We start from the raw sequence: 57,671 nt of genomic DNA on the forward strand, positions 1-57,671 counted from the left end.
CGGAAGCCCGACGTACTCGTCCATGTTGAACGTGACGACGTTCTGGAACGACACATATCCTTTCTGGTTCAATCTGATCAACTCAGCGTAGGTGCCAAGCGGGGATGAGCCGGTGGGAAGCCCCAATACGAACGGTTTCTGTTCCGTTGGTTCGAAATCCCTGATGGTCTTCGCGATGTACCGCGCAGCCCACAGACTCAATGTATCATATGTATCCTGAATGATGACCCGCATAACGACTCCTTCCTCGATCATTAAACCACATTGGGATGGCGTTGGCAACTCAACGCGAACCGGTGATGATGCCTCCGCACAGGATGTGGTCATCCTGGTACAGCACCAGCGATTGGCCTTTGGTCACCGCCTTCACCGGAGCGATGAACGTTGCCGTCAATGATCCGTCAGGGTTCTCCCAGGCGGTCGCCTGGATGGGGAACCCGGTGGAGCGGATCTTCGCTTGCACCTCGATCTTCCCGTCGATGTGGTCGACGCCGCTCCACGCCACGTTGGACGCGTCGACGACCGTACTGGTCGTATCCTCTTCGTACCCCACCACCACCTGGTTGGCCTCCGGCTTGAGGTCCAGGACGTACAGCGGGCGGGGTGCGGCGACCCCCAATCCTTTGCGTTGACCGATGGTGTAGTGCCAGATGCCTTCATGGTGTCCGACCACCGTTCCGTCACGGAGCACGATGTCGCCTTTTTCATCCTTCACGTCCAAAAGATCGGTGTAATCGCCGGCGTAGAAATCCTGGCTTTCGTCCTGGTCGACGGAGTGGAATCCTTCCCTCACATCAATGGCGCGGACGTCTTTCTTCAGCATGCCTCCAAGCGGGTACACAATAGAGGAAAGCTGGTCCTGGTTCAGACGGTACAGGAAGTATGACTGGTCCTTCTTCTGATCCACCGCCCGGGCGATGGCAAGCCGGCTTCCCACCGGAACGATCCGGGCATAGTGGCCGGTGGCAAACTTGTCAAACGCCAGGCCCTTGGCCCGGGCATACTCCACCATCGCGCCGAATTTGATCTTCGCGTTGCACCAGACACACGGATTGGGCGTATGGCCGGAAAGGTATTCGTCATGGAAATTCTTCAGCACGACGTTCTCGTACAGCTGGGACAGGTCGACCGTCACGTGGGGGATGCCGATCTTCCCGGCGATCTCCTTGATGGCGGCAATGTCCTCTTCCTTCTCCGGACCGTAACAACTGTTGGAATGTTTGGGTACGGGCAGGTCCTTCCGGCCTCCCCAGATCAACATGGTAACCCCGGTCACGTCGTAACCGGCCTGCTTCAGCAAGTATGCGGCCACGCTGCTGTCAATGCCACCGCTCATTCCCACCAACACCTTCACGTCATTCCTCCGGCGCACAGTGTACCCGAAACGGGACAGGTGGGCAACAGCACCTACAAAATGAATAATTAGGAAGGAAAGATTATTATATTCTTACTTATCACGTGATGAAGAGTTACATACCACTTTCCAAAGAAAGACAGGAATACGATTTCCAGTAAGGTAGGATTCCTTCCAAATCAACGTCACCCCCCATACCCAATGGGTAGCCACCCATCCTTACCCCTGTACCCTCTCATGCAACACCAACGTCACGGTTTCCGTTTCTGGTCGTATCATTCCAGGTATGATCCTCCTTTGGGAAGGAAGCCTTCCCATCCAAGCGATGGTTTTTCCCGTATGCTTCCGTACGGGACCCATCATCCCAAGGAGCACCAGGATCCTTCCGACCGTTTTTTCGTACCGGTTTCCTTCCCTCTCTGAAGAATAGGATCGACGCGCTTCTTCGTACAAATTGGTACGGCGCAATTGAAGTCTCAGATTCCCAAACCTTGCACCCAGAAACAGAAAAAAGGACTCAGAGAAAACCTGTTGTTCCTCTCCCCGACCAGGCGGAGCGCATGATGCGACCCCCACATGAACACAAGGGGAAAACAACAACGAAAGACACAAAGGCACCACATCTTCCGGCCGAAACACCTCTTGCTTCCAAGGGATCTCATCCTGTGAAAAACTGAGGTGATCGGAACCACTACCGCTCTCTTTTGTCGTATGATTCCACCCTCGTTGCAAAGGAAAAAAATGATGGTCGACGAAACAGGCAAAAAGCGTCATTTCTCCTTACCGGGCCCTTGCTCCGCCTCCCTTTTCTTTCCAACCAATGCACCTGACATTTCTCTGTCAGAACCGCTTCATTTCTTCCATCACTTTTTAGTTATGAAATGGATAGCCATTGTTCTTTGCAAATCATGCCATTCTGCCTGTCTGCAGAATGACATGATTCCCTATCGTTTTCAGAAAACCGGAGGGTCTTCAGGGACATTGCAATCCAATGACAATTGATCGAATCGTTTTTCTTCCGGGCAAAATGTACCGTGGGAAGGATTTCATGCACACCTGGGAAACCATATTCCCCTACCCTGGAACATATGGGGGAACGCGTCCATCAAACCGCCGTCAAGGGAGGAACACTGGCTCCTCTGCATCAGGAATTTTTCTCTCTCACAGGGTTCCTGCATTCTCTGTCGCCTACGCTTTACGTGCAGGGTCTGGCCATCCGGCATAAGAGAACGCAACCGTCATCAGCACGAGGAATGCACGTCCCTGAAGAAACATATCAGTCAGTTCTGGATATGTGATTCGTTGATGCTTTCATCTCCATTCCTCTGGCATCTTTGAGCATTCTCATTTTTTACGCACCAGCCGTCGTTTGGCGTAATCCATCGCTTCCGGTCAACCCACCCCATTCCCAGCGGCCACCGTAACCACTGAGGGCATTGGCGACATCCTCAAAAAAAACGCTGCATCAGTCTCTTTGCGGAGCATGGTTGTCCCGCACAACAAAAAAGCGTGCAGTCACAACGCAACCACACGCTTATATGAATTATTAATATTTTTTTCATTCCTATTTAGGAATTTTTGTATGTTGTTTCTATGGTGTTACGATTCCCAATAGTGCGCCATCCGCCGTTTCAGGCTTTCCCGGTAGGCATCCCAATCGGTGATCGGCCTTTTTGCCAACCCTTCCTCACAGGCTGCCTTGGCCACAGCGACCGCCTCATACTCGATGACACGGGGATCGAACGGTTTGGGAACGATGTACTCCCTGCCGAACGTGAAGTGTTTGCCGCCGTACGCCTTGCTGACGATCTCCGGCACCGGTTCTTTGGCAAGCGCAGCCAGTGCCTTGGCCGCCGCCATCTTCATCCCTTCGCTGATCCGTGTGGCACGTACGTCCAGCGCGCCGCGGAAGATGAACGGGAACCCCAGCACGTTGTTGATCTGGTTGGGATAGTCGCTCCGGCCGGTCGCCATGATCAAATCACTGCGCACCGCCATCGCCGTGTCGTACGGGATCTCCGGGTTGGGGTTGGCCATGGCGAAGATCACTGGATCCTTTGCCATGGAAGCGACCATCTCAGGGGAGACACAGTCTGCGACGGAAAGCCCCATCAGAAAATCCGAGCCTTTCAGCGCTTCAGAAAGGGTGCGGAGGCTGCTGGGATGGGCGAAGAGTTGCTTCTCCGGCGTCATATGATCCCTGCCCTGGTAAATGACTCCGTGGGAGTCGACCAGCGTGACGTGTTCATTCCGTACGCCGGCAGCGATGAACATCTTGGCGCAACTGATGCCGGCAGCCCCGGCTCCGTTGATGACGATCTTGATGTCCTGCAGGTTTTTGCCGATGACCTCGCAGGCGTTGATCAGGCCGGCGGTGGCGATGATCGCCGTGCCATGCTGGTCGTCGTGGAACACCGGAATGTCACATTCTTCGATCAAACGGCGCTCGATGGCGAAGCATTCCGGACTCTTGATGTCCTCCAGATTGATGCCACCAAAGGTCACGCTGATCGCCTTGACCGCCTCGCAGAACTTGTCCACGTCCTTCTGGTCCACCTCGATGTCAAACACATCGATGTCGGCGAATCGTTTGAACAGGACGCCTTTGCCTTCCATCACCGGTTTGCTGGCAAGCGCGCCGCGGTCTCCCAAGCCCAGGATCGCCGTTCCGTTGGAAATGACCGCCACCAGGTTTCCCTTGTCGGTGTACCGATAGGCATCATCCTTGTTCTTCTCAATCTCCAGCACCGGCTGGGCGACACCAGGGGTGTAGGCAAGACTCAGGTCATCCGCCGTCTGGCAGGGTTTCGAGGGGACGACGGTCACCTTTCCTGGCACCCCGCCCCGCTCGTGATATTCCAACGCACGCTCACGCAAATTGTTCATAACGGCCTCCACGTACTTATAGCATATTCGGCCAAATGATGCGACCGGTTTCAGCGGGCGTTGAACAGTTCGGAGGCCAATACCGCCTTGAGGATTCCTTTGACTTCCTCACGGGTTGTTTCCAAGGGAACCCCCTGCTCATGGCTGGTATGGATGAAGCCCCACAGGCCATAACTCAAGAACGAGTTGACCCGCTCCAGCGGATACTTGGGATGCATGCTGTGGCAGGTTTCCTCGGCGAACGTTTCGATCTGCTTCAGCATGAACCAGTAGAACGAGAAGAACAGGTAGGGATTGTCCCGTGAGTTCAGGTGTTTGAAGAATCCGTATTCCGTACGGAAATAGGTTTCCAACAACACGTCCATCAAATTGCAGAACGCCTGTACCGGATCATTGGTGGGGTTGGTCTTGCGCTGCAGGACGGCCATCTCCTCCTTCACCGTGGCGAGGAACTGGTTGAAGATGGCGTCGACGAACTCGTATTTGTCACGGTAGTAGGTGTAGAAGGTGATGCGGCTGACATCCGCTTCCTTGCAGAGCGCCGTCACATTGATCCGTTCGAATGGCGTGGTGTCCAACAGGCGGATCATCGCGTCCTTCAGGCTTTGTTTTGTTTTCTTGATCCTTCGATCTTCCATGAGAGATGACAATCCTCCTTTTTCGTACGGTACCGTACATATCTCTATCGTAGTACAGAGACAGCAAAAAGGAAAGATACTATTATATGTATATAAGTAAATATGCAGTTTCGGAGGTTCGTAGCGGGAACATGCGCATTGTTTGGATCATCCCCGCGCCGTTCATGCGGCGTATGAAGCCGTATCGGTGGGGCGGAAAGACATATGGAAAATCAAACAGCATCACCGGTCCGTTGATCCTTGGCGGCATGCTGAAGAAGGCAGGGACACCAGGTGAGCGTGTACGAAGAGCTCAATGGGGATGTGCCGTACGACCGTTTGATCCCTATTACCGATGTGTTTTGCTTTTCCATCATGACAAGCAACGCGCCGCGCGCCTATGAGCTGTGCGACCGCATCAGGAAGGGGAATCCCAAGGCGCGACTGATCATCGGCGGCATCCATGCCACCGCCATGCCCGAGGAAGCGGCCCTCCATGCCGACCAGGTGATGGTCGGCGAGGGGGAGACGGCCATCCTGGACGTCATCGAAGGGAGACGGACGGAGAAGATCGTCCATTGCCAGCCGCTTGAGGATCTTGACCAGGCGCCGTTTCCCGACTACTCCATCCTGAAGACCCCTTGCAAGGCGGCCAACATCATCACCAGCCGTGGCTGTCCGTTCCGCTGTACGTTCTGTTCCACCAGCAGGATGTTCGCCCCGTACCGCAAACGGAGCGTCGCCAACGTCCTGCAAGAGATACGGCAAGACAAGGAACAGGGGTTCCGGTACATGAACTTCGAGGACGACAACTTCACGGCGGACAAGGAACGGGCAAAAGAGATTCTCCGGGGCATCATCGCAGGCCACCTGCAGTTCGACGAGACCTTCTTCTTCGGCCGCACCGATCTGGCAAAGGATGAGGAACTGCTCGACCTTCTGAAGGAAGCACATCTGACCCGGGTGTTGATGGGCATCGAGTCGCTCAACCAGAAGGCGCTGGACCGGATCCACAAAGGACAGAGCGTCCAGGACATCAAGGACGCCGCCGAGGCGTGCAGGAAGCACGGCATCCGGGTCATCGCCTCGATCGTCCTGGGCATCGACGACGACAGCCTGTCGGACATCGACAAGGCGGTTTCGTTCGCCTCCCGCATCGACGCCTATCAGCTCCAACCTGCCATTCTCACCCCGTATCCCGGCACCCCGGTGTACCAGGAAATGAAGGATTCAGGACGGATTCACGTCAGCGACTGGACACGGTACGACATGATGAGCGTGACGTTCCAGCCCAAACAGATGACGGCGTGGCAGCTGCAGGAAGCGTTCTACCACGCTTCCGACCGTTTCTACACATTCCGTTCGGCGCTTCGCATCGGAAGATTGTTCGGCCACCGCTATGGCCGGCAGAGACTGAGGATGTGGAGCACCATGCGCCTGGGGACATTCGCGGCCCGGGTGCTCTCCCGCACCGTTACCAAGAGTCCGTTCTACCAGCTCCGGCACGCCGACTGGGCAAATCTCACCTACCAGAAGTCAGGCTCTTGACGGTCTAAACTGTATTCAATATAAATACAGTTAATCAAGGAGCGTGAAACCATGTTTTTTCATTCCACACATATTCGGCCGGAAGAGGCCAAGAAACTGATCGACAGCGGGGAAGCCGTGTTGTTGGACGTCCGGACCCGCCCGGAATTCCAGGAAGCCCATATCCCGGGAGCGAAACTGCTCACCCTGGGAGACATGCCGAACAACTTCTCCGCCATTCCTGACAAGGCGAAGACGTACATCGTCTACTGTCATTCAGGAAGCCGCAGCATGATGGCCAAGAGGATCATGCAAAAGGCGGGATACACCAATGTCCAGGACCTGGGAAGCATCATGTCCTGGCCGTACGGCTATGCAAAGTGACTTCTGCGTGGCCGTCCACGCACTGGTCTGTCTGGCCCATACCAATGAGGCGTGGTCCAGCAGCAAGCTTGCCGAAAACATCCGTACCAGTTCCAGCCGGGTGCGCAAGGTGATGGCATCCCTGACGGGTGCCGGCCTGGTCACCTCCCGGGAAGGGGTTGACGGTGGCTATCTGTTGGCGAAAGATTCCAGGTCCATCACGTTGCGGGAGGTTGCCGAGCTTCTCGGCGTCCAGTGTGTCTCCCTTTCCTGGGAGAGTGGAGGGACGGATCCCAACTGCGTCATTTCCCGTGGCATGGGACCGAAGATGCGTTCCATCGCCCAGGAGTTGGACGCGAAGTGCAAACAGTTCCTCCAGACGGTGACCATCCAAAGCATCGACGAGGAGCTGGAATCATCAGGAGAGCGGGACGCCAAACAGCCCGTGGACCACCAGTGATGCTGCGCCGCATCCGACCATGGCGATGATTGGATTGAGCTTGCGGAAATGGATCAGGCAGAATGCGGCGACCATCAGCACGATGCCGGTCAGGTCGGCGGCTTTGCCGTTGACCACCACCATCTGGACGATGGAAATCGTCGCCGAGGCGATCAAGGCTACGACCACCGGTCTGAGGCCGGAGAGCATGTCCTGGATCAACGGGAGCGAATGATACTTCCGGTAGGCGTAGGCCAAAAGAGAAACAATGAAGCAGGACGGAAGGATGCAGCCGAACGTGGCGACGAACGCCCCGGGAATGTCTGCAACCTTGATGCCGACGAACGTCGCCGCATTGACGGCGATCGGTCCGGGAGTCATCTCTGCGATGGTGATCAGATCGGTGAACTCTGAGAGGGTGATCCACCCGTGCGTGTCGATGATGGAACTTTTGATCAACGGAATGGCGGCGTATCCGCCCCCGACGCTGAACAGCCCCACCTGCACGAAGCTGAGAAACAGTTGGAACAGCATCAGCTTTTCCTCCCCTTCTGGATCCGTTTTGCCAGGTTCCCTGCCAACACCAGGGCAAGCACCGTCAAAATAAGGATCGATGCGTTGACGTCATAGAGGTACGCTGCGAGGAACGAGGCGATCATCAGGACGATCAAAATCCAGGATTTCTGCTTGAGGACGTTTCCTCCCAGAGTGAAGACCACATCCAGCATCACCGCCCCTACTCCGGCCTGCATGCCCCGAAGCGCCATGGCGACGATCCTGTTGGAGGCGAACGCCTGATAGGCGAACGAAATGGCCGTGATGATGGCCATCGGGGGAATGATGGCGGCCAGGACGGCGATCAGCATGCCTGCCAGCCCGCCTATCTTCCAGCCGACCAAAATGGACGCGTTCACCGCAATGGCTCCCGGTGATGACTGGGCCAGGGCGATGTAGTCCAGCATCTCCTCTTCATCAATCCAGTGGAGCTGGTCGACGAACTTCTTCTTCATGAAAGTGACGATGACGAATCCCCCACCAAAGGTGAAGGCGCTGATGTACAAGATGGAGAAGAACAGCGTGACAAGGCTGGGCTTTCGTTCCTTCGTTTCCATACGTTCCCCTTTTGTCCATCATACCGAGTTCTTGCACCATATGTAAAATGCTCTTATTGTATGGATATCATACCAAAACAAGCATGGAGGAAAGAAACCATGACGATCCGGCACCTGAGAATCTTCGTCACCGTCTACCAGAAGGGGAACATCACCCAGGCGGCACAGGAGCTGTCCATGACGCAGCCTGCCGTCAGCAGGAGCATCAAGGAACTGGAAAGTGGCTATGGGGTGCGCCTGTTTGACCGGATCGGCCACCGGATCCAGCCGACGGAACTGGCCAACCGGTTGTATGACCAGGCGCTGCACATCGTCGACGCGTTTGACCGGATGGAACATGGCGTGAAGGATTGGGATGAGGAAGGATTGCTCCGGATCGGATCAAGCGTCACACTGGGTGGTTTCCTGCTCCCTGAACTGGTCTCACGTTTCCGGCTTCAGTACCCGTCACTGGTGGTGAAGGTGCGCATCGCCAATGCGGAGACCATCAAGGAAGGGATCTTCCGCAACGAACTGGACATCGGCATGGTGGAAGGCTTGGCCGACGAACCGTGGTTGCATGCCGAACCGTTTTCCCATGACCGTCTGGTTCCCGTCCTGCCCCCGCATGATCCTCTTTTGGAGAACGACATGCTGCACCTTGAGGATTTCAAGGACAAGCCGATGTTGCTTCGGGAACCGGGCAGCGCGGGACGGACGTTTCTCGACCAGGTGTTCGCCATCCATGGCATGAAGATCGATCCACTTTGGGAGAGCACCAGCACCCAGGCGTTGCTCCAGGCGGTCGCCCATGGCATCGGTGTTTCATTTTTGCCATTCCAGCTGGCAGAGAACGCAATTGAGGAAGGGAGTGTGGCGACACGCCCCTTGGAGGGTGTATCGCTTGAGCGTACCCATTCGTTGATCTGGCACAAGGACAAGTACCTGAGCGCCTCGGCGCGTCAGTTCATCGCCCTCTGCCACACCGTCACGACTCGTTGAACCGGGAAAGGAAGTCCTTGGTGCGGGGGCTCTTGGGATTTTTGAAAATCTGCTCCGGACTTCCCTGCTCCTCGATCTTCCCGTCGGCCATGTACACCACCTGGGTGGACACCTCACGGGCGAAGATCATCTCATGGGTGACGACCAGCATGGTCATCCCCTCTTTGGCCAGAACCTTCATGACATCCAGCACTTCGCCGACCATCTCCGGATCCAGCGCGCTGGTCGGTTCGTCAAACAACAACACTTCCGGCTGCATGGCCAAGGCGCGGGCGATGGCCACACGCTGTTTCTGGCCTCCGGAGAGCTGGCGGGGCTTTGGCGTTGATGTACGCGGCCATCCCCACCTTGTCCAGATAGGTGATGGCGTCTTTCTTGGCGACGTTCTTTTCTTTCTTCAGCACCTTGACCTGCCCGATGACGCAGTTTTCCAGTACGGAGAGATTGTTGAACAGGTTGAAGCTCTGGAACACCATCCCGACCTTGGTCCGGTAGGAGTCCTCATCCACACCGCCGTCCAGGATGCTCTTGCCATGGAACAGGATGGAACCGCTTGTGGGATCTTCCAGCAGGTTGATGCAGCGAAGCAATGTGCTCTTGCCGGATCCTGAGGATCCGATGATCGAGGTTACATCGCCCTGCATCACGCGGAAATCAATATCCTTCAGCACCAGGTTGGTGCCGAAACTCTTGGACAGGTGTTGGATGGACAGGATTTCCTCAGCCATCAGAGCACCCTCCTCGTTTGGGCATCGTAGTGCTGCAGGCCGCTGGTGAACGCCAGCGTGTCATTGGTTGCAAGGTCGAAGTTCTCCGGCCCGTCCATCTTCTTCTCCACCTTGCGGAGGATCCGCGAACAGGAGAAGGTCAGCACGAAGTAGATGATCATCGTGACGGTCGCCGCCTCGAAGTAGGTGTACAGCGCTCCGGAGATGCTCTTGAACGTGAAGAACAGCTCCACCGTACCGATGATGGAAAGCACACAGGTATCCTTGATGTTGATGATCAAGTTGTTGCCGATCTGCGGCATGATGTTCCTCAACGCCTGGGGAAGGATTACGTACATCATCGTCTGGAAGTGGTTCATCCCGATGGAACGGGCCCCTTCCGTCTGGCCAGGATCGACGGAGAGGATGCCTCCCCGTACCGTCTCGGCCATGTACGCCCCGGTGTTCACCGAGACGATCAGGATTGCGGCAGACCACATTCCCATGTTGATGCCGAACAGCTGGCTTGCACCGTAGTAGATGAAAGCTGCCTGGAGCATCATCGGGGTTCCACGGAACACCTCGACGTAGATGGTCAGGATCACCTTGAAGAACTTCAACAACGCCCGAGCCACCGGTCCAGTCTTTTTCTTCGGTTCCAGTGTCTGGACGATTCCGACGGCGAAGCCGATGACACACCCAAGGGCGGTGCACACCAAAGCTATCACCATGGTGGTCGCCGCCCCTTTGGCCAGGGACAGGGAATATTTTTGGAAAATATACCCCATCCGCTGGAAGAAATTCATTTGGGAAATGGTCATGCCGCTGGCTCTCTTTTAGTTGGAAAGCGGCTGGACGGCGATCGCTTCGTTCATCATGCGATTGAAGTCATCCACCGTCAGCGTGGCGAGCACGCCGTTGATCGCTTTGGTCAACTCAGGATTCTTCTTGGAAACGGAGACTCCGATGTTGATCTCTTCCTGGCTGACCTGGTAGTCGTCATCAGTTCCGGCGAAATCCAGGATCTTCATGTTGGGATAGGCGACCAACGCGGCCTGGGCGGTCGGCATATCAGTGCAGACGATGTCCACCCGTTTGCTGTTCAAGGCGACCAACATGGCGGGAGCGGACTCCTGGGCAGGCAGGATCTTGGCGTTGGGAATCTGCGGCAGGCAGTTGTCATACCAGATGGTTCCCAGCTGGCTGGTCGCTGTCGCTCCGGCGAGGTCCTTCAGGCCTTTGGCGTTGGCGTACTTGCTGTCCTTGTTGGTCAGCGTGACGATGGAGGCGTAGTAGTACGGCGTGGTGAAATCAACCATCTGCAACCGGTCGCTGGTGATGGACTGGCCGGCGATGACGCAGTCGACGGTACCGGACTGGACGGCGGGGACCAGGGAATCCCAGTCAAGCTTGACGATGGAGAGGTTGTAGCCGAGCTTCTCGGCGATCAACTTGGCCATCATGACATCATACCCATAGGCGTAATCAGTGGAATCCGCGATGGGAACGGCTCCGTTGGAGTCATCCGTCTGCGTCCAGTTGTACGGTGCATAGGCGCATTCCATGGCGACACGGAGCGTTTTCTTCTCCGGTGCGGCAGTGGCTGCGCTTTCCTTGGTGCCTTGGGCGAACACGCCAAAGCAGGCGATACAAACCATCAAAACGACAAGAATTGTTTTTTTCATAAGGAACTCTCCCCTACGGATCATCCGTATCTTTTGGGTGATAGCATACTTTGTCGTTATTTAATAGTCAACATGTTATGAAATCAAAATATTTGTTATTTAGATAACATTCTCGGAAGTTTTCTTTCCGTTGGGCGAAGTACATCAGCTCTGCGAAAACTGCATTTCCTTACGCTTTGGCACAAACAAACCGCACGTATGCACCGTTTCCCGCTTGCGGCATTTCCTTGTCATAGGTTGCCTGCAACGTGATCCAAAACGAAGCATCAATATCAAATACCGAGGAAAGTGCCCAGGCCAACATACCAGAAATGGTTTCCTTCCCGGTGCCTACCCTATTTTTCCATCTCTTTCTGGAGCGTTCCACGGGATGGATGATCATATCATTGGATACGTTCTTGCGTTGTTATGCCATGAAACCTGCCCCTTTCCTTTGTTTGGAGGGATTCTGCACGAATCTGTTTTTCCTCCCATGGTGCTCAGTAATACAGAGGCACGGGGATGTCTCCACCCTCGTGCCTTCCTGAAAAACCCTTTACTTCAAAATGGCGTTTCCTTGATCCATGATGGCTTTCACGCCCTCATCCAGGCTGACCCGCTTCATCAGGATAGCCATGGACTGGTCACGTACCATCTTCAGGAACTCACCAGCCTTCGGTGGATCCGGAGGATCAATGGCGCTGGAGTTGTCCGCCACGTGTCCGACGTAGGCGAAGATCTCCTGGTTGACCTCATTGAGTTTGCCTGACATGTTCTCCCGGACTTTGGTGGCGACAGGAACGCCACGCTCGCCAAGCAAAATGTCGTTCATGGCGATGTCATTGGTGAATGCGCTGATGAATTTCGCCGCTTCATCCGGGTTCTTTGCCGAAGCAGGAATGGCGAAGAACATGGATGCTTTGAGGAACGTGCCTTTCTTTACCGGGTTTTTGATCAACGGCAACAGCGCCAGCTTCAATGGACGGTTGGCACCCGCCTGATAGGCGACGAACTGGTTGGACCACAGCCACTCGACCCAACTGCGTCCTTTGGCGAACTCGGATTCGGCGGGCGTCGTGTTGACGAACGCGATCTCCGGGTCGATCAGGGCACCGGCATCCAACAGTCTGAGCTGAATGGCGTAGTACTCCTTCAGGACGGAAGGATCGGTAAAGCCGAGTCCGCTGCCATTGGGATTGTACGTGGCCGCTCCGCTCTGACGGATCAGGTTGTCGAAACCGACCTTCGGATCGGTGGCAAAGAACGGCATCGTCTTCACACCAGTCTTCTGGTAGATGGTCAGCGCGATCTTCTCAAAATCCTCCCACGTCCAGGTGGTGTCATCCGGCTCAGGAATGCCGGCGGCTTCAGCACGGCGGGATCATAGGTCAGACAGACCGCATTGGATCCCAAGGTTGACGCCGATACAGCTTCCCGTTCACCTTTCCTGATTCCAAGAACGATGGATTGACGTCAGACAGGTCGATCACTCCGCTCTTCACATAGTCATCCAGCGGTTTCAGCTGGTTGCGTTTGACCCACTGCAACATGTAAGCATAGTCGTGCTGCATCAGATCGGGCAACGAACCGGCAGCAGCCTGGGTGTTCATCTTGTCCCAGTAGCCGGACCATCCGGTGGTTTCCGTCTCAATCTTCACTTCCGGATGCTGTTGCATGTACAATTCCGCAGCTTTGATGGTACGCTCATCACGCGTGGGATTCCCCCACCATGCAAGCCGCATCGTCGTAGGCTCATCCGCCTTTTTCGCCGTGCTTTCACCCGAACCTTGGGCGAACACCGCAGTGGCAGCCAGCAACAAGACCGACACCACAACACACCATTTTCTCTTCATAGTTCCTCCTATTTTAATGCGTATCCACGCATTGATTTCCTTGATACGGTATCTTTGCCCCATCAATCCACACCTCCTCCATCGTACAGGAACCAACCCCTTTGATGGACAGATGGTGGGGATCGGCATGCTCCGTCTCCTCAAACCGGTCGTGGCGTGACAGGGACGCATCCCCTCCCTTGGCTGTGGTGATACGCACACGGCGTATCTCCAACCCTTCCACCACCGTCTGGGGAGGATCAGCCAAAATCACCCCGGGACTTTTCACGTCCGTCGCGGTGACATCCTGTACGACAAGCCCCCGGATGACAGAAGGCAACCCCTTTCCCAACACCTCATCCTGCCGGCTGATCCAAGGACGGATGGAAAACACCCACCCGTCCTGCATGGTGATCTGTTCAAACCGAATTCGTTCAAACAACTGGTCGGTGTCCTCACGGAACTTGAACCGGACCAGCTGGTTTTCCCCGGTCACGTTCATGTCCCGGATGGTCACGTCGGAAACCCGGCACGCTTCGCTGCCGAAGGTCACCACACCATGCCCGAATCCCACGGTACATCGCTCGACGAGAATGTCGCTGGTAGGGGGATTGACCAGATGGGCGTCCGGTCCTTTTCCGCCTTTCAGGCAGATGCAGTCGTCATCCACACTGAAGGTGCAATCACGGACCACCACATGACGCGACGCGTCAAGATCGATTCCATCGGTGGATGCTGCCCTGACCGGTCCATGCGGCGAGGTGACGGTAACTCCTTCCACCACGACCTGCTCACAGTCGTACAGATGGATGTTCCAAAAGCCGGAATTCACCAGATGAACGTTCCGGATGGTGATGTTCCGTCCATGGGCGACATACAGCAAACGGGGACGCGGGACATCATGGTTTACGAACGGTCTCCCCGCCTCGATGGCTTCTTCCCGCTTCTTCCAGAATTCCGCATAGAACGGAATCCCATTCCCGTCCAACGAACCCGTTCCGTCCAACACAAAGTGTTCCGCATCGATGACATTCAGGAGCGCGTCCGGCCATAGGGCGGTACGCCCTTCATACCGGGTTTCCCGTATCGGATAGTCCTTGATGTCCGCGCTTCCTTTCAACGTCCCATCAATAGTAAGGTTCACCCCATGGGGGACCATCAAGGCACCGGAGCAAAACGTGCCCTTGGGAACATACAACGTCCCGCCTCCCCCTGCCGCAAGGGAGTCAAACGCCTTCTGGATGGCATCCGTCTGTACCAGCGTGTCATCTGGTTGTATTCCGAAGCTGCACAGATCAAGCATCCGGTTCATGCACGGCTCCTTTCCGCTTCGTCCAAGGCGATCAAAACGATGCCGATGCCATGGGTGTCATCAAGACGGGGAAGCAACCGATGCGCATAGTAGTCCGGCGAGAAGGAGAATTCCGACCCTCTGCACACGCCGTACAGGTGACCGTCGGTGTCAATGCAGCGGCTTTGCAACGCCGACACGGCATGTTCCGCCGCGCGAAGGTAGTGCGCATTATCCTCCAACCATCCGAAGCGGACGCCTCGGAAGTAGGATGCGGCAAACATCGCCGTACAACTTGCCTCTTCATACGAATCCGGCATATCCAGCACCTGGTGCCACATGCCGTTCGCCCCTTGCACCTTCAGGAATCCCTGGGAAAGCGAACGGAACAGCCCAAGCAATGGGGTGTACTGAGGATGGCTTGGGGTGAGGTTCATCAACAGTTCGGACAGGCTGAACAGCACCCACCCGTTTCCCCGTCCCCAGGGAATTCCCGTGGCAAAACCACGTTTCAGGTCATAGACATGGGAAAACAACTGTTTCTCCGGCAGATACAACCGTTTGGCGAACCCCAGAAACTGACGGGCGGCGTCATCCAACACGGAAAGATCATGGGTATAGGCCGCATACCGCACCAAAAACGGCACGGACATGTACAGGTCATCCGCCCACATCGTTCCATTGTGGAACGAATGCATCTGGTCTTTCCGGTAGAAGGTTCCATCCTCCAGGCGCGCTTGATGATGCAGGATGTGCTCTGCAACGGCGTCCACCAAGGGAGCGTAGTCGGGAAGCTCATGATCCTTGGCGATCTCCAGCAAGGTGGAACAGAACGACCCGCAGTCGTCCAGGCTGTCCAGACTGGTCATCAGATGGTGCACCGCCGTCGCACCGCCCAGATGCGCCTTGTCCCACAGTGCGTAGCGATAGGTGGAGATGGAAGCTCCCAGGTGTGCGTTCAGATAGGCATGGATCCGGTCGGCGAATGAGGGATCCTCCGAGCGGTACGCACGCTCCGTCATGCACAGCCCATACAACGTCACGCCCAGCGGATAATTCCAATGCCCGAACAGCGGGTTGTCGTTGTACATCCGCACCCAGCTCTCCGGCTGGTCAAGACGCCAGAACGACACCCCTTGGGTGGTTTCAAACACGTCATCCGTCCGGATGGACGCCAGTGCGGTGTCCAGGTCAGAAAAAGGTCCTGCGTAGCAGAACGCGAGGCTGCAGGGCCGGGTGAGCAATGCATTGGAACATTTGCCTTTCCCTTTGATGACAAAACCCCATCGCTCCCCTTTTCGGATTGAGGCGATCATCATCTGATGAGTTCCCTGGTCTACCATCGTGTGGTTGGGGACCGTGGCGCCATCCACCAACAGGGCATCCGCGCCATTCACTTCCAGAGGTTCTGCTTCATGCGACGTATACGTGACCAGCGCGACAGCGCACTGGCCCTCTTTCGCCGTGGGAAACAACCGGCCAAAGACGTCCCCCGTTGGCCCTTCGTTCGTTTCACGTATCCATGGCAGGGAACGCAGCGCCATCGGCGAGAGATCATCCAGACGATGTTCCAGCGGTCGGGAGACCAAGAAGCCTTCTTCATCCTTCTTGGGAAGGAGGAAATAGTAGTCAAGTTTCCCTAGCCAAGTCCCGAATTCCCCTCCGAATCCCGCCACCGTTTTCTCAAAGCACAGCACAATGGAGTTGTTGCCTTTCTTCAGGGGAAGCGTGACGGAAATCGGTGTGGCGAACCGCTCCGCCTGGACAGAAACGGTAAGCAGTTTTCTGCCGTTCACATACAATTGGGCAGGACCATGGGGGATGAGCAACGCATCCTTTGGAGATCCGTCCACACTGGGAAGCCTCCCCCACAGGTAACAGACGCTGTGGAGAGGCGCATCCGGAAACCTTCGGGTGAGGTCCATGTCGTAGCGGTAATCCGGGCCACGCACGACCCCGGCCGTGGTGAACGGACGAAACGTGTACGGTTCCGGTGGGTTGGCATCCATGTACCGTGAGGCGATGATCTTGCGGGCATCCCCCCGCACCTGCCGAGCTTCTGGAAAGTATCGCATTTTTCCTTCCTAATTCTTCATGCCGGTGGTCACCAAGCCTTCGACGATGTATTTCTGGAATACCAGGAAGATCAAGATCACCGGGACAAGGGAAAGCGTTCCCATGGCGAACACGGCGGACCAGTCGGTGGAGGTCTGCGGATCGCTGAACATACGCAAAGCCAAGGAAACGGTGTACTGCTTCGGGTTGTTCAAGAAGAGCAACGGACCAAGGAAATCATCCCATCTCCAGTAGAAACTGAAGATTGTACTGGTGATCACCGCCGGTTTGATCAACGGGAACAGGATTCTCCAGAAGACGCCAAACCGGTTGCATCCATCAATCTTCGCCGAATCGTCCAGTTCGTACGGAATTTGCCGGATGAACTGGATCATCAGGAAGATGAAGAACGGCAGGCCGGCGAACTGCGGGATGATCAACGGTTTGAACGTATTCACCCATCCCATCTTTTGGAACAGAATGAACTGCGGCACCATGACGACCTGGTAGGGAAGCATCATCGTGACGAACATCAACGCATACCAGAAGTTCCTGCCTTTGAACGGAATCCTGCTGAATCCGTAGGCTACCAGGGAAGAAGCGAACACCGCTCCGAGGGTGCTGACGATCGTATAGAAGAACGAGTTCTTGAAAAACGTGGTGAACGTGATGGAATTGTTGAACTTCCATCCACGCACATAGTTATCCAAATGCCAGACCGTCGGCCAGAGGCGCGTGGTGTTGAAAATCTCCGTATTCGCCTTGAACGAGCTGAAGACCATCCAAAAGACGGGATACAGCATGAACCATCCCAGCAAAATGACAAAGCCGTGGAAGCAGATACGTCCTACAATGGTTTTTCCCATTCGTTTTGCGTGCGCGTTCATTTATTTGCTCCCCTTGGATTCGTAGAACACCCAGCTGTCGCTGGTCTTGAAGATGATCCCGGTGAACACACCGATGATGATGACAAGCACCCATGCCATCGCGCTCGAGTAGCCCCATGTCAAAGTACTTGAACGCCTGTTGGTACAGGTACAACGCATAGACCAACGTGGAGTTCAGCGGGTCTCCCGTTCCCCCCGAGACGACGAACGCCTGGGTGAAGACGGTGAAACCGTTGATCAACTGCATCACCAGGTTGAAGAAGATCACCGAGGTGATCTGCGGGAGGGTGATGTGGACGAACTGCATCCACCACCCTGCTCCATCAATCTCCGCCGCCTCATAGTACACTTTGGGGATCTGCCGCAGGCCTGCAAGGAAGATCAACATGGAAGAACCAAACTGCCAGACAGCCAGGAGAATCAGCGTCCAGATGGCGGTGGAAGGCCGTCCGATCCAGGAAATATTGCTCTGGATGCCCAGTTTGCCCAGAAACGCGTTGAATGCGCCGTCCGCCATGAACAGCCGACGCCACGTCACGGCGATGGCGATTGATCCGCCCACCACGGACGGGATGTAGTACGCCGCCTGATAGACCCGGATGATCCTGCTTCCCTTGTTGAACAGCAGCGCGACGAAAAACGCGAACACCAGTCGGAGTGGTACGGAAACAAACGCATAGTAGAACGTCACTTTCAGGGACTGCCAGAAGTTGGCGTCTCCGGCCATCTTGCGGAAGTTGGACAGGCCGGAGAACACTGGAGAGCCCAGGATGTCATAGTCACAGAACGCGTAGTACAGCGACAACAGCATCGGGATCAGCGAAAACAGCAGGAACCCGAGGAGCCATGGGCTGATGAACGCATACCCTGCGATGTTGTCCATCGAGTGGCTGCGCCGTTCGGAAAACGACGCAATCTTCGCTGAATGGTTGGAAAACAATTTCGGCATCAGGTTCTCTCCTTATAGGAATTCCGGGTTGAGCGTCACGCCGAAGGCATCGGCAAGCACCCTGAGGTCATCGTCGGTGATCGTATTGACGATCCCCACGCTCTTCGCCTTCAGGTAGATCTCCGCCGCCTTTTCGATGGTGTGCATCAGGCCGAACGCCTCGTCAAACGTCGCGCCGCTGGCGAACGCACCATGAAACGCCCAGACCACGGCGGGATACAGACGGATCAGCTTGGCCGTCGCTTCAGCAATCTCCGTACCACCGGGAACCATCCACGGCACCACGCCGATGCCCTGGGGGAACACCACGGCGCATTCCGTCTCGCTCTTCCACAGGATCCGGGTCAACGTCCGGGCATCAGGGGGAATGCAATAGGTCAGCGCGGTGATGTTCGCAGGATGGGCATGGTAGATCACATGGCACTTCCCTCCGGTGGCCCGATACCGGACGGCATGGTTCAAAAGGTGGGTGGGAAGCTCAGAAGTGGGCCGCCCGCCGGACAAGCCCCAAAGAATCTGGTATCCATCGCCGTCATCGTTGATGCGGATGATGCCGTAGCTGTGCTGCGGGTCGATGGAGACGTTGCGCATGAACCGTCCCGTCCCGGTGACCATGAAATAGACGCCGGCCACCTCTTTGATCGGCTTGGGAAGCTTGAACACCGGACCATCGGTGAACAGGCTCCACGCGTCCCGCACATCATCATCACTCATCCGGTAGGACAGGTTCCCGCCGTTCCGCTCATGCCATCCCAGTGTCCACCCATCGGTGCACAACCGGCTGAAGCCTTCCATCGCCAACGTCATGATCCTCTCCTCCTCTGGACGTTTTTCTCATAGGCAGAGACTTTGTCCATCCATCCCATTCCCTTGTCCACCCCGTTCTGGTCAAGGAACTCATCCCAGACGGCGCCCATATCCAACGTCTTCATCTCCTCACCAAGGGCAAGCAGTTCGGTGAACCGGCAATCATCCTGCAGTTCCTTCATCTCATCCGAGGGTTGCAACAAGGCGTACAAAAGCGCCTTCTGCATGTTCCGCGTCCCGATGATCCAGGCGGCGATCCGGTTGATCGACGCGTCAAAGTAATCCAGGCCAATCAACACCCGGTCGGTGGCATGATTGCGGACGATTTCCTTGGCGATCTCCTTCAGCTCATCGTCCAGGATCACCACATGGTCGCTGTCCCAGCGCACCGGTCGGGTCACATGGAGCGGCACATACTTGTTGAAGCAGAGCAACGCGGAAAGTTTCTCGCTGACCATCTCCGTCGGATGGAAGTGTCCGTTGTCCAATAGTTGGTAGACACCGGGATGGTGCGCCGCGTAGGCACCGTAGAACTCGTTGGAACCGACGGTGAACGACTCAAGCCCGATGCCGAACACCTTGGACTCCACACTGTCGATCACGCCGGGAAGCGGTTTGTCAAAAATCTTGTCCAGACTGTCCTTCAGCCGGAGGCGCGGCCCCAGCCGGTCGGCGGGAATATCCTTGTATCCATCGGGAATCCACAGGTTGCACAGGCTATAGTCCCCCAATTCCTTGGCGAACGACGAGGCGATGATCCTGCACCGCCGGGAATGCTCCACCCAGAATGCCCGAACCCGGTCATCCGGACTGGAGAGGGTCAGGTTGTGCTGCACCATCGGATGGCTGAAGCAGGTCGGGTTGAAATCCAACCCCAGGTGCTGTTCCTTGGCGAACTGCACCCACGCGGTGAAATGCTTTGGCTCGATGGCGTCGCGGTCCACTTCCTCATTGGTGACGAGGTAACTGGCATGGAGGTTCAGCCGCTTCTTTCCCCCGATCTCCGAGAGGGCCAATCTCAGGTCGTCCATCAGTTCCGATGGGGTGCGCGCCCTGCCTGGGTAGTTTCCCGTCGTCTGGATGCCGCCGGAGAGCGCCGTTCCGCCATGCTCGAACCCCATCACGTCATCGCCTTGCCAGCAATGCATCGAAATAGGAATGGAAGAAAGCGCCTTGAGCGCTTTGTCCGTATCCACGCCGTATGCGGCGTACGCTTCTTTTGCCTGTTGATATCGATCCGTCATGTCTCACTCCTATAGGTCACAATCTTCACGGACCGGGACAGCACGTTTCCGTGCTTCCTGGATATCCGATAGTTCTCCTGATGCAAGCATCTGGGAAAGGAGGTTGCCATACCCCGTCCCTTCATCCGGACCGGCGGCCACTTCGCGTCCCGACGCGTTGGCCGTCAGCTGGCAAAGGAACCGGTCCTTGCTGCCTCCCCCGACGATGCAAATCTTCCGGAATTTTCGACCGGAAAGCCGTTCCAACTCGTCCAAGTTGCGGGCGTAGCCCTCGGCAAGGCTGTGGTAGACACATCCGGCAAGCTCCCCCAGACTCCGGGGGACCGGTTGTCCGCTCTCCCTGCAGGCAGCCTTCACTTCTTCGCTCATCGATTTTGGTGCCAGGAAACGGATGTTCTCCACATCCACACGGGATTTGATGTCCGCCGCTCTGGCCGCCTGTTCGATCGCGTCGAACGACGGTGCGTCTTCCTGTTCCTTCCGGATGGATTGGATCATCCACAAGCCCATCAGATTGCGCAGGAGCCGGATGGTTCCGTCGACTCCTCCTTCGTTGGTGAAATTGGCTTTCCTCGCCTGGTCGGTCAGGACGGGATGGTCCATCACGCACCCCAACAAGGACCAGGTACCACTGGAAAGGAAGGCACTCTGTTCGTCCAACGGACTGCCAAGCACGGCGCTTGCCGTATCATGGCTCGGGGCGGCGAGCACGGTGGCCTGGAATCCCAGCTTCCTGGATATCGGTTCGGAAAGCGGTCCGTAACTGTCCGTCGGATGGGAAAGGCGTCCAAACAGCCGCTGGGGCAGACCCAGGCGGGCGATCAAATCACGGTCCCAGCTTCCCGAAATGGCGTCGACCAAACCGGTGGTTGTGGCGTTGGTGTACTCCTGCCGCATCGTGCCGGTGAGAAGATAGGAAAGATAATCGGGAATCATCAGCAGGAACGCAGCCTGCTCCAACTGCTCCGGATGCTCCTGTTTCAGGGCAAGCAGTTGGTAAATCGTGTTGAACGGCAGGTGCTGGATTCCCGTGATCCGATACCGTTCTTCCTGGCTTACCGGGCAGAACACGCCATCGGTACGTTTGTCCCGGTAGGCGACGGCGTCCCCGATCCGTTTTCCATAGGCGTCCACCAGCACGAAATCCACGCCCCACGTGTCAATGGCGATGGTGTCGATCCGGCATCCCGCCTGCCTGGCCAATGCCAAGCCGGTGAGGATTTCCTGAAACAGGCGGTCGAGATCCCAGACGAGGTGTCCGTCATGTTCGGACAAGCCATTGGGGAACCGATGGACAACGTGAGAGACGATTTTCCCTGAGTCCAAGTGGGCGCACAACATTTTGCCACTGGACGCCCCAATGTCGATGGTGCAGTGTTCCATCCTTCCCTCCACTTGATACTATCGCCCGGAAATGGCAAGAACGCAATGAAGTTTTGTTTAGGTCATGATTGATAAATTTTACGATTCTGCTATGCTTATGGTATGGAATATTCCCAATTCATTGCACAATTTTCCGTTCTGAATGAGGAAGAGCTTGCCTATGAAGCACTGTGGAAACAAGGAAAGCTCCCCCCGTTCCCGTCGTTCATCGCCCTGAGCGGTTCGGGTCTGGCGGACATCACGCTGGGGGACAGGCTGTTCTTCCCTACAGACGACGGCAGGGACTGCCATGTGGAAAAACACACCCGATTCCTTCCCTCCTACATCCATGACCACCAGTTCCTTGAGATGGAATTCGTCATGAAAGGTTCCTGTGTCCAGGAGGTATACGGGAGGAAATTCCTGTTGGAAAAGGGCGATGCGATCATCATCGCGCCGCATCAGTACCATGCCATCTCCGTGGATGACGAGAAGAGCATCGTGATGAATGTCCTGGCGAAGAGCACCATTCTGGACACGTTGCTCCCTCCGTTCTCCGAGGGGACGTCACCGCTGTGCGAATTCTTCGCGTCGTTGTTGGGACGCAAGCCCCTCTGCCCCTGTGTGGTGATCCATCATGCAGAGGAGACGTTTCCCCTCATCGCGCGACTATATCAGGAAGGGGGTCGGAGCAATCTGTTCTCCCTGTCCCTGCTTGCCCAGATCCTCTCCTTGCTGTTGTTGGTTCCCCAAGGGGATGTACAGTTCATCGACCAAGGCGAGGTGAAGGACAACCGGATCACCGCCATCCTCCACTACATCCGCGAGAATCCCGACCGCACCACGCTCTCCACCCTGGCCGAGGCGTTCGGCCTGACCCCGGCGTATCTGTCCGCGTTGATCAGGCAGTCCACCGGCTCGACGTTCTCCGCGCTGCTTCTCAGGCGCAAGATGGAGATCGCCCTGTCCCTGCTGGCCTCCGGTACGGCCACCTGTGGAGAAATCGCCCAGAAGATCGGATACGGAAGCGCCCAGCATTTCTGCCGGACGTTCCACAAGTGGTATGGGATGACCCCGATGGCGTACCGCCACAGTCAGGGCAGGTAGAACATCTCCACCAACGGAATGGAGACGGGGGATTCGTCGGGATTGGTCTCCATGATGTCCTTCATGTAGTGCCACCACCGCTTGATGGCTTCCTCCGACCCGACGTCCTGGCTTCCCACCTCACCTTTGGTGTGCTGGAAGGCGAACAACGTCCCGGTCTCCTCGTCCAGATAAATGGCGTAATCGTAGACGCCGCTCTTCTGCAGGATCGCCTTCACCTCCGGCCAGATGGCCGCATGACGACGCTTGTATTCCTCTTTCATCCCCGGTTTCAGGTACATCTTGAACGCTTCACGTTTGTCCATGCCCCTATCATCGGAACACCAGTCCATCCCTGTCAAGCAGGGCTTGTTTTTCCATGAACGCAAAACCGTGACGCACTTCTTTTCAGCAGAACCCCATTGCCGGTTACGGTGAAGTACCTCTTCCAAGAGACAAAAACACTCCCGGACACAACAGCAGGACTGCAGTGTCCAGACTTATCCAAAGAAGGAGAAACCCTGCCGGTACGGCAAAATCCATAAGAATTCTTTTGACAAATGCGAAAAGTCGGTGTACAAGATAACTATAGTCGTGTACGTTAACGAAAAAGGAAGTTGTGGTGGGATAACGTACACGACAGCCAAAACGGTGACAGCACGGTGCGTTTCCGTTTTGGTCCAAGGAGCGCAGTTTAGCCGTCAGGCTAATGATATTTCAGGAGGTTCATCATGAAAAAGGTAGGATTGTTGGTACTTTGCGTACTGCTCGCCTGTTCCTTCGTGTTCGCGAATGGACAAGGAGAGAAAAGCAGCGCGGCAGCGAAGAAACCGTTGATCGGCGTCTCCATCTGGAGTTCGACCGATACGTTGGGCAGCCAGTGCAAGTTGATCCTTGACGCTGCGGCAAAGGCATTGGACGTTGACATCATGTATGTCGACCAGGGACATATTTCCGAACAGGTCACCGCGTCGGCGGAAACGCTCAGCGCGGCGGGATGCGACGGCATCATCATCTGCAACTCGGCATCCGCAGAGATGACGTCGGTCATCAACACCTGCACGGAGAACAAGGTGTACGTCGCCCAGTTCTTCCGGGCCATCAACCAGAAAGACAACCCCAACGAATACGCGCTTGCCTTGAAGTCTCCGTACTACGTCGGCACGGTGCATGAGAACGAGATCGACAACGGCAAGAACCTTGTCAAGATCCTCTGCGACAAGGGAGCGAGGAAGATCGCTCTGGAAGCGTGGGAAGCGGGTGACGCGACGTTCCTGCTCCGCTGGCAGGGTTACAAGGCCGGTATCGAAGCCTGGAACAAAGAGCATCCCAATGACAAAGCGGTTCTGCTTGATCCGCAGTACGGCGGCACCACCTCTGATACGGGCAGAGCCACGGCGGAAGCCATCATCAACGCCAATCCGGACATCGACGCCCTGATCGTCGCTGGTGGCGGCGGGGACACGCTGGTCGGAGCATTGGCAGCCATCGATTCGATGGGGCTGAAGGGAAAGATCAAAGTCGTTTCCACCGACTTCCTGGCCGACCTGGACAAACAGCTGGCCACCGGTGGCATGGCCGCGGAGTCCGGCGGGCACTACTGCGATCCGCTGTTCGCGTTCATGCTGGTGTACAACACCATCAAGGGAAACTACAAGACATCGACCAATTCGTTCTACGAGATCAACTTCCCGTACCTGTACGTCTCCTCTCCTGAGGATTACGCCGCGTACGCCAAGTACTTCGTCGATGATCTTCCGTACAATGCGGACGAGCTTCGCGAGATGGCCACGCTCAGCGTGGAGGATCTGACCAAGAAGGCTGCTTCGCTGTCCATCCAGGACGTGCAGAGCCGCCGCAGTGGCAAATAACCGGTAACAAACCGAAACGTGGGGCCGCGTCGCGGCCTCACGTCGTCTTTCCGTCGTGAAACAGGGAAACGCCAGGATACCTTGCCTTGACGCCTCCCCGCTTCGCATTGGTGGCATACATGAACGATGCAATGAACAGATTCCAGAAAAACAGATTCTTCGGCCTGATCGTGCTGGTCGCCATGGCCGTTCTGTTCTGGGCGTTTTTCAAAATCCTCTCCCCTTCCAACTTCGGAACGGGAAAGCTGTTGGTAAGTTACCTGCAGACCAGCATCCAGTACGCCGTAGGAGGCTGCGGTCTGTACTTCATCGTCGTGATGGGGTTGTTTGACTTCAGCATCGGCGCGAACATCGTCCTCTCCTCCCTGGTCGGCGTCCTGCTTTCCCGGCAGTTCGGCTACTGGGGCTTGGTGCTGGGATGCCTGATCTGCGGCACGTTGATCGGAGCGTTCAACGGCGTGCTGTACTCCAAGTTGCGCATCCCTTCGATGATCGTCACCGTCGGCCTGATGCTGGTGCTGGAAAGCGTCGCCAACTACGTGGTGGCGCTGGACACCTCCGGATTCCCTGGAAAACTGACCAGTCCGAACATCCTGGCGCTGAACCATGCGCCCTGGAACTACATCGTCGCAGGCCTGGCGTTTCTTTCCGTGGTGTTCATTTTGCGGTACACCAAAATCGGGACGTACTGCAACGCCATCGGGAGTAATGAGTATGTGGCGAAGAACATGGGCATCGACGTGGAGAAGTACAAGTTCATCGGATTCGTCCTGCTCCACTTCTTCGTCGGCGTGATGGCGCTTCTGACCGTCAGCTACGGCAAAGGCATGCAGGCGGTTACCGGCATGTCTTCCATGGACCGGAACTTCAAACCCCTGATGGGTACGTTCTTCGGTATCGCCTTCAAGAAATACGGGTACCCGGTGACGGCGATCGTCATCGGAGAGTTCATCATCACGATGATCTTCAACGGACTGGTGGCGTTGAACGTTCCGACGACGATCAACGACTTCGTCACCGGTGCGGTGCTCCTGATCATCGTCACCCTGACCAACCGCGGCCGGATCGGCAGCGTGGTGAAATAGGAGCCAACATATGGAAGAACAGTTTCTGCGATCAGAACAGCTGAACAAATATTTTGGCATCACCCATGCTGTCAAGGATGTCTCCTTAGGATTCCACCGTGGCCAGATCCATGGCTTGATCGGTGAGAACGGCTCGGGCAAGTCGACCTTCTGCTCGATGCTCTGCGGCATCTACTCCATCTCCAGCGGCAAGTTCGTGATGAATGAAAATGAATTGACCGTCAAATCCCAGGTTGAGGCGAACCGAAGCGGCGTGTCGATCATCGTCCAGGAGATGGGCACGCTCTCCGGCCTGACCGTGGCGGAGAACATCTTCCTCGGCGAGGAAGACCGATTCATGCACGGCATCATCAAGAACACCGCCGAGATGAACAAGGAAGCGCAACGCCTGCTGGATTCCTACGGATTTTCCCGGATCAAAGCTCCGGTGATGATCGACCACTACAGTTTCGAGGACCGCAAGCTGGTTGAAATCGTCAAGGCGACGTACTTCAACCCCCAGGTGGTCGTGGTGGATGAGACCACGACGGCGTTGAGCCAGGAAGGCCGGAAGGAGTTGTTCAAGGTGATGGAGCGGATCAAAGCGCAAGGCAACACCGTCATCTTCATCTCCCACGACCTCAGCGAAGTATTGGAACACACCGACTGCATCTCCATCCTCCGGGACGGAGAGCTGGTAGGCACGGTGGATAGCAAGGATGTGACGGTGGACGACCTGAAACGGATGATGGTCGGCCGGGAACTGGGTGGACGGTACTACCGGACCGATTACGGTGAGCCGGTCTCTTCCGATCCGGTGCTCATCGCTTCCCATGTCTCTGTCCCGGGACAGCTCCAGGACATCTCGTTCACCCTGCACAAAGGGGAGATCCTGGGAGTCGGAGGCTTGTCCGAGTGCGGCATCCATGAACTGGGCAAGGCGGTATTCGGCGCCTCCTACGGAAGGACAGGATCGGTCACGCTGGGAAACGGTGTGGCCATCACCTCAATCCCCCAGGCGATCAAGAGCAGCATCGCTTATGCGTCCAAGGACCGTGACAACGAGTCTGTGGTGCTGGCCGACACGATTGGCGAGAACATCTGTCTTCCTTCGCTGGACAAGCTGGCGTCCCACCACCTGCTCAGCCGGAAGAAGATGCGTTCGTTCGCCCAAAAACACGCCACGCTGATGAGCGTCAAGATGACCGGCATCGACCAGTATGTCTCCGATCTTTCCGGCGGAAACAAACAGAAAGTCGTTTTGGCCCGTTGGCTTGGCAGGGGCTCGGACATTCTGGTGCTGGACAGCCCGACACGGGGCATCGACGTCAAGGTCAAGGCGGACATCTACGCATTGATCTCCGACCTGAAGAAACAAGGGAAGTCGATCATCATGATTTCCGAAGAGATTCCGGAACTGCTGGGGATGAGCGACCGCATCCTGATCATGAAGGATGGAAGGATCAACGGGGAATTCCTCAGATCCCAGAAGCTTGGCGAAGAAGATCTGATCGCCAAGATGGTGTAAGGAGACGAACGCATGACGGAACATACACGCAATACCGCAACCAATGAGATGAAAGTGAAGTGGTGGGAGCTTCCCTGGCTGAGAAGCTTCATGCCGCTGTTCGGATTCATCGCCATCATCGTGGTCTTCTCCATCCTGACGGACGGGAAAATCATTCGGCCGAGGAACATCAATCTGATGCTCAGCCAGGTGTACGTCCTGATGATCGCCTCGATGGGAGTCTTCATGATCATGACGGTGGGAGGCATCGACTTCTCCCAAGGTTCGATCCTCGGACTCTCCTCCATCATCTTCTGCTGGGTTTCCCAGCGGAGCATCGGACTGGGAATCCTCGCCGCTGTGGCGGCGGGAGCCGCCATGGGCTCCTTCAACGGGCTGTTCCACGTGAAGTTCAAGATCGCCTCGTTCATCGTGACGATCTGTACGATGTACCTGTTCCGCGGACTGTGCAAGTACATCACCACCAGCGGACCGGTACCGGCCAGCGTGGACGTGGTGGCACTCAACCAGACATGGCTGAAAGTACTGCTCACCATCGTTGTGCTGTCCATCGGCTTCTTTATCTTGCATTTCACCCGGGTCGGGCATGACCTCCATGCCATTGGAGCGGGAGAAACGGCGGCGCGGTTCTCCGGATGTCGCCCGGATCTCACCAAGTTTCTGGTCTTCACCGCATCTGGAGCCATCACGGGCTTTGCATCGTTCATCAACGTGATCAAGGTAGGCTCCATCACCGGTACGGCCGGAAGCCAGTTGGAAACGCAGATCCTCATCGCCCTGGTGCTTGGAGGCATGCCCATTTCCGGTGGCGCCAAGTCGCGGTTCTCCAACATCATCATCGGAACGCTCACCTACTCTGTCCTGGAGAAGAGCCTGCCGATGATCTTCCCCGTCTCCGCCACCCAGCAGTTGGTCAAAGGCATCGTCTTCCTGATCGTCGTCGCCTTGACCATCGACCGGAAGTCGCTTCGGGTGATCAAATAGACCAACCAATCCGCTTCCTCCGTGCGTTTTCCTTCGGGAAGGCGCACTTTTTTTGTCTTGCCATCTTTCTCCCCTCCATGGTACGGTAGGTTGCAAAGAAGGAGACCTATGCATACAACCCCGACAATCCATTTCAGGGAGGCGGTCCGGGAGGACATCCCGTTGATCCTCGATTTCGTCAAACGTCTTGCCATCTACGAGCATCTGGAAGACCAGGTGACGGCCACCCCTGCGCTCTATGAACAATGGATATTCAACCAGAAGGTCGCCCAGGTGCGGTTCGCCGTGGCCGATGGCAAGGAAGTGGGATTCATCCTGTACTTCCACAACTACTCCACCTGGTTGGGGAAAGGGGGAATCTACCTGGAAGACCTGTTCGTCCTGCCGGAATACCGGGGACGGGGGATCGGGAAAGCGCTTCTCACCCACCTGGCGTCCATCGCCGTGGAGGAAGGATGCGGCAGGATGGAATGGAGCTGTCTGGACTGGAACGAACCAAGCATCCGCTTCTATCGCTCGCTGGGGGCCGTCCCGATGGAAGAATGGACGGTGTACCGGCTGACCGGAGACGCCCTTCAGAAGTTGGGAAGCCAGCAATAACCACATCCCTTGCCAAAGCGGAAAAACCATGGTGAACTATTTCCATGGAGGGATGCATGCGGCAAACGAGACAGAAACGGCTGGTACTGGAGATCGTCACCACACGCAGGGATCATCCGACAGCTGACCAGGTGTTCCTGGATGCACGTGCGAAGGATGGGAAGATCAGCCGTGGGACGGTGTACCGGAATCTCAGCCAGCTGACCGACCTTGGGTTGATCAGGCACCTGTACAGCCCGGTGGCCGACCGGTATGACTGGCGGCTGGAACCCCACTACCACCTGGTGTGCACCTCTTGCGGCTCGGTCACCGACGCCGACATTCCGTACGACAAGGGGCTGGATGCAAACGCCGAGCAGCTCAGCGGTTACCAGATCACCCAGCACTGCACCACATTCGAAGGCATCTGCCCGGAGTGTCAGAAGAAGCAGAAACCGGAACACTGAACCGGACAACCACGGAATGAAACACGGGTGCGTTTGGCACCCGTGTTCTTCGTTCAATGCTTGTCGTATCCTTTTTCCTTCCAGACATCCCTCAGACGGAGAATCTTCTCGCCGGCGGCGCGAAGCGTCTCGTCCTTCTTGGCAAAGTGGAAGCGGATCAAATGGTGAACCGGCTCACGGAAGAAACTGGATCCCGGAACAGCGGCGACCCCTGCTTCCTTGGCCATCCACTCGCAGAAACGGGTATCGTCGGTGGCGTCGAACTCGCTGATGTCCACCATCACGTAGTACGCCCCCTGCGGCTTGGTGTACACCAGGTGTGCCTGGTCCAGATAGGACAGAAACAGGTTACGCTTTTCGGTGTACAGGTCACGCAACTCGTCGTAGTACGACCAAGGAAGCTTCAGACCAGAGACGGCAGCTTCCTGCAGTGGCGCGGCCGCACCGACGGTGAGGAAGTCATGGACTTTCCGCACGGCGGAGATGGCTTCGGCTGGACCGAGGACGTACCCAAGACGCCATCCGGTGATGGAATAGGTCTTGGACAGGGAACTGCAGCTCAATGTCCGTTCGGCCATCCCGGGAAGGGAAGCGAAGTACACATGCTCACCGGGCTGGTAGACGATGTGTTCGTACACCTCGTCGGTGATCACCCAGGTATCGTACTTCTTGGCCAGCGTTGCGATGATCTCAAGCTCCGAACGGGTGAACACCTTGCCGGTGGGGTTGCCGGGATTACAGAGGATCAAGGCCTTGGGGTGCTGGCGGAACGCGTCTTCCAGCACCTCGGGATCAAAGCTGAAATCCGGTGGGGTGAGCGGCACGTAGATCGGATCGGCTCCGCTGAGGATGGCGTCCGCCCCGTAGTTCTCGTAGAAAGGGGAGAAGACGATCACCTTGTCTCCGGGATCAACGACGGACAGGACGGAAGCCATCATCGCTTCGGTGGAACCGCAGGTGACGGCGATCTGGGTGGCCGGGTCGATGTCGATGCCCATGAAGTGCTTCTGCTTCGCCGCCAAGGCAATGCGGAAGTTCTCCGCGCCCCAGGTGATGGCGTACTGGTGGGGGCCGGCATAGGCGGCCTTGGCCAACGCTTCCTTCAATTGGTCGGGAGGATCAAAATCGGGATATCCTTGGGAGAGGTTGATGCTCCCCCATTGATTGGCGACACGGGTCATCCGGCGGATGACCGATTCGGTGAATCCTTTGGTTTTCTTACTGGTACCTGGCATCTCACGCCTCCTTGGTGGAGAGGGACTCCACCTTCGCGATGGCATCCTTTACCATCTTCGCGTCCACCGGGAACGGAAGCAGATGCATCGATTCGTGGGGAGCCAGAGAAGCCGCCACCACCTTGTCAATTTTCGCTTCGTCCGTCGGATCCACCCCAAGGTCCCGGAACGAAGTGGGAAGCCCCATCGTCAGGAACTTCTTGCGGAGCTTGATCAGTTCGTCTTCATCGTTCATCAGCACCGCCTGGACCAGAACGCCGTAAGCGACCTTCAGGCCATGCAGCTTGTCATGGGTTTCCGGCAGGACCGACATACCGTTGTGCAGCGCGTGGGCGGCGGCGACCCGGGTGTACTTCTCCCCCAGTCCTCCGACCAGTCCGCCGCCGGCGATGACGGCGTCAACGATCTTGATGAACACCGGATCCAGCTTGCCATCCTTCTGCGCTTTGAAGGCGGCGGGGCCTTCCTCAAGGAGCACCTCGACGATCCGCTTGGCCGTCAGCACGCCCAGCTCTGCGGTAAGGGGAAGAATGGGTCTTCCTTCGGAGAGGATCCGCGCTTCGTACCACTTGGCGATGGTGTCGGCCACCCCAGCCTGCAGATAGACGGACGGTGCGTCCAGGATGATCTGGGGATCGACCAGGACGAGGAAAGCACCATGGGGAAACAATTCGTACCCAAGCGCCTTGCCTTGGGGGGTGTACCAGACGGACAGCGGAGTCCATCCCGCGCAGGTCGCCGCGATGGTCGGAATGGAGACGAACGGCTTGCCGGATGCGATGGACAACGCTTTGGCCGTGTCCAGCACCGTACCGCCGCCGGTACCGATGACCAGGTCAGCGGCTTTGGCCCGGGCTGTCAGGGCATCCACCGTCTCGTGGGTGCAGTGCCCTTCCAGAAGGTATCCGTCGGACACCTCCTTGGGGAGATACGGGCCCACCGCCTCTCCTGAACGCTTCCCATGGATCCACAGGGCGCGGGAGAGTTGTTCCTTGCTGAAGAAGTCATACAGATGATTGATGGCGCCGGCGTGGCAGTAGTAGTTGTCCGGGCCGGGTTGAATGCGAAGTACAGGATATTCCATTGCAGTCTTTCCTTTCGGATCTGGAGAACGAGGGACGGCGATCCGGACCGTCCCATGGGTCAACGGGTGAAGATCCGCGCCACGCGGTCCCCGATGAGCTGGGCCAGTTGCACGACGATGACAAGCAGCACCACGGTGACCACCATCACGCCGGTCTCATAGCGGTAGTATCCGAACTGGATGGCCAGGTCCCCGATGCCGCCGCCACCGACGATGCCCGCCATGGCGGAGTAGCCGATCAGGCTGATGAACGTCACCGTGATGGCACGTACCAAACCGGGTCGGGCTTCCACGAACAGGACGTCACGGACGATCAACGGGAGCGGGGCTCCGGTGACGACGGAGGATTCGATGACCCCTTTGTCAATCTCGGAGAACGCGCCTTCCACCAGACGAGCCAAAAACGCCGTGGAAGAGAACGTCAACGGAACCGTCGCGGCGATTGGTCCGATCGTCGTCCCGGTGATCCACCGGGTCAGAGGGATCAATACAACGAGGAGGATGACGAACGGAACGGAGCGGATCACATTGACCACCGCTCCGGCGATGGCGTTTGCCGTCTTGTTCGGCGTGAGGAGCGGATGCTCCGTCAGGTACAACAACAGTCCAAGGGCTGTACCGAAGATGAGGGAGAAAAGCATGGAGAGAAGCACCATCTCAAAGGTTTCCCACGTCGCTTTCCCCAGGTACTGTTCCAGAATTTCCCATGTCTGTTCCATATCAATCCGCCTCCTTGGCGGACACACGCTGTACGGAAGAAGCATGCTCCTCCAAATACCGCAGCGCGTCGGCCCTGGCCTGCTCCGATCCTTTCAGGGAGACGAGGAGCACACCGTACGGCTTGCCGGTGATGTACTCGATCTTCCCATGGAGGATGGACAGGGTGATGTCGAATGATTTGACCACGTCGCTGATGATCGCCTGATAGGCGTTCTCGCCGCGGTAGGTCAGTTTGACCAGCTGTTCGTCCCCTGCAAGGGGTGGCAGCACCGGTACGTCGATGTCCGCAACTTTGGAGACCAACCGCCGCACCGTTTCATGCTGCGGAGCGGTGAAGATCGTGTAGGTGTCCCCTGTTTCGATCACCGAGCCGTGGTCCATCACGGCGACGCGGTCGAACAGCCGTTCGGCCACTTCCAGCTGGTGGGTGATGAACACGATGGTCAGGTGCATCTTCCGGTTGATCTCCCGGAGGATGGAGACGATCTCTTCGGTCGTTTCGGCGTCCAGCGCGCTGGTCGCCTCGTCACAGAGGAGAATCTCCGGATTGTTTGCCAGGGCACGGGCGATGGCCACCCGCTGTTTCTGTCCACCGGACAGCTGGGACGGATACGCTTTTTCCTTGTCCCCCAACCCGACCAGCTGGAGCAGTTCCTTCACCCGGCCGGGGATTTCGGCTTTCTTCCAGCCACCGGCCTTCAGGTTGAACGCGACGTTCTCCCCGACGGTCGAGCCACCGATCAGATTGAAGTGCTGGAAGATCATTCCCATCCGTTTGCGTTCTTCGGCCAACGCCGTTCCGCTGTAGGAGGTGATGTCCTGGCCATCAATGATCACATTGCCGGAGGTGGGGCGCTGCAGCAGGTTGATCACCCGCACCAGCGTGCTCTTGCCCGCCCCGCTCTGGCCTACGATTCCAAAAATCTCCCCCTTCTCCACCGTCAGGCTGACGTGAGAGACAGCGTGAAGCTCCTTTCCCCCGTCAAGAGGAAAGGAGACGCTGATGTCACGCAACTCGATGATGGGGATGTGCCGCATTCCTGCTTCCATCGCTTATTTGCCCTCGCCGTACTTGTCAACCCACCACTGCGGCCGGTCGAACGAGTTGAAGATACTGCCCGGTTTGGTGATGGCGTTGTAGAAGTCCTCCGACTCAACGGCGGCCTTCAGGTCACGTCCCAGCTGGGAATCCACATCCGGGGTCCGGACGGCGACGACGTTCTTGTACCCTTCGGCAAGCTTTTCGATGGCCAGTGCCTTGGTGAAATCAAGACCGGCGGCGATGGCGTAGTTGCCCGGCACGATGCCGATGGCCACGCTGTCCAAGCTCCGGGAGATCTGGGCGCCGTCAAGCGTCTGGAACTTCAGGTTCTTCGGGTTGGAGGCGATGTCGGAGAGGGACACCTTGGTGGGATCAATGCCGTCCTTCAGCGTGATGACGCCGAAGCGGGCAAGGATGCCAAGGCTGCGGGCCAGGTTGGTCACGTCACTGGCGATGGCCACCTGGTCACCGGTCTTCAGCTGGTCCAACGAGGTGTAGACGTGGCTGAATACGCCGGCACCGGCCGTCGGAACGATGATCACCGCGGCGAGGTCCAGGTTGTTCGCCTTGGAGAACGCGTTCAGGTAGACGGTGTGCTGCATCAAGTTCGCCTCGATCTCCCCGTTGTTCAACGCCTGGTCCGGCTGTACCCAGTCGGAGAACTGGACGACGGAGACGGTGTAGCCCTGTTTCTCCAGGTACGGCGCGATGGCCTGTTTGACCATGTCTCCATAGGGCCCGGGGCTGACCCCGATGCGGATCTGTTTCGTGGTGGTCGGCGAGGATGTTTCCTTCGCCCCGTTAGCGAACAGCGCGGCGGATGCCAGCACTGCCGTGATGAGAAGTGTTACAAGAACTTTTTTTGTGGAACGCATATATTGCTCCCTTGCTTGATATCGTTGTCGTTTCCTGCCGTAGCCGGATACTCCGGAAAACATACGGTTGCCTCGAACCTGATGAATCTATGGATGTCGTGTGGATATAAGTATGTGTGCGCTTTTCAGCGCATCATCATGTGGGAGCGCATCAGGAACGAGGACTCAGCATGTGACAGGGTAATTGGTCTCAACATGTGCTCCTCCTTCCAGACGGTGTCTGATTTGTTGTCCCTAACGTTGCCTTTCCGAAGAAAAAATGTCAAGAGGGTGCGACAAACTTTTTTACGAAGATTTGATGAAACACAAAAGAGGGGGGTGTTTCCACCCCCCTCAGGGTATGATAGGAGGAGGTTGCCTTGTCTGTTATTTGTCACACTTGGGAAGATACTGCAGCGCGTCGGCGATGTCCTTGTCCGTCGGGATGGAGTCGGTCATCGTGCCGTCGTTGTAGCTCTTGTAGGCGGAGAGGTCGAAGTACCCGGTACCGGTCAGGCCGAACAGGATGTCCTTGCTCTCACCGGTTTCCTTGCACTTCATCGCTTCGTCGATGGCCACCTTGATGGCATGGCTGCTCTCCGGCGCCGGCAGAATCCCTTCGGTACGGCAGAACAGCTCGGCCGCCTCGAAGACGGAGGTCTGCTCCACCGCCCTGGCTTCCAGATACCCGTCGTGGTACAGCTGGGAGAGGATCGGGGACATGCCATGGAAGCGAAGGCCACCGGCGTGGTTGGGGGACGGGATGAACTGCGAGCCGATGGTGTACATCTTTGCCAGCGGGCACACCTCACCGGTATCGCAGAAATCGTAGGCGAACTTGCCGCGGGTGAAACTCGGGCAGGAAGCGGGCTCGACGGCGATGAACCGGTAGTCCTTCTCCCCACGGAGCTTCTCTCCCATGAACGGGGCGATCAAGCCACCCAGGTTGGAACCGCCGCCGGCGCATCCGATGATGATGTCCGGGGTGACGTTGTACTTGTCCAGCGCCGCCTTGGCTTCCAATCCGATGACCGACTGGTGGAGCAGCACTTGGTTGAGCACGCTGCCCAGCACGTAACGGTACCCCTCGTGGGTGGTGGCGTATTCCACCGCCTCGCTGATGGCGCATCCCAAACTGCCGTTGGTGCCGGGGTGGGCCTTCAGAATGGCACGCCCGACGTTGGTGGTGTCCGACGGCGACGGAGTGACCGTGGCGCCGTAGGTGCGCATCACTTCCTTGCGTGCTGGTTTCTGCTCGTAGGAGATCTTCACCATGTACACCTTCAGGTCAAGGCCGAAGTAGGCGCAGCTCATGGAAAGCGCCGTGCCCCACTGCCCCGCTCCGGTTTCCGTCGTCACCCCTTTCAGACCCTGGGCCTTGGCGTAGTACGCCTGGGCGATGGCCGAATTGAGTTTGTGGCTGCCACTGGTGTTGTTTCCCTCGAACTTGTAGTAGATGTGCGCAGGAGTGTCCAGTTTTTTCTCCAGACAGTAGGCACGCACCACCGGGGACGGCCGGTACATGTGGTAGAACTCACGGATCTCATCAGGAATGGGGATGCGCCGGGTATCGTTGTCAAGCTCCTGCTCCACCAGTTCCTTGCAGAACACGTGATCAAGTTCAGTTGCGGTCATCGGCTGGAGGGTTCCCGGATTGAGCAGCGGCGCCGGTTTGTTCTTCATGTCGGCGCGAATGTTGTACCAGAAATCGGGTATCTCATTCTCCGAAAGGTAGATTTTGTAGGGAATGGTGTGCGTTGTCATGTCGTTTCTCCTTCTTTTGTTTCTCTGTATAAAAACACCATATCATAATTCTCTGCATAGAAACAAGAGGCTGTCCCATCTTTTTTCACTTTTTTTTATTTTTCCTCAGTCGGTGAACCCGATGGCCGCTTTTCCACCGCATGAGGAAAGTACGGCAGGGAAAAATCCTCCTTGGGCGAGAAGGACCAACACACTCCATGACAGTGTACCTTCCTCATTATTGGACTCTGATCCAAGAGAAGATCAGCCTCATTTTCAAGGAGGGATGCATCCTCACATTCAAGAAATATAAAAGGCAACGCTGATTGCATACAACGTGAAAGGAATCAAGCCTCAGACTCAATGATGATGGTCTTGAGGATGTTAGCCTCCGACTACAGGGTTTTCTGACATCATGGAATAGTAGTATTAAAGCTATCACATTTCATACAGGCGGATACGAATCAACGTCAATTCTCGGAAGGAAATATGCCTTGATACAATTAGGATTCCTAATGCAAATTTGGATATGGTTTTTTTCTCTAAACCCCGCAGTAGGATATAATGAGTCTCCTTCAAAGAACACACCCCTAACGCTATCATAATAGTGCTTCTTTGTTTGTTCTTCCTTGAGTTTAATCAACGTTTCAATTACGGCACAATCCAAATACCTGACCAACCCATTACACTTGTTCTCAGGAATTGGTAAGTTTTGTTTGCTTGCATTCTCCATAAAAATTGCATGGGCGGTTTTGAGAAGCATCAAATTACTTGATTCCAAGAAATCAAGACATTCACCAAGACAAATCACCGCACCAAGTACTGCAGGTTCATGAATCTTTTGTTCTTTGTTATTGGGATGAGCTTTTGCATTCCGAGCCCATTCAAGAGCTCGTTGTTCATTATACTCCCAAAAATACATACCATGTCCAAGCCAGTCATACTCATTTACACTTGGACGAAGTTGCACTTGATTGCTCTGTATGATTTTATCACATACTTCTTTATCACAACCATGAAAACCAAAAACTAGTTCGTTTCTTCTTTGATACATAGACTGTTATGATAAGGCTTTGATAATCGTCCTTTTTTCGTGTACACCCCGGTTTTCCTGATAATTTCTGCAGCTAACTCAGGATTGGCTGCTACGTTATCGCAAAACTGTATGAACTCTTGATAATCATCTTGTTTCCGCATGCAATCCATATAATTCATCCTTATTCAAAGGGATATATCAATCCTATCCGATGCTTCAAAGATACACAAGGGAAAGCAAAACTTTTCAGCAATGAATGTCATGAGATAATAGTGAAAGCTTCTTCTGCGTCATGTGTCAGCTCAACCTTACATGGCGATTCCCTTTGCTGTTTGTATCTTTTCTCGCTTAGTAATCCTTTGGAACAGGCAGAACCTGAATGGGAATTACCACAACAACCATCCCAGAACTGTCTGTTTCAAAACTCTCTGTAGGGTATTGGAAGCTTATCCAAATTCATTGCCAAACATGGGGCAGATTGGTCTTTTTCATTTTTCCCTCAGGCGGTGAACCCGATGGTTCGCTTTTTCACCGCATGGGGAAGATATGGCAGGAAAAGCCTCCTTGAGAAGGGTGATCTCCGCTTCCTTGTCCGGCTCTCCCCCCCAGATGCATCAGGCGTCCCGCCTGGTGCATCCTTGCCTGCTCATACAGCGTCCGCACAAACCGGTCGTTGCCGAAATCCGGCTTGGTCCGTACGGATGCAAACATATCGGTGATGGTCCTCTCGGCATCCGGAGCGATAGCCATGATATCCCGGGTAGCCATCAAGCGGAGGATGTCCATCAGTTCATCGACGGATAAATCGGGAAACGGGGCATGGAAGAGGCGATCCTACTGGATAGGCCGGGGTTAGCCGCCAGAAAATCTTCCATGGACTCAGGATAGCCGGCGAAGATGACGATAACATCCTCCCGGTAGTTCTCCATCTCCTCGACGATCGTGTTGATGGTCTCATCCCCGTACAACCCTTTGGATCCATCCAGCAACGCGTTCGCCTCATCGATGAACAGCACACCTCCTTGGGTTTTGGTGAACAGATTGCGCACATGGAGAGCAAGCCCTTCCACAAAGCGACCGACCACCCCGCTCCGCCCTACTTCCACTAAGTTTCCGCTTACCCACCCTTTCTCCTTCCTGATCTGGGCGAACAACCGGACCACGGTGAGCCTTGCCGTTCCGTGGTTTCCGGTAAACACCATGTGCCGTGACGGTGTGGGCTTTTTACACCGAAGGAAGCATAGGCATGCTGCGCCTTGTTGGTATCGATGATCGTATCCCCCAGTTGCTTCACCGAAGAGAGGCCGATCAACGAGGAAAGCAACTCTCGTGCGGTGGGTTTCACCGTTTTGTTTTCCTCCTCGGGAGTGGGAAGATCTAGGTATTGTGGAAACTCCTCTTTGCAGAACAACTGGTCATACCAATACTCATACAGCGTATCCAGTTCATCGTGCGAAGTGAACGTACGGCTACCCACCGGTTCCTGCAATCCCTCAACGGTCGGGATACGGGCTTCCTTCGCCTGCTGCAACACATACGCCAGGACATCCCTTGCCGTGATGTCCTTCTGGCGGATGACCACGAAGCGGATATCCGGAAACGCGTCCTAAATGGCGAGAAGCGCCTTCTCTCATCCCCTCTTTTCAGTTCCATGATGGACAACGTGTACCCGTGTAGCATAAGGACATGTTTCAACGTCTCCAGCACATCGGTATCCTCGATCGCCGAGGTTTTCATCCGCCGGCTTCATCTCAAGGACGATCGTCGAACCCTTGGAACGCCGGTACAGTTGGTACAAACCGTCTTCGTCAAGATTGGAAAACATCGAGGTCACTCCCATGCCGGACACTTCATCCACCAGCAGGGTGCGGTGGTTTCCATCCGGTTGACGGAAGCCAGGCTTCCCACCAGTACATTCTCAATCTTCCGGCACAGTGGCATTTCATCGGCCATCACCAGGTACTGGACCGGGTGCATGCAAGGTTGCCGCGCCCTGCCACGGGAGAAGAAGCACTTCTCTTCCCGGATGAGAACCGGTACATCCACCAACGCTTTGGCGTCCCGCATCTTCGGGCTGATCCGCTCCTTCAGCGACGTGATGGCGAAAGGAGCTAGTCCGAAAGGTTTGAGAAGGTCTTCGGCACTGTCCAGAAATCCCGCTTTCTCTGATTTCTGCACCCAGAAGCTGTACGTGCTTACGGTGATCTCACTCATCAGAATGCATTCCGCTTCAACCTCCACTTCATGGTGATGCTCGATAACTCCTGTTTCAGCCAGGCTGGCGTTCCTCTGCCCCGCTGGACTGCGACCCGCGTCACCTGCACTTTCCCCAGTTCGGTGACAGCGCTCACCGGACGAACCGATTTCGGAGTTTCCGCCCATATGATGGACAACACGGAAAGAAAGTCTTTCTGCTCCTCCCGTTTTTTCGCCAGTCCCCGCTCTGACACCATCTTCTGTTTGCGCGTTATCCGAAAATAACGCATACGCACCTTCTGAACACATAGCGACATGATGGCCAGCAAAAATTTTGGGTCACTAAAAAACAAAAAAACCTCAAAAAACTTTTGTAGGGGGAAAAGAGAGGAGAAATGTTGGATTCCCGCACCTTACTCCGGGATATACAAGCGATGTTCAATCTCTGTGAATCGAGAGCTCGAGACATTCCGCTGGCCGATTGAGTCAAAAAAGAGATTATAATTAATCTATTTATAATTATATAGCTCTTTATGTAATATTCTGGAAATTTGTCAATAGGCAAAAGTACAAAACTTCACCTCTCTTTTTCTAATGCCAATAATTCAGTCTTCCTTTCGGTAGGGAACCCCCAGTTTCGCCGGAACGTTGAATGTATGGCGGAAAATGGTCAGCGCAATGGTAAGGATGTAAGGAAGCGCAATGATCAACTCACGAGGAAACAGGGTGTTCTCCCCCACTGCCTGGATGTAGATGGAGATGGAATCGGCCACACCGAACGTCAACGTACCCAGCAACGCCCCGATGGGGCTCCAGTTTCCCAAGAAGCAGATGGCAAAGGCGATCCACCCGCGTCCCCCGATGATGCTGGTGGTGAACATCCCCAAGTATCCTACCGTATAGAACGAACCGGCAAGCCCACCGACAGCCCCGGCGGCGAGAACGGTCAGAAACCGCACCCGGTTGACATTGATACCTGCGACATCCACCGCCTCGGGGTTTTCTCCGCAGGAACGGATGGTAAGCCCCAGGGACGTACGGTACAACACAAACCAGGCAACCGGCACCAACAGGTACGCCACATAGGTCAATGCCGTCTGGTTGAACAGGATCGGACCCACAACGGGAATATCGGACAACAAGGGGATGCGTAGTTTGGAAAGCGCCTTGATCTGCAGCGGTGTCGTCGGTACTCCGAACAGCACCCGTTGGAAAAACGAACAGAAGCCAACCGCCAAGATGTTCATCGCCGTCCCGGTGACCACCTGCTGTTGCTTAAGCGTCACTGTGACAAACGCATAGAGCGCCGCCATTGCAGCGCCGCAACAAAGAGCAAGGGCGATCCCTGCAAACGTCGTTCCCCAGATATAGGTTCCGACAAATCCACCCCAAGCGCCGAGCAGGAAAATCCCTTCAATGGCACAGACCATCACCCCGGTCCGTTCGGCGAACACCTCGGCAAGGGAACCCAACAGCAACGGCGTACTTACCATAATGGCACGGGCAAGCAGGTTCACCATCTCACACCACCTCCCTGCGTATCCGTCGTTTTTGGGACCAAAGCTGGAATTGGTACCGCAATGCGGCAAAGATGATCACACAGGTCATCACGACACCTTCGATCAACTCGATGATGGACGCCGGAATGGTGACGCCTGGCAGGCGTCCCATCGTGGTGCCCATTACGTTGAGGAATCCGAACAACAGAGAGGCGAAAATGCAACCGATCGGGTTTCCATTGGCTAGGACGGCGATGCCGATGCCGTACGATCCGATGGAAGCGTTGAAATTTCGGAGCAACATGTGCTGCACCCCGTTGATCTCCGTTAAACCCGACATACCAGCCAATCCGCCGGCAATCAGGAACGAGATGACGTACATCCGTCCAGATGGGATGCCTCCCAATTCCGCTGCGTCGCAGTTGAACCCAACGGCACGAATACGGAATCCAAGGGAAGTCTTGTACAGCAACACGGAGATAGCGATTGCCGTCAGCACGGCGATGACGATCCCCCACGTAACTCGGGTCCCGGGGATCAAAGTGGGAAGATACGCCTGAGGAAGAATGGCGTCACTCTGCATGTATTCCGCCTTGGTTTCCTGCAGGCTGGTGCGAAGGAGGTAATCCATCAACGCTGCGACGACGTAGGTGGACATCATGCTGACAAGGAACTCGTTGGCATTGAATTTCGCTTTGACCAAACCGATCAACGCACCGACGGCGCCACCGGCGGCAAACGATGCGACGGCCACCAGTACCAGGAGCAATGGCTGGGGAATCTTTCCACCAAGGGAGAGAGACAACGCCACCGCGACGATCGCTCCCATGGAAAACTGTCCCTGCGCACCAATGTTGAACAAATTCGCCTGGAACGTGAACGCAAACGCCAACGACGTGAACACCAGAGGCGTCGCCTTGACCAGAATCTCCCCCAGGTTGTAGCCATCCCCTACGATTTTGGCGAACGCCTTTCCAATGACGCCAAGAGGGTTGAGGCCCAGGAACAACAGAAGGCTGGCGCTGATGACAAGTCCAATGACCACTGCGGCCAGATTGAACAGGATGCCTTCCAGTTTCTCACCCATGGTTCTTCTCCTTGGCGCCGGCCATCATCAGTCCAATCTCTTCAATGCTCCGCGCTCCATTTGGGAAGATATCAACCATCTCCCCTTGATACATGACGGCGATTTGATCAGCCATCTCAAACAGTTCGGAGAGTTCGGTGGAGATCAACAAGACCGCTTTCCCCTCCTGCTTCGCCTGGAAAATCACCTGATGGATATGTTCCACAGCTCCCATATCCAACCCGCGGGAAGGCTGGTTGCAGATCAAAAGGTGTGTCCCCACCGCCACCTCGCGGGCAAGCACCACTTTTTGCTGGTTGCCGCCGGAAAGGCTCTTCGCGGTATCATCCGGCCCTGTGGCCTTGACGTGATACTGGGTAATCATCCGTTGGGTATCTGCGTTTACCACATTATTCCGGACGAATCCATGGGAAATCCATTTGTCCGAACGCCATCCCTTGAGCAGCAGGTTTTCCGCCAACGACATTTCCATCACCATCCCGTCACGGTAACGGTCAAGAGGGACGTACCCGATGCCCCGCTCATTGCGGCTGCGGACAGAATCCCTGCTGATGTCTTTCCCCTCAAACCGAATCAAGCCGGAAGAAGGATAGAGACGACCGGAGATCACATCGCACAATGCGTCCTGGCCGTTTCCACTTACCCCTGCGATGCCAAACACCTCTCCTTGGTGAATCTGGAATGAAACATCGGTAAGCAACCGTTCTTTTTTAGGACCGATGAGGGAGAGATGTTCCACCGAAAGCACCACTGGTGCTGCAACCCCCGTTTTCTGTTGTGGTGCCGCTTGGGTCTGGATGTCCCGACCGATCATCATACGGGCCAGGGAATGCTCATCCGTATTACTCCGGCGAACCGTATCCACCACCATACCAGAACGCATCACCGTAATCCGATCTGCAACTTCCATCACTTCCCGCATCTTATGGGTGATGAAGATGGCGGAATTCCCCTTTGCCACATAGGAACGGATGAACCGCATTAACGTCTCCGACTCCTGCGGAGTCAGTACGGCGGTCGGTTCATCCATGATCAGAATGCGGGCATTGATGTACAGAGCCTTGAGAATCTCAATCTTTTGCTGTTGCCCAACGGACAGTTTGCCAACCGGCACATCCAACGGAACATCAACCTCATATTCCTGGGCAATTACCTGAACCTGTTGGCTACACTTCTTCAATGGCAGATATCCGTGTACGTGACCAAGAATGATGTTTTCTGTCGCAGTATGGGTGGGAACCAGCGAAAAATGCTGTTGGATCATGGCGATTCCCAATGCCATGGCGTCTCTGGGGGATTTGATGCGCACTTCCCTGCCATGCACCAGCATCCGGCCTTCATCCTTGTCGTACAGGCCGTACAAAATCTTCATGATGGTGCTTTTCCCCGCACCGTTTTCGCCAAGCAAAGCCAGCACTTCCCCATCATTGACGGTGAGGGAGACATCCTTGTTGGCGATCACCTTGGAAAAGCACTTGGTCACATGCTGGATTTCAACCGCAACAGCCATCATCCTTCCCTATACACTAAGGAGCCGGAAGCTCCGGCTCCTTGGAAATATTCTCAGAACAACGCCTTCAGGTCAACCGTTCCGGCTTTCAGGTCGGCGACCGCCTGATCGCATGCAGCTTTGGCTTCCGCAGGGGTGTTTTCCGTATAGACCGGGAAGTAGATGCCTTCAGGAACTCCGACTTCCACCCGCTGGTGGCCCTTCAGGTCACCCTTCAGCCATTCGCTGATGGCCCAGACATACACTTTGGAGTAATCGAAGTTGATGGACGCGACCACCGTCTTTGGGTCGATGACCGTCTGGTCTGCAGAATATCCGACAACTTTGACGCCCTTCTCGATGGCTCCGTTGATCACTCCGAGGCTCAGCTCGTTGGCGTAGGAGAACATCACGTCGGCGCCATCCTCAATCATCGCTTCGGACATCTGCTTGCCCAATGCGACATCACTCCAGCTGTTGGCATACTTCAGGTTGTATGACGCATCAGCAATGCCCCGTTCCTTGGCGATCTTCACTGCGGTCTTCCCATAGACGGCCATCAGGTCCTGCATCGCCTGGTTGGGGTCTCCGCCGATCAACCCGAACTTGCCAGTCTTGGTCAGATAACCACCGATGACAGCAGCCAGATATGACGCCTCGTATTCCTTGGGAAACAACGGGCAGAGGTTGTCCGCGTCACTGTTGGATCCATTGACCATCATGAACAACGTGTTGGGGTAACTGGCCGCGACCGTCTTTGCCGCTTCATCAAACTGCGAACCGGCCGCCATGATGATGTCATACCCGCGCTGGGCAAACTCCCGCATGGTGGATTCGAAATCCGCCTCAGGAACCGCCTCAATGTACTCCATGTTGGTTCCCAACTGCTCGTTGCACGCCACAACGCCCGCATAGTTGGAAGCGTTCCATCCCTGATCGTTGATCTGTCCAGGTAACAGAAGCACGATCTTCGCCGTCGCCGCCGTCTTCGCACCGGAAGATGACGCAACTTCCTTATTTCCCGCGGCAAACGCGGAAGACAGGATCCCCACAACTAAAAAAGTCACTACGAACTATGCTAAGACCTGAAAGCAGGACAGAGGGGGTGAAAAATAAGGAATATCTGCTATCCTTGGAAAGGAGAGGCAGACATGGGGAAAAACCGGAAGACGTATCAGGAGTCATTCAAGAAGCAGGTGGCGATCGAGGCGCTGGAAAGCAAGAAGACAGTAGCGGAAATCGCTTCTGAGAACGGGATCACGCCCGGCATGGTGTCAATGTGGCGAAAATCGTTCATCGAAGGAGACTTCAGCAAGGATCTGGGGAAGACGCGCAAGGAGCTGGAAGAAAAGCAGAAAGCGCTGGATGCGGCGACGATGGCGCTGGGGAAAGCCCAGCTGGAGATCGAACTGCTCAAAAAAAAAGTGAATCCGCAGGGATGAGCGTCTACGAGCTGGTGGACCATGAAAGCGCAGTGGAATACCTTCGCGGGGGCCTTGGCCTTCCGGTATCCGACCAATGCCGTCTCCTGGGAATCTCCCGGAGCAGGTATTACCAGTGGAGGAAGCTGCGGGAAGCCAGGAAAGCAATGCCTGAACGGCAATATGATGGGCGGAAAGAAGAAGAACTCGCATTGGTTGACAAGATCCTAGGCGTCTGGACGGAGAATCCGGCCTGGGGATACCGGAAACTGGGCAGGTACCTGCAGCGGAACGGTTTCCCCTCAGCCACGGAGAAACGGGTGCGTCTCATCTACCAGCGGCTGGGCATCCATGGGGTCTCCCCGGTGTTCCGCACCACCCGCCAGCCGAAAGGGAAATGCCTGAAGCACCCGTATCTGTTGAGGGGGAAGAAGATACGGTTCTCCAACCAGGTATGGGAGACGGACATCACCTACATCCGTCTTCCCGGAGGGATGGTGTATCTGACGGCGTTCATCGACGTGTACAGCCGGAGGATCCTGTCCTGGAGCCTCGGGCGCACGATGGAAAGCGGGTTATGCGTCGACGCGCTGCATGAGGCGGTCATGAACCATGGGATACCGGCGATCCTGAACACGGACTGCGGAAGCCAGTATCTGGGTGGTGATTTCCTTGATGCCGCCTCCAGTTACGGGATCGAGATCAGCAACGACTCGGTGGGGAGATGCCTCGATGACGTGTTTATTGAACGAACGTGGCGGACCCTGAAATATGAATGCATCTTCCTTCATGAGTGGGGCACGATGGAGGAACTGGAGAAGGGATTGGGGATATTCATCAGGAAGTTCAACTTCGAGCGGCCCCATCAGTCGCTTGATTACCGGACGCCGGACGAAGTGTATACGGACGGACGTTTCCCGTCAGCGGGGGACGAACCGAAGAAGACTGAGGTGGCATAGGAGATTTCCTTGTTTTCCCGCCACCCTGTCTTGACAAGGGGCTTAGCTCAAACCACTTTTTCATACTGCCTCTCTCCTTCCTTTCTCGATAGTAATTCCACTGTACCCAACCCACAAGGTTTGTGGGGAGAGAAAATGACCGAAATCTCAAGAATCATCAAAGTTTGTACAAATGGTATCACCACTTCCATACAAGAAAGGCACCATCTGTATGGAAACGATGATAGTGCCTTCGGATAACATATCTCTTTTATGTAATTACACTTCTAATACTATTGCGTGTTTTATATTTTATTACAGAGTTCCCGCAAGAATAGCATCAATGACCACCGCCCCGACCTTGTAGTTGTTTTCCATGGCCGTCTTGAAGATATCGGCGGATTCCACATTGCCTTCATCCGACAACGTTGAAGTGTAGGAAGGATCCCACAGGCTCGCAGCCGAAGCCCCATTCATGAACACGTCCATGTTGACGGAGTCCCGGATGATGAAATAGCGGTCCAGCATACCGTACCGGTCAAGAACCACACCAAGTGCGACATCCTCCATCTCCGTCAAGGCGAAGGGATCGGGGCAGCCGTACGTCTGGGTCATCAGCACGGCATTGGCATGGTCGTACTCCCCTTTCCAGTAGTTGTCACCACTGGCCGTCGTTCCCCGAAGCACTTTGGGATCGCGCACCGCCCACTCAGCCCCATCGAAAGCCGCGGACATAAAATTCCTCGTCCTTGGCGTCGTCTCAATCTTCACGTCCTTGACCAGATCGTACACCTTGGCCATCAAATCCTGGTTAAGGATTTTGTAGGAAGAACTGTCGTAGCCGGAATCATGGAACCACGTCGTCTCATACCCTTCAGGAAGATCACGGATGTCTGCATGGTGGCCAAGGTCATAGTCCACCGCCGCAGTGATGACAAACACATCGCCCATCACGCCATACCCAACAGCGGAACCGGCGCAACCGGTACTCATCACATAGCAATCGGAGAAATCAAACCGGGGGTCGGAGAGCACGGCCTGCAGGGAGACGGCCGTGTTGGCCTTTCCCATTCCGGTGACGTACAGACCGACGCCGTCCTTCACATACAGTTTGTTGCCATCAAAGCCACCCACAATATCGTAGGCTTCTCCGCCCTTCTCATAGGCGTCATAGTAGTACTGCGCTTCTCCAGGAAAATCCCCGGTCATCTCGCCTACTTCGAACTTTGGAAGGATCAACACCTTCAACGGAATCTTGTCTGTCGTCTCAATCATCCCTTGGGCGTACAGACCAGCACAGATCGCCACCACCATGACGATCACCATCAATCGTTTTTTCATCATCTTGCAACCACCTCACCCCACAGGTAGCAGAAGCACCAACGGTGAGTCAATACCAAACCGGGTTTGTCAAAAAGAGCGCAAAAGAATCAATTATTCATCCACCCTATTGACCGGCTTCCCCTGAAGAAACGCGCGGACGTTGTCCACGGCGATGTCCATCAGCCGCTGGCGGGTTTCCTTGGGAGCCCAGCTGATGTGCGGCGTGATGATGCAGTTCTTCGCCTTGAGGAGCGGGTTGTCCGGAGAAATCGGTTCGGAGGAGACGACATCCACCCCGGCGGCGTACACCTTGCCGCTGTTCAGTGCGTCGGCAAGATCCTGTTCGTCGACCAGCCCTCCCCGACTGTTGTTGATCAAAATCACGCCATCCTTCATCCGGGCGATGCTCTCCCGGTTGATCATCCTTGCGTTCTTTTCCGTCAGCGGACAGTGCAGCGCGATGACATCACTGACCCGGTACAACTCGGGAAGGGAGACGAACCGCACCGGTCCCTCCACGGCAGAGGGGTTGTACGCCACCACATCCATGCCCAGCGCCTGGGCGACGGCCGCCGTCTTTCTTCCAATTCTTCCGTAGCCGACGATGCCCATCGTCTTCCCTTCCAGTTCGATGGACGGATAATCCCAGAAGCAGAAATCCGTACTTTGCGACCACTTTCCTTGGTGAACCGCCTGGTCATGGTGTCCGATGTGGTGGCAGATCTCCAGCAACAGCGCAATGGCGAACTGCCCCACCGCCGCCGAGCCGTAGGAAGGAATATTGGTTACCACGACCCCTTTCTCCCGTGCCGCGGCAAGGTCAACCACGTTGTATCCGGTGGCTAGGACTCCGATGTACCGGAGTGAGGAAGAGCCGAGGATCACGTCCCGGGAAAGAAGCGTCTTGTTGGTAAGCACCAGTTCATACCCCTTGATCCGCTGTGCGACCAACTCCACCGGAGTCCGGTCATACACGGTGAGCTCTCCCAATTTTCCCAGTTGCTCCCAGGAAAGGTCCCCGGGATTCTCCGTATATCCATCCAGAATGACGATCTTCATGGCGTTCTCCTGTCTGTTACGGTAAAACGGGATCAAGGAAAACGCAAGAAGGAGTTCAATGGGTGGTGCAGAATTCCATGATCATCCCATGCCAGAAGACAGGATCCACCGCTTCCCTCGCCGAAGGATGGGGCATCCAGAGGGGAAGGGCACGTACTTCTGATGATGCAATCGCAGAGATGCCGTTCTGGATGGTGATTCCTTGGTACGAGAAGGCTTCCTGTGGTTCGAAATGAACATTCGGCATCTTGTACCACAGGTCGCTCACCCCGAAACAGATGACCAGTTCCGGCCGGAATGCTTCCAGTTCCTCAAAGAAAGCCGCCTCAGAGCGGTGGTGCTGTGCCGCCGTTCCACGGACCTGTCCGTCCGACAGCGCTTCCTGCAGGTAGTTGGTGGAGATGATGGAGTCCCAGACATCGTCCTGTGTCTCAGAAGAGATGTCCTGTTCTTTGCCGATGCCGGCCACCAGCTGGACAACGTACCGCGGCACGGAATGAACGAAGCCGTCCCTATTGGAGTGGATGTACCCGCAACACCCCGGACGACGGATCTGAAGGCAGTGCCCAGTATGGATGCAATCCTGATAGCGGTCACCCCAGCTTTCCAGCATCGCTCTTTTGCAGTGGGTGCTGCCACCGAGGATCATCACCCTGCGGTCCCAGAACCGCCCCTCTCCATACCGCTTTTCCACCGATGGCAGGAAGAACACGTCCGGAAACAGGTTCATCGTTCCCGTTTCTGAATTTTAATGGAGACAGGGGGTTTCCTCTTCCCTGCAGATACCGCCATGCAGACAGGGACAGTCCATCAGATCCTCCGTATGGATTCAATGGGAGAACGAAAAACCACGAAGTACAGAGAGCGCCGCTTTGCCATCCTGCAAGAGAGCATCCGTCTTCGCGTCGATGCTGATGGCACCCCGGAATCCGATTCTCTCAAGATGGGAGAGAAACGCGTTGATGTCCTGGTCCATCGTGGTGGGGAACCTGCGCTCCCCCCGGGTGGCGATATGGGCATGGGTGACCAGGGTGCCGGCGCCATCCAGATCCTCCCATGGCTCTTGTTCGCACATCATGTGGTAGATGTCCGGCGCGATGCCGAAGTTGGGACGATCCACCATCGTAGCGAATTGGACCGCATCCTTGACTGTCGTGACGGCATTGGTCTCCCCATGGAACAGGGGTTCGATGGCGATCTGCACATGATAATCTCCGGCGATCTCCGAAGCGGTTTGCATCCTGTTCGCCAACAGGGAACGGGCGTCGTTCTCCTTCATCAAAAGGGGGAACCTTCTGCTGCCACCAGAACCAAAGACGGCCATCCGGGCACCCAATTGTTCCATCCTGCCGAACGCCTGGCGGAGGTATGCTTCATGGTCCGTCTCAGAGACGGTATACAGGTTCATCGTCTTGGGATAGAAGAGGTTGCAACTGTACACGGGAAGATGATGGGAAAACCCCTGCTGTTTGACCGCTTCCCACGCTGCTTCCGGCAACGTGACAAGCACGCTGAGTGGCAACTCCAGATAATCGAATCCCGCCGCCTGGGCGGCATCCCAATCCTCCACATTTCCACAGAAGCCGAAGTGCATACCCCCTCCCATCATCTTCGACATGGTAGCACATCCAAGGAAAAGGAAACATGGTTTCTTTTCGTTCTTTTTACGGCCCCAATCATTTCACAATGTTCAGGTATGTGTGCATAGGTATGGACCGTATGGGAAGAAAACAGATTGTCGTCATGCCGGTCTCCTGGCACATCCCCACCCAGCTGGGGGAGAATATCCACCTGGAGCGCATCCGACGAAGGCCCCCGGCTGCCTTGGTCTCAGAACGGGCCGGAATCAGCCGCTCCACCCTGTGGGCGGAAAAACGGGAAGCCCGTCGGTGGCCATCGGCATCTACGAGGGGTGCCCCTGACAGTGCGGCGGGAACAGGATCCGCTGTTGGTCGCAAAAGAAGATGCCGTTGGCTGGAAGCTGCAGGATCTGGACCCCAGTACGCCCAAGCGGGCGCCGAAACGGAAAAAGACAACTACCATCTGGCAGACAAGAAAGGGCCGCGTCCACCAACGGCGGAACGCGGCCCAGCTGGAGCAAACCTTTGGAAATCAGATATTGTCCTTGGTCAGGACGGAAACACCGGTGTCAACCACTTTTCCACCCAGGCTCTTGCCGGAGAGGACGTCCACGGCGGCCTTGAGGCCTTCATAGCCCATCACATCCGGGTTCTGTGCCATGGTGCAGAGCAGGTATCCTTCTTTGATCAACTGCTTGATCATATCGGACTTGTCGAATCCGACGCCGACGACCTTGCTGCCACTCTCGTGGATGGCGTTGCCGATCCCGACGGTGGAACCTTCGTTGGCTCCGAACAGACCGACGACACCCTGGGTGATGAAGTTCGCCGCGGCATCCTTGCTGCGGGCTGCATCACCGTCACAGTACTGGGTCTCCAGGATATCGAATCCCTGGCCTTCGAACGCGGCGCGGAATCCCGCTTCACGGGCGACGGTGGACGCCGTGGCGGCGTTGACGCTGATCACTCCGATTTTTCCGCTCTTCACGCCCATTTCCTGGAACTTCTTCAGCATCTGCTCGCCTGCGGTCTTTCCGGCGGCCTTGTTGTCCGTCGCGAAGGTCGCTTCGCCAGGATAGTTCGCCGCGGAGTCGACGTAAATGATCTTCACGCCGGCAGCGGTGGCTTCCTTCAAAGCCGCGGTAACGGCATCCGGACCGTTGGCGGCCAGCAGAATGGCGTTGGCTCCCTGGGCGACGGCGTTGTTGATGCATTCGATCTGCTGCGCGTCATCCTTGGTGGCCGGCGCGTTCCACTTGTACTCGACGTTCCCCAGTTCCGCGGCGGCTTTCTGGGCCCCCTTGTCCACATTGGCCCAATGCTGGTCCATCTGGTCCATGGTGATCAACTGGATCTTCCAGGCCTTTCCTGCCGTCTCCTTCTGCCCTTGGGCAAAGACGGACGCAAGAACCAGCGCGACGATCAACAGCATCGCGATACCTTTCTTCATAGTCGTACCTCCTTCCTATGAAACACCTTCATATCATGCATCCCCGTGCGGGGAATTGCATCTCAAGCTTTCTTCCTGCCAAGCTTCACCGTCTTGCCGCTGCGGACCACCACGTCCAGCAGAACGGACACCACGACGATGATGCCGATGACAATGTTCCGGATGGCGACCGGAGCACCGGCGAACTGCAGACCGTTCTGCAACACGCCCCAAATGGCGGCACCTACCACAGTGCCCAGCAAAATCCCCTGTCCGCCCAGCGTGGAGACGCCACCGATGACCGACGCCGCGACGGCGTACAGCTCGTAGCTGTTGCCGGCATCCATCGCTCCCATGCCTGCCGACGCGCACTGGGTAAGGCCGACGACGCAGGAACAGATCGAAGCGATCAAATAGACCTTCATCGTGGTGGACAGAATGCTCACCCCGGAGAGCTTGGCCGCCTCCGGATTGGAGCCGACGGCGTAGATGTGCCGTCCGGTACGGGTTCGGGAGAGGATGAAGTCGAAGATCACCCACAGCACGATGGCGATCCAGACGGTGGAGTAGATACCCAGGAACTTGCCGTAGTAAAAGAAGTTCCGGAACCCTTCGGCGGCATGCCCGATGCTGTCCGTGTTGTAGTTGTTGTTGGCGATCTGGGCGATACCGCGGGCGATGGTCATCGTACCGAGCGTCCCGATGAACGGCGGCAGTTTGCATCCCGCCACCAGAAAGCCGTTGATCGCGCCGATGCCAATGCAGGCGATGAACGTCAGCACCACCGACACCCACGGGTTCAACCCTTTGGTCATCAGCGTCGCGCTGATCATCGTCGACATGCCGACCACCGAACCGATGGAAAGGTCGATGTTCCCGGTAATCAACACGTAGCTCTGTCCGATGCCGATCAACAGGATCGGCGCAATCTGCCTGAGGAGGTTGTTGATGTTTCTGCCGGAAAAGAACGTCGGGTTCAGGATTCCAAACACCACGCACAACAATATCAGACCGACGGTGACGGTAAGCACCTGTCCCATGCCACGATTCGCCGTCACTTTCTTCTTGTTCTCCATATCCTCAGCCTACCTTTTTCTGAAATGTGGTCGCCAGCGTCAGGATTTTCTCCTGCGTCGCCTCGTCCCGCATCATCTCGCCGGTCACATATCCCTCGCACATGACGATGATGCGGTCCGACATCCCCAGGATTTCCGGCATCTCCGAGGAGACGAACACCACACCGATGCCTTTCTGTTTCAGTTCGTTCATCAACTGGTAGATCTCCACCTTGGCTGCGACATCAATGCCCCGTGTCGGCTCGTCGAAGATCACCACGCGGCTGTTGCGGGACAGCCACTTGGCCACCACCACCTTCTGCTGGTTTCCCCCAGAAAGCGAGGCTGCGGACACTTCCCCGCTGGGAAGCTTGATGCTCAGTCCTTCCACCGCCTTGTCCACCATCCGTTTCTCCGCCTTCCGATCCACCACTCCGTAGTGGCAGAGCTGGTCCAGGTTGGGAAGGGAGATGTTCTCCCGGACGGGAAGCTTGACGCAGAGGCCATCCTTCTTCCGGTCTTCCGGAGCCAGCACCACCCCTTGGCGGATGGCGTCCATCGGGCGGGTGATGGTGATCGGCTTTCCGTCCAACAGAATCTCTCCGGATTCTTTGGGATCGGCGCCGAAGATGGCGCGGGTCGTTTCGGTGCGCCCGGCGCCCATCAGGCCGGCGATGCCCAGAATCTCCCCTTCCCGGACGGAGAAGGAGACATCATGGACCATTTTTCCTGCATTCAGGTGGTTCACCTGGAAGATTGTTTTTCCTACCGGTTCCTCGACCCGTGGGAATTTCTCCTTGATCTCCCTCCCCACCATGTATGCGACGATCTGGTCCATGGAGAGATCCTTGAAGTTCCCCTGCGTGATGAACTTGCCGTCCCGCATGATGGTCACCCGGTCGACGATGTGCTGCAACTCCTCCAGACGGTGGGAGATGTAGATGATGCCGTGCCCTTCCTTCTTCAGCTTGGTGATGATCCGAAACAGCTCGGTGATCTCCTTGCTGGTCAGTGAAGAGGTTGGCTCGTCCATGATCAGAATCTTCGCGTTGATGGACAGCGCCTTGGCGATCTCCACCATCTGCTGTTTGGATACGGCAAGTTCGCCCACCAGGGCGTTGGGATCCAGGTCGATGGAAAGCTCGTCCAGAATCTTCTGGGACTGGCGGACCATCTCCGCCTGGTCCAGGATGCCGCCTTTTCTGCAGATCTCCCGACCGAGGAAGATGTTCTCCGCCACCGTCAGGTGCTGGCACATGTTCAGTTCCTGGTGGATGATGGCCACGCCAAGCTTCTTGGCGATGTTCGGCGTGATCTCCCCCACTTCCTTCCCGAAAATCCTGATGGTTCCGCTGTCGCGGGTATAGACACCGGAGAGGATCTTCACCAACGTGGACTTGCCGGCTCCGTTTTCCCCGAGGAGCGCCATGCATTCCCCTTTGCGCAGGGAAAAACTGACATCATCCAGCGCTTGCACGCCGGGGAACGCCTTGGAGATGTGCTGCATCTCCACGATGGTCTCTTCCATTCCTCTCCCTCCTTCCAACGATAGTCTCACCCTGTTTCGGAAAACCGACCAGTTGGAACCTTTTACGGAAAGGGGGAATCTTTTCCGGTCAACGGGTGACCAGTCCGTACGCCGCCGCTTCCTCAAACTCAGACGGGATGAACTGCCGTTTGACCACGCCACCGTCCAGAAGCACCAGACGGGAGGCGACCCGGAGACTGTCCGACAGGGACAGGGCGAGGATCACGATGGCGATGCCTTTGTCCAGCAGGCGGGAGAGGTGACGGATCAGGCGGATCCGTTGGTACATGGCAAGTCCGGCAAACGGCTGGGTGACACAGAGGACCTTGGGATTATCCAGATCAACCCGCCAGTAGATCAGATCGTACAGCTCTTCCTGGCTCAGACCGGAGAGGTCCTTGGCATCCACCACATCCCCCACCCGGGGGCGGAACTCGGCGGCGAGGTTTTCCTGGTAGCGATGGATCCGGTAGAACCCTTTGACCTTGTCTCCTGCGCGGATGGCAAGGTTGTCCAGGTAGCTCATGCTGGGGAACACCACCTTCCCGATGGGGTCGGACGGGATGAACTCCCACTGGCCGGAGGCAAGCGTGATGTGGTACTCCTCCGTCCCGCCCTGGCTGAGCGCCTCTGCGAAGCGGGGGATCGTCCCCTGCTCCAGATCCAACAGGACCAGGCACCTGCCGGAGAAGAGCGGCAGGGAGAACAACGGCCCGTCCAACGTCCCGATGACCTGGGCTTCCGTCTTGTCGTCGGATGCAGCCAACGCCGTCAAAGAACGGAGAAAATCCCGTGAGACGACATCCATCGTCCGGTCGGAATACTCCTCCTTGGACAGGGACAGCGGGATGGTGCCGCTTCGCATCACCAGCGTCTTGTCACAGATGGAGAACAGTTCCCGGTGGTGGTTCCCGTAGTACAGGAACGACAGGCCTTCCCAGGCCATCTTCCGGATCATCTCCTTCAGGAACGCCAGGTCATTGGGGGGAAGGAACGTGGAAAGCTCACGGAGGATCACCAGCGTCGAGCCGCTGGTCTTCGCCTTGACCAGTTCCACGGCACACCGTTCCAACGGACTTAGGGATGCAGGATGCTCTCCTCCCGTCAGGGTGATGCCGTACGGGGCGAACAGCGAATGGATCTGGCTTTGCAACAACTTCTTGGGAATGACGTACGGACTGTTCGGTTTCAGGGAGAACAGGTTGTCGGCGACATCCAGCGCCGGTACCAGATGGGAACGCGCCTCGATGATGGAGACTTTGTTCGTCGCCTGGCGGACGCCCAGGTAGCTGCACACTTCCTTCTCATCCACGTACATCCATCCCCGGTCCAGCACCCGGTTGTGCTGGAGGAGCGAGAACAACGTCTCCACGCCCTGGCCATCCAGTGGCAACAGTCCGACGATCTCCCCCTCGGCAATGGAGAAGGAAAGCTCTTCCAGACTGGCTTCCCCATGCTCACTGAGGGTCACGTGCCTCAGGGCGGCCACTTCCCGGACGGCGTTCATACCACGCCCTCCATGGGCAGCCGGATCTCCACCTTGGTCCCGATGTTCCGGACGCTGGAGAAAGACAGACCGTACTGCGGACCAAAGAGCAGCTGCAGACGATCGTTGACATTCCGGGTGGCGATGCCACCCTTCTTCTCTTCGTTCTTCGGTTGTGGCGAGTGGTCATTGAGTTTGCGGTTCAGCTGCACCAGTTCATCGGTATCCATCCCCACCCCATCGTCGGTGATGAAAATGGAAAGCACGTTGCTGGTATGCTCTGCGCTGATGGTGATGGTCCCCCCTTCCACCTTTTCCTCAAGCCCGTGGATGATGGCGTTCTCCACGATGGGCTGGAGGATCAACTTGGGAAGGTGGTAGCTGCACACAGGGCTGTCAGGGGGAATGCGGATATCCAGGTTTACACGCTCCCCGAAACGGAACTTCTGGATGGAGAAGTAGTCCCGGACGTTCTTCAGCTCATCCTCCAGCATCACCAGATCGGAGGTGTTGCTGATGGTGTACCGGAAGAACCGGGCAAGCGTCTCGCTCATCTCTGCCACGTTTGGCAGTCCTCCGATCAACGCTTCGCTTCGGATGGCCTCCAGCGTATTGTACAAGAAATGTGGGTTGATCTGGTTCTGCAGGGCCAGGTACTGTGCCTGCCTGCGGTTCTCCTCCCACAGACGGTCGGTGGGATTGCTGTGCATCACATCATCCACCAGAGCGTCCACCGCAGGGGAGACCGGACGGGGAAGAAACCGAAGCGGTTCGATGCCCGAGCCGGTATGGTACAGGGCGATGTACCGTTCCATCAACGCCGATTCCCGGGCCAGGAGTCCGTCCAGCACCCCCAGCGCCATTCCAATGGCCAGGAATACCCAGAACAGCAGATACTTGCCAAACGAAAGAAACAGGAAAGCGGCGGTGAGCACCATCACCAGCGAGACAGAGAGCAGCAAAAACGCCCAGAGGAACAGCGGCAGGCGTTTTCTAGCCATACAAGCTCCGGTATTCGTTCGGTTTGACGCCGGTCGTCTTGCGGAACAATTTGGTGAAGTACTTCACGTCGGAGTATCCCACTTCGTTGGCGATGGTCCCGATGGATTGGTGGGTCGTCCGAAGGAGTTCTTTGGCCTGGTCGATCCGAATCTGCACCAATGCGTCCTGAAATCCCTGACCATCCCGTTCTTTCTTGAAGAGTCCGCTGAAGTACGGCGCGGAGAGACCTACCACCGAGGCAACGGTATCCAGTGACATGTCACTGTCCCGGTAGTGCGCCTGCATGTATTCCAAGGCTTGCCGCACCGGGCGGATCACCGCTTGGGTGCGTGCGGCGTTCAACGTGTCGATGAACGCAAGAATCGTAGAAACAAACCGTATCTTCATCACGGCAGTGGTATGGGACAGGCGGATCCCTTGGGAGAAGACATCCTCGTACCAGTCGAATCCGGAACCGGTGCGTTCCTCCGCTTTGACGGCAAGGCGCTTGCCTGCATAGCGAAGCAGGGCTTCCCCGGCGACGGGATTGAGCTCCGCAGCCCGGGACGCCACAGCCTCCACGGCGGGGCGGAACGACGCTGAATCCAAGGAATCCATCGCCCGGTCACACTCCCCTTCCCAGGAGGAGAGTTCCTTCACCGGGTTTCCCGGATCGGTTTGCCGGGCGGATAAGATATTGCCTTGCCCGTCACGCCGAAGCGGCAGGCTGGAGGCAAGCAACGAGTGGTCCGAAGCAAGGTTTCCTTTGCTTTCCGTAACGCAGAGGGTGAAGGACAACGAAGGGAACAACTGACGGATCTGCAGGACATCCACCGCGATGGCATCGAGCAATCCGGTGATGGAAACGCTTGTCCCTTCTTCCAACACCAGGGAGAACAGGTCCAGGTCCCCCACATGGACGATGCCCTGTACTTCCGGGTAGCGTTGCAGGATCAGGCGGAGTTTCTCCGTGACGGCATGGGAGAGATCCGGAGAAAGGATCGGCTCTTCGCTGTCCGTCTGCAGGGCGACCAGGAAAAGACGCGCCCCGGAAGAGATGGGATACGGCGCGCCGTGCTGGATGCCGTCCAACAAGCTTTGGTCGTTCTTTGATGCGTTGATGGCTTTCTCCGTTTGGTGGCGGGAGTGGATCTTTCCCACCAGTTTTGCAATGACGGCGGACAGTTCCTTCTGGTCGATCGGCTTGAGGAGGTAATCCTCCACGCCGTA

Annotated in this window: 56 protein-coding genes and 2 pseudogenes (2 of these 58 running past the window's edge); 13 read left to right on the forward strand and 45 right to left on the reverse strand. The window is 56.2% G+C overall.

Annotated elements, in window-relative coordinates:
• From LKE28_02315 to LKE28_02330, 4 genes are all read right to left on the reverse strand, one after another.
• Nucleotides 1–234, reverse strand: partial view of a glucosamine-6-phosphate deaminase gene (locus tag LKE28_02315; GenBank protein MCH3907097.1) — the 5' end (the start) only. It extends 579 nt beyond the left edge of the window; 234 of the gene's 813 nt are visible here — the first part of the coding sequence; the start codon lies at nucleotides 232–234; its stop codon lies beyond the left edge, outside the window.
• Between the two features lie 49 nt (nucleotides 235–283).
• Complete coding sequence (gene mnmA / locus LKE28_02320) at nucleotides 284–1,354, reverse strand: tRNA 2-thiouridine(34) synthase MnmA (protein ID MCH3907098.1); 1,071 nt, start codon at nucleotides 1,352–1,354, stop codon at nucleotides 284–286.
• Nucleotides 1,355–2,953: 1,599 nt separating this feature from the next.
• Nucleotides 2,954–4,240 (reverse strand): malate dehydrogenase, encoded by a 1,287-nt coding sequence (locus LKE28_02325; protein MCH3907099.1) that lies wholly within the window; start codon nucleotides 4,238–4,240, stop codon nucleotides 2,954–2,956.
• A gap of 50 nt (nucleotides 4,241–4,290) precedes the next feature.
• Nucleotides 4,291–4,878: a TetR/AcrR family transcriptional regulator gene (locus LKE28_02330; GenBank protein MCH3907100.1), complete on the reverse strand. Its 588-nt coding sequence runs from the start codon at nucleotides 4,876–4,878 to the stop codon at nucleotides 4,291–4,293.
• Nucleotides 4,879–5,151: 273 nt separating this feature from the next.
• On the opposite strand from LKE28_02330, the gene LKE28_02335 reads away from it, so the two are divergent.
• From LKE28_02335 to LKE28_02345, 3 genes are read left to right on the forward strand one after another with little or no spacing between them, the layout of a single operon-like run.
• A complete protein-coding gene (locus LKE28_02335; protein ID MCH3907101.1) occupies nucleotides 5,152–6,405 on the forward strand; it encodes a B12-binding domain-containing radical SAM protein in 1,254 nt (417 codons plus the stop codon).
• Nucleotides 6,406–6,456: 51 nt separating this feature from the next.
• A complete protein-coding gene (locus LKE28_02340) occupies nucleotides 6,457–6,768 on the forward strand; it encodes a rhodanese-like domain-containing protein (GenBank protein ID MCH3907102.1) in 312 nt (103 codons plus the stop codon).
• A gap of 7 nt (nucleotides 6,769–6,775) precedes the next feature.
• Nucleotides 6,776–7,207: an Rrf2 family transcriptional regulator gene (locus LKE28_02345; GenBank protein ID MCH3907103.1), complete on the forward strand. Its 432-nt coding sequence runs from the start codon at nucleotides 6,776–6,778 to the stop codon at nucleotides 7,205–7,207.
• On the opposite strand, the gene LKE28_02350 is transcribed toward LKE28_02345, so the two are convergent.
• Both LKE28_02350 and LKE28_02355 read right to left on the reverse strand, forming a co-directional pair.
• On the reverse strand, nucleotides 7,166–7,720 hold the full coding sequence (locus LKE28_02350) for a chromate transporter (protein ID MCH3907104.1): 555 nt from the start codon (nucleotides 7,718–7,720) through the stop codon (nucleotides 7,166–7,168). The genes LKE28_02345 and LKE28_02350 overlap by 42 nt on opposite strands.
• Nucleotides 7,720–8,298, reverse strand: a complete 579-nt coding sequence (locus tag LKE28_02355) for a chromate transporter (protein ID MCH3907105.1) — start codon at nucleotides 8,296–8,298, stop codon at nucleotides 7,720–7,722. The genes LKE28_02350 and LKE28_02355 overlap by 1 nt, the downstream gene beginning before the upstream one ends.
• A gap of 99 nt (nucleotides 8,299–8,397) precedes the next feature.
• On the opposite strand from LKE28_02355, the gene LKE28_02360 reads away from it, so the two are divergent.
• Nucleotides 8,398–9,279: a LysR family transcriptional regulator gene (locus tag LKE28_02360; protein MCH3907106.1), complete on the forward strand. Its 882-nt coding sequence runs from the start codon at nucleotides 8,398–8,400 to the stop codon at nucleotides 9,277–9,279.
• Here the strand turns inward: LKE28_02360 and LKE28_02365 are convergent.
• The 12 genes and pseudogenes from LKE28_02365 to LKE28_02420 form a co-directional block, all read right to left on the reverse strand.
• Nucleotides 9,266–9,995 (reverse strand): annotated as a pseudogene (locus LKE28_02365) (amino acid ABC transporter ATP-binding protein). The gene LKE28_02360 and the pseudogene LKE28_02365 sit on opposite strands and share 14 nt — an antisense overlap.
• 11 nt (nucleotides 9,996–10,006) lie before the next feature.
• Nucleotides 10,007–10,807: an amino acid ABC transporter permease gene (locus LKE28_02370; protein MCH3907107.1), complete on the reverse strand. Its 801-nt coding sequence runs from the start codon at nucleotides 10,805–10,807 to the stop codon at nucleotides 10,007–10,009.
• Between the two features lie 15 nt (nucleotides 10,808–10,822).
• Nucleotides 10,823–11,671 (reverse strand): transporter substrate-binding domain-containing protein, encoded by an 849-nt coding sequence (locus LKE28_02375; protein ID MCH3907108.1) that lies wholly within the window; start codon nucleotides 11,669–11,671, stop codon nucleotides 10,823–10,825.
• Between the two features lie 169 nt (nucleotides 11,672–11,840).
• The gene (locus LKE28_02380) at nucleotides 11,841–12,038 is read right to left on the reverse strand and encodes a hypothetical protein (GenBank protein MCH3907109.1); all 198 of its coding nucleotides are present in this window, start codon (nucleotides 12,036–12,038) and stop codon (nucleotides 11,841–11,843) included.
• A gap of 168 nt (nucleotides 12,039–12,206) precedes the next feature.
• Nucleotides 12,207–13,326: pseudogene (locus LKE28_02385) on the reverse strand (extracellular solute-binding protein).
• 190 nt (nucleotides 13,327–13,516) lie between these two features.
• Nucleotides 13,517–14,794 carry a glycosyl hydrolase family 28 protein gene (locus tag LKE28_02390; protein ID MCH3907110.1) on the reverse strand — a complete coding sequence of 426 codons (1,278 nt, stop codon included), beginning with the start codon at nucleotides 14,792–14,794 and terminating at the stop codon, nucleotides 13,517–13,519.
• A complete protein-coding gene (locus tag LKE28_02395) occupies nucleotides 14,791–16,848 on the reverse strand; it encodes a glycoside hydrolase family 88 protein (GenBank protein MCH3907111.1) in 2,058 nt (685 codons plus the stop codon). Before LKE28_02395 ends, LKE28_02390 begins: the two co-directional genes overlap by 4 nt.
• Before the next feature lie 9 nt (nucleotides 16,849–16,857).
• A complete protein-coding gene (locus LKE28_02400; protein MCH3907112.1) occupies nucleotides 16,858–17,538 on the reverse strand; it encodes a carbohydrate ABC transporter permease in 681 nt (226 codons plus the stop codon).
• Complete coding sequence (locus LKE28_02405; GenBank protein ID MCH3907113.1) at nucleotides 17,531–18,664, reverse strand: sugar ABC transporter permease; 1,134 nt, start codon at nucleotides 18,662–18,664, stop codon at nucleotides 17,531–17,533. The genes LKE28_02400 and LKE28_02405 overlap by 8 nt, the downstream gene beginning before the upstream one ends.
• A 12-nt stretch (nucleotides 18,665–18,676) precedes the next feature.
• The gene (gene rhaD, locus LKE28_02410) at nucleotides 18,677–19,471 is read right to left on the reverse strand and encodes a rhamnulose-1-phosphate aldolase (GenBank protein MCH3907114.1); all 795 of its coding nucleotides are present in this window, start codon (nucleotides 19,469–19,471) and stop codon (nucleotides 18,677–18,679) included.
• Nucleotides 19,468–20,715: an L-rhamnose isomerase gene (locus tag LKE28_02415; GenBank protein ID MCH3907115.1), complete on the reverse strand. Its 1,248-nt coding sequence runs from the start codon at nucleotides 20,713–20,715 to the stop codon at nucleotides 19,468–19,470. The genes rhaD and LKE28_02415 overlap by 4 nt, the downstream gene beginning before the upstream one ends.
• A gap of 9 nt (nucleotides 20,716–20,724) precedes the next feature.
• Nucleotides 20,725–22,098 (reverse strand): rhamnulokinase, encoded by a 1,374-nt coding sequence (locus tag LKE28_02420; protein ID MCH3907116.1) that lies wholly within the window; start codon nucleotides 22,096–22,098, stop codon nucleotides 20,725–20,727.
• Nucleotides 22,099–22,200: 102 nt separating this feature from the next.
• Between LKE28_02420 and LKE28_02425 the strand changes: the two genes are divergently transcribed.
• Nucleotides 22,201–23,184 carry an AraC family transcriptional regulator gene (locus LKE28_02425; GenBank protein MCH3907117.1) on the forward strand — a complete coding sequence of 328 codons (984 nt, stop codon included), beginning with the start codon at nucleotides 22,201–22,203 and terminating at the stop codon, nucleotides 23,182–23,184.
• Here LKE28_02425 and rhaM read toward each other — a convergent pair.
• On the reverse strand, nucleotides 23,172–23,489 hold the full coding sequence (rhaM, locus tag LKE28_02430; GenBank protein MCH3907118.1) for an L-rhamnose mutarotase: 318 nt from the start codon (nucleotides 23,487–23,489) through the stop codon (nucleotides 23,172–23,174). The two genes, LKE28_02425 and rhaM, sit on opposite strands and share 13 nt — an antisense overlap.
• Before the next feature lie 405 nt (nucleotides 23,490–23,894).
• Between rhaM and LKE28_02435 the strand changes: the two genes are divergently transcribed.
• The 6 genes from LKE28_02435 to LKE28_02460 all read left to right on the forward strand — a co-directional run bounded on the left by LKE28_02435 (nucleotide 23,895) and on the right by LKE28_02460 (nucleotide 29,656).
• Complete coding sequence (locus tag LKE28_02435; GenBank protein ID MCH3907119.1) at nucleotides 23,895–25,034, forward strand: sugar ABC transporter substrate-binding protein; 1,140 nt, start codon at nucleotides 23,895–23,897, stop codon at nucleotides 25,032–25,034.
• Nucleotides 25,035–25,153: 119 nt separating this feature from the next.
• Nucleotides 25,154–26,119 carry an ABC transporter permease gene (locus tag LKE28_02440; GenBank protein MCH3907120.1) on the forward strand — a complete coding sequence of 322 codons (966 nt, stop codon included), beginning with the start codon at nucleotides 25,154–25,156 and terminating at the stop codon, nucleotides 26,117–26,119.
• Nucleotides 26,120–26,129: 10 nt separating this feature from the next.
• Entirely contained in the window at nucleotides 26,130–27,626 is a 1,497-nt protein-coding gene (locus LKE28_02445) for a sugar ABC transporter ATP-binding protein (protein ID MCH3907121.1), read from the forward strand.
• Nucleotides 27,627–27,638: 12 nt separating this feature from the next.
• Nucleotides 27,639–28,610: an ABC transporter permease gene (locus LKE28_02450; GenBank protein ID MCH3907122.1), complete on the forward strand. Its 972-nt coding sequence runs from the start codon at nucleotides 27,639–27,641 to the stop codon at nucleotides 28,608–28,610.
• 108 nt (nucleotides 28,611–28,718) lie between these two features.
• Entirely contained in the window at nucleotides 28,719–29,210 is a 492-nt protein-coding gene (locus tag LKE28_02455) for a GNAT family N-acetyltransferase (protein MCH3907123.1), read from the forward strand.
• A gap of 56 nt (nucleotides 29,211–29,266) precedes the next feature.
• On the forward strand, nucleotides 29,267–29,656 hold the full coding sequence (locus tag LKE28_02460; protein MCH3907124.1) for a transcriptional repressor: 390 nt from the start codon (nucleotides 29,267–29,269) through the stop codon (nucleotides 29,654–29,656).
• 53 nt (nucleotides 29,657–29,709) lie between these two features.
• Here the strand turns inward: LKE28_02460 and LKE28_02465 are convergent, their stop codons facing one another.
• The 16 genes from LKE28_02465 to LKE28_02540 all read right to left on the reverse strand — a co-directional run bounded on the left by LKE28_02465 (nucleotide 29,710) and on the right by LKE28_02540 (nucleotide 44,708).
• Nucleotides 29,710–30,891 carry an aminotransferase class I/II-fold pyridoxal phosphate-dependent enzyme gene (locus LKE28_02465; protein ID MCH3907125.1) on the reverse strand — a complete coding sequence of 394 codons (1,182 nt, stop codon included), beginning with the start codon at nucleotides 30,889–30,891 and terminating at the stop codon, nucleotides 29,710–29,712.
• A gap of 1 nt (nucleotide 30,892) precedes the next feature.
• Nucleotides 30,893–31,975 carry an iron-containing alcohol dehydrogenase family protein gene (locus LKE28_02470; protein ID MCH3907126.1) on the reverse strand — a complete coding sequence of 361 codons (1,083 nt, stop codon included), beginning with the start codon at nucleotides 31,973–31,975 and terminating at the stop codon, nucleotides 30,893–30,895.
• Nucleotides 31,976–32,034: 59 nt separating this feature from the next.
• Nucleotides 32,035–32,694 (reverse strand): ABC transporter permease, encoded by a 660-nt coding sequence (locus tag LKE28_02475; protein ID MCH3907127.1) that lies wholly within the window; start codon nucleotides 32,692–32,694, stop codon nucleotides 32,035–32,037.
• Nucleotide 32,695: 1 nt separating this feature from the next.
• Nucleotides 32,696–33,733 carry an ATP-binding cassette domain-containing protein gene (locus tag LKE28_02480; GenBank protein MCH3907128.1) on the reverse strand — a complete coding sequence of 346 codons (1,038 nt, stop codon included), beginning with the start codon at nucleotides 33,731–33,733 and terminating at the stop codon, nucleotides 32,696–32,698.
• Between the two features lie 15 nt (nucleotides 33,734–33,748).
• A complete protein-coding gene (locus LKE28_02485; protein ID MCH3907129.1) occupies nucleotides 33,749–34,612 on the reverse strand; it encodes a MetQ/NlpA family ABC transporter substrate-binding protein in 864 nt (287 codons plus the stop codon).
• Nucleotides 34,613–34,978: 366 nt separating this feature from the next.
• Nucleotides 34,979–36,355 (reverse strand): TrpB-like pyridoxal phosphate-dependent enzyme, encoded by a 1,377-nt coding sequence (locus LKE28_02490; protein MCH3907130.1) that lies wholly within the window; start codon nucleotides 36,353–36,355, stop codon nucleotides 34,979–34,981.
• 424 nt (nucleotides 36,356–36,779) lie between these two features.
• Nucleotides 36,780–37,388 (reverse strand): hypothetical protein, encoded by a 609-nt coding sequence (locus LKE28_02495; protein ID MCH3907131.1) that lies wholly within the window; start codon nucleotides 37,386–37,388, stop codon nucleotides 36,780–36,782.
• Between the two features lie 510 nt (nucleotides 37,389–37,898).
• Nucleotides 37,899–38,138, reverse strand: a complete 240-nt coding sequence (locus tag LKE28_02500) for a hypothetical protein (protein MCH3907132.1) — start codon at nucleotides 38,136–38,138, stop codon at nucleotides 37,899–37,901.
• A 17-nt stretch (nucleotides 38,139–38,155) separates the two neighbouring features.
• On the reverse strand, nucleotides 38,156–38,572 hold the full coding sequence (locus LKE28_02505; GenBank protein ID MCH3907133.1) for an AAA family ATPase: 417 nt from the start codon (nucleotides 38,570–38,572) through the stop codon (nucleotides 38,156–38,158).
• Nucleotides 38,488–38,952 (reverse strand): hypothetical protein, encoded by a 465-nt coding sequence (locus tag LKE28_02510; protein ID MCH3907134.1) that lies wholly within the window; start codon nucleotides 38,950–38,952, stop codon nucleotides 38,488–38,490. The genes LKE28_02505 and LKE28_02510 overlap by 85 nt, the downstream gene beginning before the upstream one ends.
• Nucleotides 38,953–39,200: 248 nt before the next feature.
• Nucleotides 39,201–39,584, reverse strand: a complete 384-nt coding sequence (locus tag LKE28_02515) for a hypothetical protein (protein MCH3907135.1) — start codon at nucleotides 39,582–39,584, stop codon at nucleotides 39,201–39,203.
• On the reverse strand, nucleotides 39,584–39,856 hold the full coding sequence (locus tag LKE28_02520; protein ID MCH3907136.1) for a hypothetical protein: 273 nt from the start codon (nucleotides 39,854–39,856) through the stop codon (nucleotides 39,584–39,586). The genes LKE28_02515 and LKE28_02520 overlap by 1 nt, the downstream gene beginning before the upstream one ends.
• Nucleotides 39,857–40,171: 315 nt before the next feature.
• Entirely contained in the window at nucleotides 40,172–41,086 is a 915-nt protein-coding gene (locus LKE28_02525) for an ABC transporter permease (protein MCH3907137.1), read from the reverse strand.
• Between the two features lies 1 nt (nucleotide 41,087).
• Nucleotides 41,088–42,152 carry an ABC transporter permease gene (locus LKE28_02530; protein ID MCH3907138.1) on the reverse strand — a complete coding sequence of 355 codons (1,065 nt, stop codon included), beginning with the start codon at nucleotides 42,150–42,152 and terminating at the stop codon, nucleotides 41,088–41,090.
• On the reverse strand, nucleotides 42,145–43,662 hold the full coding sequence (locus LKE28_02535) for an ABC transporter ATP-binding protein (protein MCH3907139.1): 1,518 nt from the start codon (nucleotides 43,660–43,662) through the stop codon (nucleotides 42,145–42,147). Before LKE28_02535 ends, LKE28_02530 begins: the two co-directional genes overlap by 8 nt.
• A 53-nt stretch (nucleotides 43,663–43,715) precedes the next feature.
• Nucleotides 43,716–44,708, reverse strand: a complete 993-nt coding sequence (locus LKE28_02540; GenBank protein ID MCH3907140.1) for a BMP family protein — start codon at nucleotides 44,706–44,708, stop codon at nucleotides 43,716–43,718.
• A gap of 84 nt (nucleotides 44,709–44,792) precedes the next feature.
• On the opposite strand from LKE28_02540, the gene LKE28_02545 reads away from it, so the two are divergent.
• Both LKE28_02545 and LKE28_02550 read left to right on the forward strand, forming a co-directional pair.
• Nucleotides 44,793–45,083 carry a transposase gene (locus LKE28_02545; protein ID MCH3907141.1) on the forward strand — a complete coding sequence of 97 codons (291 nt, stop codon included), beginning with the start codon at nucleotides 44,793–44,795 and terminating at the stop codon, nucleotides 45,081–45,083.
• Entirely contained in the window at nucleotides 45,080–46,021 is a 942-nt protein-coding gene (locus tag LKE28_02550; protein ID MCH3907142.1) for an IS3 family transposase, read from the forward strand. Before LKE28_02545 ends, LKE28_02550 begins: the two co-directional genes overlap by 4 nt.
• A gap of 294 nt (nucleotides 46,022–46,315) precedes the next feature.
• Here the strand turns inward: LKE28_02550 and LKE28_02555 are convergent, their stop codons facing one another.
• The 10 genes from LKE28_02555 to LKE28_02600 all read right to left on the reverse strand — a co-directional run.
• Complete coding sequence (locus LKE28_02555; protein MCH3907143.1) at nucleotides 46,316–47,344, reverse strand: purine nucleoside permease; 1,029 nt, start codon at nucleotides 47,342–47,344, stop codon at nucleotides 46,316–46,318.
• A gap of 90 nt (nucleotides 47,345–47,434) precedes the next feature.
• A complete protein-coding gene (locus LKE28_02560; GenBank protein MCH3907144.1) occupies nucleotides 47,435–48,382 on the reverse strand; it encodes a D-2-hydroxyacid dehydrogenase in 948 nt (315 codons plus the stop codon).
• A gap of 55 nt (nucleotides 48,383–48,437) precedes the next feature.
• Entirely contained in the window at nucleotides 48,438–49,112 is a 675-nt protein-coding gene (locus LKE28_02565; protein MCH3907145.1) for a hypothetical protein, read from the reverse strand.
• A 99-nt stretch (nucleotides 49,113–49,211) separates the two neighbouring features.
• Nucleotides 49,212–49,991: a sugar phosphate isomerase/epimerase gene (locus LKE28_02570; GenBank protein MCH3907146.1), complete on the reverse strand. Its 780-nt coding sequence runs from the start codon at nucleotides 49,989–49,991 to the stop codon at nucleotides 49,212–49,214.
• A gap of 503 nt (nucleotides 49,992–50,494) precedes the next feature.
• Nucleotides 50,495–51,412: an ABC transporter substrate-binding protein gene (locus tag LKE28_02575; protein ID MCH3907147.1), complete on the reverse strand. Its 918-nt coding sequence runs from the start codon at nucleotides 51,410–51,412 to the stop codon at nucleotides 50,495–50,497.
• Between the two features lie 62 nt (nucleotides 51,413–51,474).
• A complete protein-coding gene (locus tag LKE28_02580; protein ID MCH3907148.1) occupies nucleotides 51,475–52,467 on the reverse strand; it encodes an ABC transporter permease in 993 nt (330 codons plus the stop codon).
• 4 nt (nucleotides 52,468–52,471) lie between these two features.
• On the reverse strand, nucleotides 52,472–53,974 hold the full coding sequence (locus tag LKE28_02585; GenBank protein MCH3907149.1) for a sugar ABC transporter ATP-binding protein: 1,503 nt from the start codon (nucleotides 53,972–53,974) through the stop codon (nucleotides 52,472–52,474).
• Between the two features lie 88 nt (nucleotides 53,975–54,062).
• Nucleotides 54,063–55,481 (reverse strand): hypothetical protein, encoded by a 1,419-nt coding sequence (locus LKE28_02590; GenBank protein ID MCH3907150.1) that lies wholly within the window; start codon nucleotides 55,479–55,481, stop codon nucleotides 54,063–54,065.
• Entirely contained in the window at nucleotides 55,478–56,461 is a 984-nt protein-coding gene (locus LKE28_02595; protein MCH3907151.1) for a histidine kinase, read from the reverse strand. The genes LKE28_02590 and LKE28_02595 overlap by 4 nt, the downstream gene beginning before the upstream one ends.
• Nucleotides 56,454–57,671, reverse strand: partial view of a response regulator gene (locus LKE28_02600; protein ID MCH3907152.1) — the 3' portion only. Its footprint extends 297 nt past the window's final position; only the last 1,218 of its 1,515 coding nucleotides appear in the window; its start codon lies off the right edge, out of view; it ends in the stop codon at nucleotides 56,454–56,456. The genes LKE28_02595 and LKE28_02600 overlap by 8 nt, the downstream gene beginning before the upstream one ends.

Source organism: Sphaerochaeta sp., from assembly GCA_022482495.1.
Classification (GTDB): domain Bacteria; phylum Spirochaetota; class Spirochaetia; order Sphaerochaetales; family Sphaerochaetaceae; genus RUG023.

Bases quoted from the DNA above. Each gene is read 5' to 3' on its own strand.
- LKE28_02325 (MCH3907099.1), bottom strand. From the start codon at position 4,240: ATGAACAATTTGCGTGAGCGTGCGTTGGAATATCACGAGCGGGGCGGG.
- LKE28_02330 (MCH3907100.1), bottom strand. From the start codon at position 4,878: ATGGAAGATCGAAGGATCAAGAAAACAAAACAAAGCCTGAAGGACGCG.
- LKE28_02340 (MCH3907102.1), top strand. From the start codon at position 6,457: ATGTTTTTTCATTCCACACATATTCGGCCGGAAGAGGCCAAGAAACTG.
- LKE28_02350 (MCH3907104.1), bottom strand. From the start codon at position 7,720: ATGCTGTTCCAACTGTTTCTCAGCTTCGTGCAGGTGGGGCTGTTCAGC.
- LKE28_02355 (MCH3907105.1), bottom strand. From the start codon at position 8,298: ATGGAAACGAAGGAACGAAAGCCCAGCCTTGTCACGCTGTTCTTCTCC.
- LKE28_02360 (MCH3907106.1), top strand. From the start codon at position 8,398: ATGACGATCCGGCACCTGAGAATCTTCGTCACCGTCTACCAGAAGGGG.
- LKE28_02370 (MCH3907107.1), bottom strand. From the start codon at position 10,807: ATGACCATTTCCCAAATGAATTTCTTCCAGCGGATGGGGTATATTTTC.
- LKE28_02375 (MCH3907108.1), bottom strand. From the start codon at position 11,671: ATGAAAAAAACAATTCTTGTCGTTTTGATGGTTTGTATCGCCTGCTTT.
- LKE28_02390 (MCH3907110.1), bottom strand. From the start codon at position 14,794: ATGAACCGGATGCTTGATCTGTGCAGCTTCGGAATACAACCAGATGAC.
- LKE28_02395 (MCH3907111.1), bottom strand. From the start codon at position 16,848: ATGCGATACTTTCCAGAAGCTCGGCAGGTGCGGGGGGATGCCCGCAAG.
- LKE28_02405 (MCH3907113.1), bottom strand. From the start codon at position 18,664: ATGCCGAAATTGTTTTCCAACCATTCAGCGAAGATTGCGTCGTTTTCC.
- rhaD (MCH3907114.1), bottom strand. From the start codon at position 19,471: ATGACGTTGGCGATGGAAGGCTTCAGCCGGTTGTGCACCGATGGGTGG.
- LKE28_02415 (MCH3907115.1), bottom strand. From the start codon at position 20,715: ATGACGGATCGATATCAACAGGCAAAAGAAGCGTACGCCGCATACGGC.
- LKE28_02420 (MCH3907116.1), bottom strand. From the start codon at position 22,098: ATGGAACACTGCACCATCGACATTGGGGCGTCCAGTGGCAAAATGTTG.
- LKE28_02425 (MCH3907117.1), top strand. From the start codon at position 22,201: ATGGAATATTCCCAATTCATTGCACAATTTTCCGTTCTGAATGAGGAA.
- rhaM (MCH3907118.1), bottom strand. From the start codon at position 23,489: ATGGACAAACGTGAAGCGTTCAAGATGTACCTGAAACCGGGGATGAAA.
- LKE28_02435 (MCH3907119.1), top strand. From the start codon at position 23,895: ATGAAAAAGGTAGGATTGTTGGTACTTTGCGTACTGCTCGCCTGTTCC.
- LKE28_02440 (MCH3907120.1), top strand. From the start codon at position 25,154: ATGAACGATGCAATGAACAGATTCCAGAAAAACAGATTCTTCGGCCTG.
- LKE28_02445 (MCH3907121.1), top strand. From the start codon at position 26,130: ATGGAAGAACAGTTTCTGCGATCAGAACAGCTGAACAAATATTTTGGC.
- LKE28_02450 (MCH3907122.1), top strand. From the start codon at position 27,639: ATGACGGAACATACACGCAATACCGCAACCAATGAGATGAAAGTGAAG.
- LKE28_02455 (MCH3907123.1), top strand. From the start codon at position 28,719: ATGCATACAACCCCGACAATCCATTTCAGGGAGGCGGTCCGGGAGGAC.
- LKE28_02460 (MCH3907124.1), top strand. From the start codon at position 29,267: ATGCGGCAAACGAGACAGAAACGGCTGGTACTGGAGATCGTCACCACA.
- LKE28_02465 (MCH3907125.1), bottom strand. From the start codon at position 30,891: ATGCCAGGTACCAGTAAGAAAACCAAAGGATTCACCGAATCGGTCATC.
- LKE28_02470 (MCH3907126.1), bottom strand. From the start codon at position 31,975: ATGGAATATCCTGTACTTCGCATTCAACCCGGCCCGGACAACTACTAC.
- LKE28_02475 (MCH3907127.1), bottom strand. From the start codon at position 32,694: ATGGAACAGACATGGGAAATTCTGGAACAGTACCTGGGGAAAGCGACG.
- LKE28_02480 (MCH3907128.1), bottom strand. From the start codon at position 33,733: ATGCGGCACATCCCCATCATCGAGTTGCGTGACATCAGCGTCTCCTTT.
- LKE28_02485 (MCH3907129.1), bottom strand. From the start codon at position 34,612: ATGCGTTCCACAAAAAAAGTTCTTGTAACACTTCTCATCACGGCAGTG.
- LKE28_02490 (MCH3907130.1), bottom strand. From the start codon at position 36,355: ATGACAACGCACACCATTCCCTACAAAATCTACCTTTCGGAGAATGAG.
- LKE28_02495 (MCH3907131.1), bottom strand. From the start codon at position 37,388: ATGTATCAAAGAAGAAACGAACTAGTTTTTGGTTTTCATGGTTGTGAT.
- LKE28_02500 (MCH3907132.1), bottom strand. From the start codon at position 38,138: ATGGCTACCCGGGATATCATGGCTATCGCTCCGGATGCCGAGAGGACC.
- LKE28_02505 (MCH3907133.1), bottom strand. From the start codon at position 38,572: ATGGTGTTTACCGGAAACCACGGAACGGCAAGGCTCACCGTGGTCCGG.
- LKE28_02515 (MCH3907135.1), bottom strand. From the start codon at position 39,584: ATGAGTGAGATCACCGTAAGCACGTACAGCTTCTGGGTGCAGAAATCA.
- LKE28_02520 (MCH3907136.1), bottom strand. From the start codon at position 39,856: ATGCGTTATTTTCGGATAACGCGCAAACAGAAGATGGTGTCAGAGCGG.
- LKE28_02525 (MCH3907137.1), bottom strand. From the start codon at position 41,086: ATGGTGAACCTGCTTGCCCGTGCCATTATGGTAAGTACGCCGTTGCTG.
- LKE28_02530 (MCH3907138.1), bottom strand. From the start codon at position 42,152: ATGGGTGAGAAACTGGAAGGCATCCTGTTCAATCTGGCCGCAGTGGTC.
- LKE28_02535 (MCH3907139.1), bottom strand. From the start codon at position 43,662: ATGGCTGTTGCGGTTGAAATCCAGCATGTGACCAAGTGCTTTTCCAAG.
- LKE28_02545 (MCH3907141.1), top strand. From the start codon at position 44,793: ATGGGGAAAAACCGGAAGACGTATCAGGAGTCATTCAAGAAGCAGGTG.
- LKE28_02550 (MCH3907142.1), top strand. From the start codon at position 45,080: ATGAGCGTCTACGAGCTGGTGGACCATGAAAGCGCAGTGGAATACCTT.
- LKE28_02555 (MCH3907143.1), bottom strand. From the start codon at position 47,344: ATGATGAAAAAACGATTGATGGTGATCGTCATGGTGGTGGCGATCTGT.
- LKE28_02560 (MCH3907144.1), bottom strand. From the start codon at position 48,382: ATGAAGATCGTCATTCTGGATGGATATACGGAGAATCCCGGGGACCTT.
- LKE28_02565 (MCH3907145.1), bottom strand. From the start codon at position 49,112: ATGAACCTGTTTCCGGACGTGTTCTTCCTGCCATCGGTGGAAAAGCGG.
- LKE28_02570 (MCH3907146.1), bottom strand. From the start codon at position 49,991: ATGATGGGAGGGGGTATGCACTTCGGCTTCTGTGGAAATGTGGAGGAT.
- LKE28_02575 (MCH3907147.1), bottom strand. From the start codon at position 51,412: ATGAAGAAAGGTATCGCGATGCTGTTGATCGTCGCGCTGGTTCTTGCG.
- LKE28_02580 (MCH3907148.1), bottom strand. From the start codon at position 52,467: ATGGAGAACAAGAAGAAAGTGACGGCGAATCGTGGCATGGGACAGGTG.
- LKE28_02585 (MCH3907149.1), bottom strand. From the start codon at position 53,974: ATGGAAGAGACCATCGTGGAGATGCAGCACATCTCCAAGGCGTTCCCC.
- LKE28_02590 (MCH3907150.1), bottom strand. From the start codon at position 55,481: ATGAACGCCGTCCGGGAAGTGGCCGCCCTGAGGCACGTGACCCTCAGT.
- LKE28_02595 (MCH3907151.1), bottom strand. From the start codon at position 56,461: ATGGCTAGAAAACGCCTGCCGCTGTTCCTCTGGGCGTTTTTGCTGCTC.